The organism is Pseudomonas sp. Sample_14, assembly GCF_004307515.1.
Taxonomy (GTDB): domain Bacteria; phylum Pseudomonadota; class Gammaproteobacteria; order Pseudomonadales; family Pseudomonadaceae; genus Aquipseudomonas; species Aquipseudomonas atacamensis.
In genome coordinates this window covers 1-57,671 of the sequence record NZ_RCOC01000096.1, presented here as the reverse complement: position 1 = coordinate 57,671, position 57,671 = coordinate 1, and the positions used below count along the sequence as shown (strand labels likewise).

The 57,671-nt window shown below is 61.3% G+C and carries 52 protein-coding genes (1 of these 52 running past the window's edge); 25 read left to right on the top strand and 27 right to left on the bottom strand.

Features of this window, described 5'->3' with window-relative positions:
* From D8U61_RS24630 to D8U61_RS24610, 5 genes are all read left to right on the top strand, one after another.
* Positions 1-246 carry the end of a DNA-3-methyladenine glycosylase gene (locus D8U61_RS24630; RefSeq protein ID WP_130888570.1) on the top strand. It extends 480 nt beyond the left edge of the window, so only the last 246 of its 726 coding nucleotides appear in the window; its start codon lies beyond the left edge, outside the window; the stop codon is at positions 244-246.
* A gap of 155 nt (positions 247-401) precedes the next feature.
* Positions 402-1,718 (top strand): bifunctional DedA family/phosphatase PAP2 family protein, encoded by a 1,317-nt coding sequence (locus tag D8U61_RS24625; RefSeq protein WP_130927835.1) that lies wholly within the window; start codon positions 402-404, stop codon positions 1,716-1,718.
* A gap of 321 nt (positions 1,719-2,039) precedes the next feature.
* Positions 2,040-4,013 (top strand): hypothetical protein, encoded by a 1,974-nt coding sequence (locus D8U61_RS24620; RefSeq protein WP_130927834.1) that lies wholly within the window; start codon positions 2,040-2,042, stop codon positions 4,011-4,013.
* Positions 4,014-4,194: 181 nt separating this feature from the next.
* On the top strand, positions 4,195-7,545 hold the full coding sequence (locus D8U61_RS24615; protein ID WP_241663654.1) for a calcium-binding protein: 3,351 nt from the start codon (positions 4,195-4,197) through the stop codon (positions 7,543-7,545).
* 108 nt (positions 7,546-7,653) lie between these two features.
* Positions 7,654-9,609, top strand: coding sequence for a hypothetical protein (locus D8U61_RS24610; RefSeq protein ID WP_130927832.1), 1,956 nt, complete (start codon positions 7,654-7,656; stop codon positions 9,607-9,609).
* 55 nt (positions 9,610-9,664) lie between these two features.
* On the opposite strand, the gene D8U61_RS24605 is transcribed toward D8U61_RS24610, so the two are convergent.
* The 5 genes from D8U61_RS24605 to D8U61_RS24585 form a co-directional block, all read right to left on the bottom strand.
* The gene (locus D8U61_RS24605) at positions 9,665-10,225 is read right to left on the bottom strand and encodes a hypothetical protein (RefSeq protein ID WP_125925932.1); all 561 of its coding nucleotides are present in this window, start codon (positions 10,223-10,225) and stop codon (positions 9,665-9,667) included.
* 72 nt (positions 10,226-10,297) lie between these two features.
* Positions 10,298-10,513 carry a hypothetical protein gene (locus D8U61_RS24600; RefSeq protein ID WP_024014458.1) on the bottom strand — a complete coding sequence of 72 codons (216 nt, stop codon included), beginning with the start codon at positions 10,511-10,513 and terminating at the stop codon, positions 10,298-10,300.
* Positions 10,514-10,625: 112 nt separating this feature from the next.
* Entirely contained in the window at positions 10,626-11,216 is a 591-nt protein-coding gene (locus D8U61_RS24595) for an LON peptidase substrate-binding domain-containing protein (RefSeq protein WP_125925931.1), read from the bottom strand.
* Positions 11,217-11,226: 10 nt separating this feature from the next.
* Positions 11,227-11,943, bottom strand: a complete 717-nt coding sequence (locus tag D8U61_RS24590) for an LrgB family protein (protein WP_016773013.1) — start codon at positions 11,941-11,943, stop codon at positions 11,227-11,229.
* Positions 11,943-12,305 carry a CidA/LrgA family protein gene (locus tag D8U61_RS24585; protein ID WP_130888561.1) on the bottom strand — a complete coding sequence of 121 codons (363 nt, stop codon included), beginning with the start codon at positions 12,303-12,305 and terminating at the stop codon, positions 11,943-11,945. Before D8U61_RS24585 ends, D8U61_RS24590 begins: the two co-directional genes overlap by 1 nt.
* A gap of 194 nt (positions 12,306-12,499) precedes the next feature.
* Between D8U61_RS24585 and D8U61_RS24580 the strand changes: the two genes are divergently transcribed.
* The 3 genes from D8U61_RS24580 (at position 12,500) to D8U61_RS24570 (ending at position 15,454) form a co-directional block, all read left to right on the top strand.
* On the top strand, positions 12,500-12,955 hold the full coding sequence (locus D8U61_RS24580; RefSeq protein ID WP_016773011.1) for a MaoC family dehydratase: 456 nt from the start codon (positions 12,500-12,502) through the stop codon (positions 12,953-12,955).
* A gap of 102 nt (positions 12,956-13,057) precedes the next feature.
* Positions 13,058-14,785, top strand: a complete 1,728-nt coding sequence (locus tag D8U61_RS24575; protein ID WP_130927831.1) for a C13 family peptidase — start codon at positions 13,058-13,060, stop codon at positions 14,783-14,785.
* A gap of 27 nt (positions 14,786-14,812) precedes the next feature.
* On the top strand, positions 14,813-15,454 hold the full coding sequence (locus D8U61_RS24570; RefSeq protein ID WP_016773010.1) for an oxidoreductase: 642 nt from the start codon (positions 14,813-14,815) through the stop codon (positions 15,452-15,454).
* A 131-nt stretch (positions 15,455-15,585) separates the two neighbouring features.
* On the opposite strand, the gene D8U61_RS24565 is transcribed toward D8U61_RS24570, so the two are convergent.
* From D8U61_RS24565 to D8U61_RS24550, 4 genes are all read right to left on the bottom strand, one after another.
* Positions 15,586-15,870 (bottom strand): YceK/YidQ family lipoprotein, encoded by a 285-nt coding sequence (locus tag D8U61_RS24565; RefSeq protein ID WP_130927830.1) that lies wholly within the window; start codon positions 15,868-15,870, stop codon positions 15,586-15,588.
* Positions 15,863-16,510, bottom strand: a complete 648-nt coding sequence (gene ubiX / locus D8U61_RS24560) for a flavin prenyltransferase UbiX (protein WP_130927829.1) — start codon at positions 16,508-16,510, stop codon at positions 15,863-15,865. Before ubiX ends, D8U61_RS24565 begins: the two co-directional genes overlap by 8 nt.
* Complete coding sequence (gene mpl, locus D8U61_RS24555) at positions 16,507-17,856, bottom strand: UDP-N-acetylmuramate:L-alanyl-gamma-D-glutamyl-meso-diaminopimelate ligase (RefSeq protein WP_016773007.1); 1,350 nt, start codon at positions 17,854-17,856, stop codon at positions 16,507-16,509. Before mpl ends, ubiX begins: the two co-directional genes overlap by 4 nt.
* Positions 17,857-18,054: 198 nt before the next feature.
* A complete protein-coding gene (locus tag D8U61_RS24550) occupies positions 18,055-19,953 on the bottom strand; it encodes a sigma-54-dependent Fis family transcriptional regulator (RefSeq protein WP_130927828.1) in 1,899 nt (632 codons plus the stop codon).
* Positions 19,954-20,343: 390 nt separating this feature from the next.
* Between D8U61_RS24550 and D8U61_RS24540 the strand changes: the two genes are divergently transcribed.
* From D8U61_RS24540 to D8U61_RS24495, 10 genes are all read left to right on the top strand, one after another.
* A complete protein-coding gene (locus D8U61_RS24540; protein ID WP_024014465.1) occupies positions 20,344-21,864 on the top strand; it encodes an aldehyde dehydrogenase family protein in 1,521 nt (506 codons plus the stop codon).
* A 180-nt stretch (positions 21,865-22,044) separates the two neighbouring features.
* Positions 22,045-23,496 carry an ethanolamine permease gene (gene eat / locus D8U61_RS24535; RefSeq protein WP_024014466.1) on the top strand — a complete coding sequence of 484 codons (1,452 nt, stop codon included), beginning with the start codon at positions 22,045-22,047 and terminating at the stop codon, positions 23,494-23,496.
* Positions 23,497-23,548: 52 nt separating this feature from the next.
* The gene (locus D8U61_RS24530; protein WP_130927827.1) at positions 23,549-24,943 is read left to right on the top strand and encodes an ethanolamine ammonia-lyase subunit EutB; all 1,395 of its coding nucleotides are present in this window, start codon (positions 23,549-23,551) and stop codon (positions 24,941-24,943) included.
* Between the two features lie 5 nt (positions 24,944-24,948).
* Entirely contained in the window at positions 24,949-25,773 is an 825-nt protein-coding gene (gene eutC / locus D8U61_RS24525; protein WP_130927826.1) for an ethanolamine ammonia-lyase subunit EutC, read from the top strand.
* Between the two features lie 115 nt (positions 25,774-25,888).
* The gene (locus tag D8U61_RS24520; RefSeq protein WP_016773002.1) at positions 25,889-26,350 is read left to right on the top strand and encodes a GNAT family N-acetyltransferase; all 462 of its coding nucleotides are present in this window, start codon (positions 25,889-25,891) and stop codon (positions 26,348-26,350) included.
* Positions 26,351-26,578: 228 nt separating this feature from the next.
* On the top strand, positions 26,579-27,229 hold the full coding sequence (locus D8U61_RS24515; RefSeq protein ID WP_016773001.1) for a DedA family protein: 651 nt from the start codon (positions 26,579-26,581) through the stop codon (positions 27,227-27,229).
* 4 nt (positions 27,230-27,233) lie between these two features.
* On the top strand, positions 27,234-28,046 hold the full coding sequence (locus tag D8U61_RS24510; RefSeq protein ID WP_016773000.1) for a zinc-dependent peptidase: 813 nt from the start codon (positions 27,234-27,236) through the stop codon (positions 28,044-28,046).
* A 112-nt stretch (positions 28,047-28,158) separates the two neighbouring features.
* Positions 28,159-28,686, top strand: a complete 528-nt coding sequence (gene ppa, locus D8U61_RS24505) for an inorganic diphosphatase (protein ID WP_003205933.1) — start codon at positions 28,159-28,161, stop codon at positions 28,684-28,686.
* Between the two features lie 320 nt (positions 28,687-29,006).
* Positions 29,007-29,753 (top strand): S24 family peptidase, encoded by a 747-nt coding sequence (locus tag D8U61_RS24500; RefSeq protein ID WP_038860948.1) that lies wholly within the window; start codon positions 29,007-29,009, stop codon positions 29,751-29,753.
* A gap of 407 nt (positions 29,754-30,160) precedes the next feature.
* Positions 30,161-30,595, top strand: coding sequence for a hypothetical protein (locus tag D8U61_RS24495; protein ID WP_225914394.1), 435 nt, complete (start codon positions 30,161-30,163; stop codon positions 30,593-30,595).
* Positions 30,596-30,601: 6 nt separating this feature from the next.
* On the opposite strand, the gene D8U61_RS24490 is transcribed toward D8U61_RS24495, so the two are convergent.
* From D8U61_RS24490 to D8U61_RS24465, 6 genes are read right to left on the bottom strand one after another with little or no spacing between them, the layout of a single operon-like run.
* Positions 30,602-31,414 (bottom strand): DUF2135 domain-containing protein, encoded by an 813-nt coding sequence (locus tag D8U61_RS24490; RefSeq protein WP_110602926.1) that lies wholly within the window; start codon positions 31,412-31,414, stop codon positions 30,602-30,604.
* A gap of 3 nt (positions 31,415-31,417) precedes the next feature.
* Positions 31,418-33,037, bottom strand: coding sequence for a DUF2300 domain-containing protein (locus tag D8U61_RS24485; protein WP_130927825.1), 1,620 nt, complete (start codon positions 33,035-33,037; stop codon positions 31,418-31,420).
* 1 nt (position 33,038) lies between these two features.
* Positions 33,039-37,613, bottom strand: a complete 4,575-nt coding sequence (locus D8U61_RS24480) for an alpha-2-macroglobulin (RefSeq protein ID WP_130927824.1) — start codon at positions 37,611-37,613, stop codon at positions 33,039-33,041.
* Positions 37,610-38,260 (bottom strand): DUF1175 family protein, encoded by a 651-nt coding sequence (locus D8U61_RS24475; RefSeq protein ID WP_038860946.1) that lies wholly within the window; start codon positions 38,258-38,260, stop codon positions 37,610-37,612. Before D8U61_RS24475 ends, D8U61_RS24480 begins: the two co-directional genes overlap by 4 nt.
* Positions 38,245-39,957, bottom strand: a complete 1,713-nt coding sequence (locus tag D8U61_RS24470; protein ID WP_130927823.1) for a DUF2138 domain-containing protein — start codon at positions 39,955-39,957, stop codon at positions 38,245-38,247. Before D8U61_RS24470 ends, D8U61_RS24475 begins: the two co-directional genes overlap by 16 nt.
* Positions 39,958-39,992: 35 nt before the next feature.
* Positions 39,993-40,784: a DUF2135 domain-containing protein gene (locus D8U61_RS24465; protein ID WP_125925921.1), complete on the bottom strand. Its 792-nt coding sequence runs from the start codon at positions 40,782-40,784 to the stop codon at positions 39,993-39,995.
* A gap of 278 nt (positions 40,785-41,062) precedes the next feature.
* On the opposite strand from D8U61_RS24465, the gene D8U61_RS24460 reads away from it, so the two are divergent.
* The 5 genes from D8U61_RS24460 to D8U61_RS24440 all read left to right on the top strand — a co-directional run bounded on the left by D8U61_RS24460 (position 41,063) and on the right by D8U61_RS24440 (position 47,442).
* Complete coding sequence (locus D8U61_RS24460) at positions 41,063-42,196, top strand: Fic family protein (RefSeq protein ID WP_130888591.1); 1,134 nt, start codon at positions 41,063-41,065, stop codon at positions 42,194-42,196.
* A 105-nt stretch (positions 42,197-42,301) separates the two neighbouring features.
* The gene (locus D8U61_RS24455; RefSeq protein WP_016772991.1) at positions 42,302-42,544 is read left to right on the top strand and encodes an exodeoxyribonuclease VII small subunit; all 243 of its coding nucleotides are present in this window, start codon (positions 42,302-42,304) and stop codon (positions 42,542-42,544) included.
* On the top strand, positions 42,541-43,428 hold the full coding sequence (ispA, locus tag D8U61_RS24450; RefSeq protein ID WP_024014480.1) for a (2E,6E)-farnesyl diphosphate synthase: 888 nt from the start codon (positions 42,541-42,543) through the stop codon (positions 43,426-43,428). The genes D8U61_RS24455 and ispA overlap by 4 nt, the downstream gene beginning before the upstream one ends.
* 91 nt (positions 43,429-43,519) lie before the next feature.
* Complete coding sequence (gene dxs, locus D8U61_RS24445) at positions 43,520-45,418, top strand: 1-deoxy-D-xylulose-5-phosphate synthase (RefSeq protein WP_130927822.1); 1,899 nt, start codon at positions 43,520-43,522, stop codon at positions 45,416-45,418.
* Positions 45,419-45,558: 140 nt separating this feature from the next.
* The gene (locus D8U61_RS24440) at positions 45,559-47,442 is read left to right on the top strand and encodes a TonB-dependent receptor (RefSeq protein WP_130927821.1); all 1,884 of its coding nucleotides are present in this window, start codon (positions 45,559-45,561) and stop codon (positions 47,440-47,442) included.
* A 137-nt stretch (positions 47,443-47,579) separates the two neighbouring features.
* Here the strand turns inward: D8U61_RS24440 and D8U61_RS24435 are convergent, their stop codons facing one another.
* The 12 genes from D8U61_RS24435 to nrdR all read right to left on the bottom strand — a co-directional run bounded on the left by D8U61_RS24435 (position 47,580) and on the right by nrdR (position 56,295).
* Positions 47,580-48,380, bottom strand: a complete 801-nt coding sequence (locus D8U61_RS24435) for a cobalamin-binding protein (RefSeq protein ID WP_130902606.1) — start codon at positions 48,378-48,380, stop codon at positions 47,580-47,582.
* A complete protein-coding gene (locus D8U61_RS24430) occupies positions 48,380-48,799 on the bottom strand; it encodes an MFS transporter (protein WP_130927820.1) in 420 nt (139 codons plus the stop codon). Before D8U61_RS24430 ends, D8U61_RS24435 begins: the two co-directional genes overlap by 1 nt.
* Positions 48,796-49,413, bottom strand: a complete 618-nt coding sequence (gene ribA, locus D8U61_RS24425; protein ID WP_024014485.1) for a GTP cyclohydrolase II — start codon at positions 49,411-49,413, stop codon at positions 48,796-48,798. The genes D8U61_RS24430 and ribA overlap by 4 nt, the downstream gene beginning before the upstream one ends.
* Positions 49,414-49,557: 144 nt before the next feature.
* Positions 49,558-50,295 (bottom strand): transporter substrate-binding domain-containing protein, encoded by a 738-nt coding sequence (locus tag D8U61_RS24420; RefSeq protein ID WP_024014486.1) that lies wholly within the window; start codon positions 50,293-50,295, stop codon positions 49,558-49,560.
* 25 nt (positions 50,296-50,320) lie between these two features.
* Positions 50,321-50,824 carry a phosphatidylglycerophosphatase A gene (locus tag D8U61_RS24415; protein WP_130888587.1) on the bottom strand — a complete coding sequence of 168 codons (504 nt, stop codon included), beginning with the start codon at positions 50,822-50,824 and terminating at the stop codon, positions 50,321-50,323.
* A complete protein-coding gene (gene thiL, locus D8U61_RS24410) occupies positions 50,821-51,786 on the bottom strand; it encodes a thiamine-phosphate kinase (protein WP_130902604.1) in 966 nt (321 codons plus the stop codon). The genes D8U61_RS24415 and thiL overlap by 4 nt, the downstream gene beginning before the upstream one ends.
* 27 nt (positions 51,787-51,813) lie before the next feature.
* On the bottom strand, positions 51,814-52,314 hold the full coding sequence (gene nusB / locus D8U61_RS24405; protein WP_024014489.1) for a transcription antitermination factor NusB: 501 nt from the start codon (positions 52,312-52,314) through the stop codon (positions 51,814-51,816).
* Complete coding sequence (ribE, locus tag D8U61_RS24400; protein ID WP_003228649.1) at positions 52,311-52,787, bottom strand: 6,7-dimethyl-8-ribityllumazine synthase; 477 nt, start codon at positions 52,785-52,787, stop codon at positions 52,311-52,313. The genes nusB and ribE overlap by 4 nt, the downstream gene beginning before the upstream one ends.
* 90 nt (positions 52,788-52,877) lie before the next feature.
* Positions 52,878-53,969, bottom strand: coding sequence for a bifunctional 3,4-dihydroxy-2-butanone-4-phosphate synthase/GTP cyclohydrolase II (ribBA, locus tag D8U61_RS24395; RefSeq protein WP_039761895.1), 1,092 nt, complete (start codon positions 53,967-53,969; stop codon positions 52,878-52,880).
* Between the two features lie 21 nt (positions 53,970-53,990).
* Positions 53,991-54,653 (bottom strand): riboflavin synthase, encoded by a 663-nt coding sequence (locus D8U61_RS24390; RefSeq protein WP_125918213.1) that lies wholly within the window; start codon positions 54,651-54,653, stop codon positions 53,991-53,993.
* A 47-nt stretch (positions 54,654-54,700) separates the two neighbouring features.
* Positions 54,701-55,834, bottom strand: a complete 1,134-nt coding sequence (gene ribD, locus D8U61_RS24385; protein WP_130927819.1) for a bifunctional diaminohydroxyphosphoribosylaminopyrimidine deaminase/5-amino-6-(5-phosphoribosylamino)uracil reductase RibD — start codon at positions 55,832-55,834, stop codon at positions 54,701-54,703.
* Complete coding sequence (gene nrdR / locus D8U61_RS24380) at positions 55,831-56,295, bottom strand: transcriptional regulator NrdR (RefSeq protein WP_007910946.1); 465 nt, start codon at positions 56,293-56,295, stop codon at positions 55,831-55,833. Before nrdR ends, ribD begins: the two co-directional genes overlap by 4 nt.
* Before the next feature lie 128 nt (positions 56,296-56,423).
* Between nrdR and D8U61_RS24375 the strand changes: the two genes are divergently transcribed.
* Complete coding sequence (locus D8U61_RS24375) at positions 56,424-56,888, top strand: YbaY family lipoprotein (RefSeq protein WP_071173724.1); 465 nt, start codon at positions 56,424-56,426, stop codon at positions 56,886-56,888.
* Positions 56,885-57,538, top strand: coding sequence for a 50S ribosomal protein L11 methyltransferase (locus tag D8U61_RS24370; protein WP_130888585.1), 654 nt, complete (start codon positions 56,885-56,887; stop codon positions 57,536-57,538). Before D8U61_RS24375 ends, D8U61_RS24370 begins: the two co-directional genes overlap by 4 nt.
* Positions 57,539-57,671: the final 133 nt, after the last annotated feature.

Genomic DNA, 57,671 nt, shown 5'->3' with positions numbered 1-57,671 from the left:
ATGTGGGACGCCAAGCGTTTCGATCATGAGTTGTTGCTGGTCGAGGACGCGGGACCGGCACCCTCGCAGATTATTCAAACCACTCGGCTGGGCATCCCGCTGGGCCGCGATGAACACTTGATGTATCGCTTCGTTGACGCTGCGTATGCGCAATGGTGCACGCGGAACCCGCTGCGACGGGGTCAGGTCGAAGGCCGGGATTATATTTTGCTTCCCGTAACCGACGCCGCATCCGTCAATGAATGATGACCTCCCCTGTGGAAGCGAGCCTGCTCGCGAAGGGGTCGTGCCAGCCAACGCTTCTTTCGTCTGACACAGCGTCATTCGCGAGCAGGCTCGCTCCCACAGGTCAGCAGTCCACCGCGTAACAATTACTTAAAGAATGAATGGAGTTTTTCTGTATGGGCCCATGGCTCGATAGCATCACCGGATGGCTCGGCGCCAATCCGCAGTGGCTGGCCGCAGCGGTGTTCATCGTGGCGTGCGTGGAATGTCTGGCGATCGCCGGGCTGATCGTGCCGGGCACGGTGTTGCTGTTTGCCGTGGCGGTGCTGGCCGGCAGCGGCGCGCTGTCATTGAGCGAAACGCTGCTGCTGGGCTTTCTTGGCGGCATTCTTGGCGACCTGATTTCCTACTTCCTCGGCCGCCATTTCCACCAGAACATCCGCCGCCTCCCCGGGCTACGCCATCATCCGGAATGGATGGCCGGCGCCGAGTCGTACTTCCAGCGCTATGGCATCGCCAGCCTGCTGGTCGGGCGTTTCATCGGCCCGCTGCGGCCGATGCTGCCGATGGTTGCCGGGATGTGCGACATGCCGTTCCCGCGTTTCTTCGCCGTCAGCCTGCTGGCCGCTGCGGGCTGGAGCCTGGCTTATCTGTTGCCGGGCTGGGCCACGGGCGCAGCGTTCCGCCTGCCATTGCCTGAAGGTTTCTGGCTCGAAGCCGGGATTGTCGCGGCCAGCATTGCGGTGATGGTCGGCCTGAGCGTCAACAGCAGCGTGCGCCGCCATCGTCGCGCGACGATCTGGATCGGCGGCATGAGCCTGTTGATCCTGATCGGGCTGTTTATCGGCTATCCATACCTCACCGCGCTCGACAACGGTGTGATGACTCTGGTGCAGGAACATCGCCAGCCAGCGCTGGACGAAATCGCCGTGACGCTGACCCTGATCGGCGAATTCCGCAACATGCTGCTGTTCAGCGCCCTGCTCGTCATATTGCTGTTGCTGTGCAAGCAATGGCGCCAGGCGATGTTCGCGGGCGCCACCATGCTGATCACCGCCATGGCCAACACCGGCACCAAGTATTTTTTCGCCCGGGTACGCCCGGAAGTGCTCAGCGATCCATTGACCACCTACAGCATGCCCAGCGGCCATGCTTCTGGCGCATTCGCCCTGTTCCTGACGCTGGGTGTCCTGGCCGGACGCGGGCAGCCGCCACGCATGCGCCTGACCTGGCTGCTGATTGCCTGCATCCCGGCATTCTCCATTGCTTTGTCGCGGGTCTATCTCGGCGCGCACTGGCCAACCGACATATTGGCCGGTGCAATGCTTGCAAGCTGCGTCTGCGCCGCGATGCTGTGGTCAAACCAGCGGCAGGCGCCGCTCAACGCCATGCCTTTCAAGATCTGGTGGCTGATCCTGCCGTCCATGGTCGCGCTGTTCGGATTCTTCGTTATGCGCCACTTGCCACATACATTGTTGCGTTACGCCTACTAAAACAGGCAATTTACAAGCGACATTTCTTATACGCCGCTCTTTCGGAATATTCCGACAAGAGCGGCGCTTGCAACCTACGCAAACTTCCTCCCTCCCGGTTAACTTTCCTGGTTATAAAACCGACATTTCCGCATTCTTGATCGACGCAAAACTAGCGTTACATATTCAAGTTGAAACATGCCTGCTCAGTGTTTCGCGCTTTTGAAAAACCGTTAGATTGATGGGCCCGACTCGGACATTTGCTGGCTATCCATATTTATTCAAACCACGCATTGAAGTTCTGCCGAGTCATACAACAATCCATTTCTTATCGAGTCTTTCATGAGTCCAAAAATACCCCGCAAGACGTCAGTCACAACCACGCATCAAACTGATGCAAACGTGCCAACGCCACATCGGCCCATGTTTGATGTCAGCAGCATTGAAATATCGCCAAGAGCCGGCATCCCCGATCTTGCGCTGCACAGTACCAACTTCGACAGCGCCCTTGCCGATGCGAATCCGCGGTTGCCAGCGGTTGAAATCTTTCAGTTACCGGCACACAGCGCCTATCGCTCGGAACATTCCACTTCAATAAACGATTACTGGTTATCGGAGACCTTTGTGCGTGGAATGCAGCCTGCCGACAATGATGGATTTCGCTGGATCGTTGGCAGAAAGTTCGCAGACGTCGAATATCAGGGAGCTCTGCAAACCACGCATGTGGGTGAGGATGAAACCGGCGCGTTGCGCAGCAAGTTACTCACCGAGCGCGTTCCCTCCGGACCGCGCCTGTACAAAAACGCAGACAGCCCCACCTGGCGCCTGACCGAACAACCCGCGCCAAAGCGACCGCGCCTCGCCCCCGTGACAATACCCATCAATCAAAGTCGTTACAGCCCATCCTGGCGTTCGCCGGATGCTCAGGGCTATTACGAAATGATTCCGCTATTTGGCTCACGCAAAGACAACATGCTGTTCGCCTTCCGGGATTCATATGGCAATTACATAGCGGTTGATCCTCCAGCGGGTGGATTCGCAGCGTCGCCGCTCCACCTCAAACAGTGGACCGATCATGAGATATGGCAGCTATATGGGCTACAGGGCGAGGACATCGCGCGCTTTCGTGTCCAAGCCCAGGCCACCGGCACGCCGCCACAGTGGGCACACCCCACAACCACGGAAAATCCGCGAACCGATCTGCTGCGCGACTCGTTGCGCTGGCTGCACCCGCAGATGGGCTTTGCCGAGCGCGAAGCCTTTCTGCAATCGTTCAATCTGCTGCCCAGGCAACTGTCGCGTTTGCAGCAGGAAATGGCCAGCCATCTGACGCTTCCGGCGTGGGCATTGGCGCACAAGCGCTTGCTGGAGGACGTCAGCAACCCGCAACGCTTCGACCAGTTTGCCGCCGATGCGCTCGAGCAGCTCAACCTCAAGCGCAATGCCCGCCACGATTGGTACGACGCAGAAAACAGCCTGACCCCCGAGGTGCGCGAAGCGCTGTTGAAACAGCTCGGTTATCTGCGCAACAAGAACAACTGCCTGTACCGCACGGACATTCCGGCGCTGTTTCGCGGTGACGAGCGCACGCCGTTCGAGCTGGCGAACGACCGTACCATGCTGCCGCGCTATCACCACGAACCCGGCGCGACCACACACAAGCCGATCAGCGCGACGTTCAGTCTCCAGGCAGGACAGGGATATGCCCGCGCCCCCGATCCCGAATACCTGCGTTTCAACAGCCAGACCCATAAATACCCGGGACGCGACACGGGCGACAGCGGTTCGGAAAGCGGCGCAAGCGACGCCAGTGATACACCGAGTGACTCCTCGTCAGACTGGTCGGATCCTGACAGCCCTGTGGCATGGGATCACGAACGCGGCTACCGGTCCACGCGCACACGGCAGACGGAAATGTTTCTCTACGCGCTCGACACGCGCGATCTGGAGGTCGTCCCCCACGAAGAAAACATGATGTTCAATTCCGCTGCGCGTGACACCCCGCCGACCTGGTTCCCCTCCGACGATTTCGAAGGGTTGATCTCGGTCACGCGCAGCGGAGTTTCAGCCGAGCGTGTCTGGTTACTGAACACAGACCTGACCAAGGGCGCCAGGGTCGAAGACATCAAAGAGCAGGCTGGGGCAAACGCTGATCGCATCGAAGCGGCCACCCATGCCGGGCACTCCAACCGGTTCGAATACGACCAGTTGATCGACCAGGTGGAAGCGGCGGGCCTGCCGATACTCAGGCTCTCAGGCAACAAGGACGAGTTTGCCCATGACATCGCCTGGCCCGAACTTCAGATGCTCAAGTAAAGCCGCCAGGGAAACCGGCTCCTCATGCACACCATTAAAGGATTAATACGTGTCGAAACTCATCGTTCCCGCGGCTCATGTCGCCCACGTGCGCGCGCTTCAAGTTACCCCCATAGACGCCTCGGCCAATGCCCATACGCCGTCCCCACCCATGCCCGATCGAGCGGACGTGCCAGGCGAGGTGCCTGACAGCCCCCCATCCCTTCGCCAGACTCTGAAGGCAATCGACAAACACCTGGGCCCACTGCGTATCGGCGAGGTCGTGATCAGTCGGGTCGAGTTGCAAGCGCTGGGGGCGACCGTCGACGGTCAACCTGTCAGTCCGGCGAATGCCAACATGAAGCGCGTGGATCAGGCTTTTCTGGACGGACTCCATTTCGAGTCCGCAAAGGTGCAGTCCCGCTTGCAAGCCGTGGACTTTCCCGACAATGACATGGCGGCACTGCTGTTCTATGAGATTGCCTGCAAGCGCTCGGTCGATGCCGGCCCATTGTTCGTCAGTGATATGCCGCTGGTTTCGGGCAGCGCCATGGATCGTCTCAACAAATTGGGCAAGGCTGCGCAAAAGCTGGAAATCCACCGGGCGGACGCGTTTGAACACGCGCCCGGCTGGATCAACAAGACCAAAAGCTATTTGATGAGCGGCGCAGGAGTCGGCATGCAAGCCTTCGGCATCTACAGCGGCTACATGGCCCTGACCGATGCGATCAAAAAAGGCGAGGCGCTGGAAATGCTCTACTACGGCGGATCCATCGCCGCAGAACTCGGCTCGCTGATCATTGAGCGGGGTCTGGCCAGAACAGGCCAGGCGATGCTGACTCAGGGCAGCAATGTAATGAGGGGTTTTGCGCTGACCTCGATCGGCAAATACATGAGCCGTGGCGCGGGAATGTTCGCCAGCGCGATCACCTTGCCGTTCGACATTGTCGACGCGATCAAATCGTTCAACGCCGCCGCCGCGTCATCGGGCAAAGAAGCTCAGGACCATTATTTCAGCGCTGCCCTGAGTGTAGCGGGCGCTGGCATCAGCCTGGTGCTGGGCGTCGCCGCGCTGGCCGGTTTCGGCAGTGTTGCCGGCCCGCTCGGCCTCGCGGCTGCCGCACTGCTCATCTCCGGTTCATTGATCTATCAAGCCGCCAGGGTCGTCGACCAGATCGATGATTACATCGAACTGACAACACTCGAGCGTCTGCGCTCGGGATGGTTCGCTTTTACCGGCAAGGAACTGGACGCCGAAGTGATGGATCGCTTCAAGCTGTCCAGGCTTTCCAGTGACTACGAAAAACAGCTCGAACTGTCGGCCAAAGACATGCTTGCCGGCGCTTACAGCGACTCCATCGCCCAAGTGGTCAATGGCGCGTTTCGCGCCGAATTGCGCCCTGTCGAACTATGGCGTTACCAGTGGGACGAAAGCGTCGGGCAGCTGCCGTTCAGACTCGACAGCCAGGCGGTGATCGTCGGCGGCGACGATATCATCGATGCAAGCCATGGATTACCCGACAACCTCAAGGGCGTTGTCAACGGCAGTGCAGGCGAAGGCAAAGGCGTGTTCTGGCGCCTGGGCGATGGCAATGACCGTGTCGCCGGCGTCAAGGCGCAGCCCAACCTGTTTACCTACCGCCAGGGACACAAGGCGCTCAGCGGTGGCGACAAAAACGATGCGTTCTATCAGCAGGTCGCTGACGAGGAACTGGACCGGCTGACCAAACCGCCGCACATCAATGTGCTGGATGGCGGCGACGGTAGCGATACGTTTGCGTTTGAAGGCCAGCGGCCAGCCACTGATACACGACACATCGGCCATCGGATTGACCTGCCGAGCGGCAAGGTCACGCTGCGTGGTCTGGACCCGGAAGGACCAGGCATTGAAGTCGCGCACCTGACATCGTTCGAGAACGTTTCGACGCTGCGCAAAGGCAGCAGCCACGTCATCGGCAATACCGAGGCCAACCAGATCTCAGCCCATGGCCATGATCGCGTCAGCGCCGGTGCCGGCAACGACACGATTGCCATCTACGGCCTCGAATGTCACGTGGACGGCGGTAGCGGCGTCGATCGCTATTACATCGCTCACACCAACGCACGCACGACAATCACCGAGGACAGCGCGCATTCGAGCGTGATCGAAATGGGCTGGCCGCACGCGGTGATTCAGCGCTGGCAGATCATCGGCACCTCGCTGGTGATCAATTCCTTGCGCGGAAAGGACGGCGACGACCCAGACCACGTGCTGACCCTGGAAAACGTCTATCGAATGGTCGACGGCCAGCGTCGGTTGCATAACGATCGATGGCTGTTCCGCACCCAGGATGGCTACGAACTGCTGGCTCAGCTCCCTCAGGAACCAGGTCCAGCGCTGAGTCAGGACATCGATGTCGCCGTGACCGTCATTGGTCAGCCCGCCCCTGCCCCGGCGATCGTCAATGGCGGTACGGTGACGATCGACAATCAGAGCCTGGGCCGACATTTTGTCACCCGTACTCAGCGCGAGGTCGAGTTCGTCATCGCACGCAGCGCCACCAGGCCGCGCAGCGTTTTTCTGGACTACGGCGACGACGAAATCATCGACGTCGAGCTCAGCTATGCCGTCCAGGTGCGCAAAGGCGTTTCGGGCAATACTCACCTGACCTACAAAGACTTCTGCCTGTCGCTGCGGTTGCCGGCAAAAGTGCTGGCATTCAAGGGCGTGATTCAACCGATCGCTGCTGCCACCGGGTACAGCGGGCGCAACAGCCTCAAAGTGACCACGCCGCAATTGGCGCAAGACATCGTTGTGGTCATGCGGGACGGAGTGTCCTATCGCCTGCAACTGCCGCACCTGGACTACGAAGAGGACGCCAACAACCCCGGCGCACGACAGGTCAGCACTCGAAGCTGGCTGAAACGGCGCAACGGCAACTACCCGTTCACCCGGCCCGCCATCAGTGAGAAGCCGCTGCTGACCGATCGACCCAGCAAAATCGTCATCGAATCCCGGGCGCATACCGGCATTTATCTGCTTGAGGGTCATAGCGCGACGTACGACATCTACCTGGCCAGCAACTGCATCGTGCGCCTGGCCACACCTGGGGCTGCGGCAAAAACGGCCAACGCCTCAAGCTGGAATCTGTACACCAGGACAATGGACGAAACCGTCACTCGCGACGAAATCCAATTGCAGGACAACCGCTTGCGCATCGCCAGCGTGACTGTCCAATTGCCGGATATCGGCGATGACACACCGGTGGAATCGGTCAGCGTGGCGACCACCGCCGGCAATCTCTATCAAGTCTCGCTGCTGTTCGAGATCTTGCAGCTGTACGTCATCAATGCCCAAGGCTACGCCGGCGTCGATGCGCTGTTGGCCGATATCGAGCAACACCGGCAGCGCAACGAGTTGGCAGTGCGGGTCTACGTGACTCACATTGGCTACCAGCCCGACACAGTGGGCACGCTGGTTTACAACTCGGTAAACCGCCACTGGAGCCTGCTGACTGACCGGCAGACACGCGTCAAACGCGAAGACCTGTTCATCCCCGTCAACATCAACTGACCGCGCGCTGCCGGTTTCAACAACGTGCCGGGATGGACCTGAGCTCCAGTCCGGCACTTGATCACCTCGGCCAATGACTGGCCGGGTTCACTACATGGAATGACCTTTATGCGCCAGAAACCCGGGACACTTCGCCCATTACCGACACCGGAAACGCCGGGCACCTCGACCTCCCGCCCGATCAGCCCTGATCGTCCCATCGATCTTGATGCACGCTTGCCTGGCCGCGTCAGGCCGGACGGCTCGTTCACATCGCCGGACATTCTCGCCCGCAGTCCTCACGGCAGTCACGCCAGCCCGGAACCCGTGATAACGGTGAGCCGGATCCTTGATGCGCAGAGGCCTACTCAGCGGTCTGCCATGTCGCCGCTGGAGCCTTACCTGCAAGACATTGACGGGACTTTACGCCCCGATGCAGACGGTCTGAAAGAATACAAGGGGCGCAAGTTCGCAGACATCGCCAACGACGACGGATCGGCCGCAGGGCAGACGGTGATGGTGGCGTACCACGATCTGATCAAAGCCTGGCGCGCCAGATTGCCCAGTGAACGGACGCCATCGGGACCGCCTCTTTATCGAGTCGCGGACACTGTTTTGTGGAGTTTGAACAAGCCCATCGAAGAGTACCCGCCCGACCGCTACACCCTGTATGAGTTGGCCAAGCCGCGTTACGCGCCGGTGCCGAACGAACAAGGCTATTACGCGGTACACGAATGGGAAAAAAATCCCCATAAAGAGGAAGTAAATACACGACTGAATGTCGGCTTCGCCTTCAAGGGCAAATACGGCCGCCTGATCAAGGCAGACCCGAACGAAGCACGCGCGGATGCCGCCTTGCCGTTGAAGCTGGCGAACTGGACCGATGGCGAACTATGGGATGTGTACAGCCTGCGCGGCGCGGAAATTCTTGCCTTTCGTACCGAGGCCGAGGCCAACGGGGCCCCGCCGGGCTGGGCAAGACGCAGAGATATCAAAAGTCACTACAAATTCCTTCTGGACTCCATGAAATGGTCCCACCCGCAAAAGACTCGCAGTGAATGCGCCGAGCTTTTACGCACCTACAATCTCAGCACCGCGCAACAAAAACGCTTGCGCCCGGACATGGAAAACGGCTTTCCCGCATGGGCCGAACAGCACAAAAGCCTGACCCGAAATGTGCAGGATGCCAAACGCTTCGAACAGATTGCCCAAGAGCTTGGACCCTTCAGTCTGAGACTGCGGCAAGAAGGTGAAAGCATCGAGGGTGACTTGCCGCCTGTCCAACAGCGTTACGAAGCAGACTTTTTGCAAAGCTATCTGGAACATGCCGGATACATGCGCAACAAGCATGATTATCTTTACCGTACGGATATTCCGGCAATGTTCCGCGCCGATTTGCGCACCCCCTTCGAACTGGCGCGTGACGGGCGGCTGGTGAAGTTGCGGGGCAACCCTTCCGACTCGACAACACGGCGAGCCTTCAGCACGACGCTCTCATTGGGCAACGGCATTCAATACCTGGGTTTTGATTACTACTCCAACCCTCGGCACTACAACAGCCAGGCCAATCGCTATCCGGGGCATTTTTCCGACAGTGACTCATCCAGCGGAAATCGACACAGTTCGGGTGAAGAGTCAGACACCTCATTTGAAATGGATAATTCGCGCGATTATCCGTTGCTGCGACGCAAACAGACACATGGTTTCCTGTATGTCATCGACACCCGCGGCATCGAAGTGGTCCCACGGGTGGAAAACCTTTACCTGAACAACAGGGATTTTGATGGCGACAGCCACGAAGGACGTATTTCCATGCCCACGCGAGGCATCAGTGCCGAGCGGATATGGCTGGTGCGCTCGGACCTGAGTCGGGCGGCAAGAGTCGAGGATATTTTCCGGAAGGCCGGAGGCGATGCCGCGGATATCGAGGAGGACACTTGGGCTGGGGGCGATCATAGCAATTCATACGATCAGTTGATCGATCGCGTAGCTGCCTCCAAGGGCCCCATAGTGAGGTTGCCCAAGGGCAGGAAAACATGTTCCAACGATATAGTCTGGCCCGTTGCTGAACATTATCGGCCGTGAAATCCAGACGCCATTCGATAACGAATGGCGTCTGTCCTTCAATTGCGGCGTTGCGCTATTTGAGCACGCTGATCACAAACCTTGCGGGTTTTGGATTGAAGGCGTTATGCCCTGTCCCGTTGGGGTTCGCGTCGAGGAATTTGCTCATGCCATCGCTTACCTGACGATACAGCGGCTTATCTTTCGGCTCGCTGTTCAATTCGATATAAGCCGGGCCGGATGCGATATTGCTCAAAGAAGCCTTGGCCACGCCGTAGGTACTGATTGAATAGAGTTGTGCCGGAGCGCTGGTGCTGACCAGCAAATTATGTGTCTTGTCTTCGATGAATAATCGCGCACCGTCAAACACGCCCGGATGTATCACTTGAATTGCGTAACAGTTACCTTCAGGAACAAACCTCAACAGCAACGGAGCATCGTCCTCATTGTCAGCCAGGGTGATAAGGGCGGATGTCCGCGAGTCGGCCAACCCCACTTCAGCATCGAGTTTTTCGCCTTGAGTTATGCGCTTGTGGCGCAGGGTCTGTTGCAGGCGTTGCTGATTAAGAACTACCGGAAGACCGTCCAGATAAAGATTGGCGCTGAAGCTTTCATTGTTTACTTTTGCCAAAGACATAGAACTACCCATTGGTAAACACTCTGCTGCCATGTTCAAGACAGCGACAGAAAAGTTGAAAAAGGAAAAGGATCAGATAGCGACTGTGGCTGTTGCCGACATTCGCAGAACATCGCCATCCGGAATGTTTTCGGTTTTTCGTTTCCGCCGGGCCATTACCATGCGATCCGCATAAATCGCTGCCGCCTCAATGACGTGGCCAGCGTTATGATCAGTACCGGCATGCTTCAAGATATACTTGCCAGCAATATCGTCCCAGAATGCCCGTTCATCTTCATATAAAGTCATGATTTATCCTTGTTATTTTCAAGTTGCTCGCATCCTGCGAGCAACTTGAAATTAAGACAAAGACAAAAGCGAAACAATACTGGCAGGCAGCGCGAGTTGATTCAAAGTGAAACTAGGCGAACAGTTCGCCCTGCAGTTCGTCGAGTAATGCCTGGATCGCATCCAGCCGTTGCTGTGGGTCGTCGAGTTGCAGCAGATCGATCTTGTCCTCTTCGGCAAAAGGCAACAGATAGGCAAGCTGATTGGCCAACGACTGTTGCCCGGCGGCTTCGGTGCCCATGTTCAACGCCTCGACCATCGGGTGTTCGGCCAGCGCCTTGAGCAGCGCGACCAGGTCGGCGTCCTCGTCCTGCAACGGTTGCTCGGGCTCATCGTCCAGCCATTCGACGTCAGCGACAATCAACTGATCGCGCTGCACTTCGGTGCGCAACACCGTGAAGCGCCGTCCGCCTTGCACGCGAATGCCGAGCAAGCCGTTGTCCTGTTGCTCGAAATCGGTGATCCGCGCCTCGCAACCGACCATTGCGAAACCTTCTGGTGCCACACCGACTTCGCTGCCCTCAAGGATGCACACCACACCGAAACCGACGCCCTGCTTCATGCAGCGGCCGATCATGTCGAGGTAGCGCGCCTCGAAGATCTGCAGATCGAGGTTGCAGCCGGGGAACAGCACCGTGTTCAGCGGGAAAAGCGGCAGACTCATAGACATATCCTTACACCACCATCGACACCGCCAACGGCAGGAACACCGCCGTGGCCACGCCCATCAGACTCATTGCCAGCGCGGCGAACGCGCCGCACTCGTCGTTTTCCTGCATCGCCACCGCCGTGCCGACCGCATGCGCGGTCATGCCCAGCGCCATGCCGCGCGCTTCGGGGCTGTGCACGCCGAGGCGGGTCAGCAGCGCCGGGCCGAAGATCGCGCCAATCACCCCGGTGATCAGCACGAACACCGCGGCCAGCGCCGCCACGCCGCCGATCTGCTCGGCGACCAGCATGGCGATCGGCGAGGTCACCGATTTCGGCGCCATGGTCATCAGGATCATGTGATCGGCACCGAACCACCAGCCCAGCGCCACACCCATGCCCGTTGCGACCACCCCGCCTATCACCAGCGTAGTAAAAATCGGCCAGAACAATTGGCGGATGCGCCGCAGATTCAAATACAGCGGCACCGCCAGCGCCACCGTGGCCGGCCCGAGCAGAATGCTGAGGATCTCGGTGCTCTTGCGGTACTCCGCGTAAGTCAGGCCGCAGCCGACCAGCACACCGATCACCAACAACATGGAGACCAGCACCGGTTGCAGAAAGATCCAGCGGGTTTTCTCGAACGCCGCCAGCACCAGTTGATAGGCGCCGAGGGTGATGCCGATGCCGAACAGCGGATGATGAATCACCGACGCCCACGCGCCTTGCCAGTCAAACAGCATCAGGACTCCTCCGCCGGCGGCGCGTGACGTTTGACCAGCCGCTGCATGAGCACGCCGGCAAAGGCCATCGACAGGATCAGCGAGATCACCAGCGCGCCGACAATCGCCCAGAAATCCGCAGCAATCGCCGTGGCATACACCATCACGCCCACCGCCGGCGGCACCAGCAGCAACGGCAGATAACGCAGCAGACTGCCCGCTGCCTGATTCAACGGCTCGCCGACTTCACCGCGAATGATCAGGAACACCAGCAACAGCAGCAGCCCGATGATCGGCCCCGGCAATATTGGCAACAGCAAATGATTGAGCGCCGTGCCGAGCAGTTGGAACAGCACCAGCAGGGTCAGGCCACGTAACAACATCTGACATCTCCGTCTTACATTTTCAGCCAGCAGGGGCTCGGCATTATAAGCATGCCGGCGCTATGGACCGGCATTCGCCAAAAGCATGGTCGGTTGACCTGAGCAAATCGCCATGATGATCTACAGTGGTTCGCAGGCCGGTCAAATCCGCCCCCTGAAAAACTATAAAACCGATGAACCCAAGGAGAGTCTCAATGCCCTATGTTCCCGTTGCAGAGCTCAAAGATTATGTCGGCAAGGAACTTGGACGTTCCGAATGGCTCACCATCGATCAGGAGCGCATCAACCTGTTCGCCGAAGCCACCGGTGATTTTCAGTTCATTCACGTCGATCCGGTCAAGGCTGCGCAAACGCCGTTTGGCAGCACGATTGCCCATGGTTTCCTGTCGCTGTCGCTGATGCCAAAACTGATGGAAGACATCCTCGTGCTGCCCGAAGGCGTGAAGATGGTCGTCAACTATGGCCTGGACAGCGTGCGTTTCATCCAGCCGGTCAAGGTCAACTCGAAAGTCCGACTGAAGGTCGACATGGTCGAAGTCACCGAGAAAAAACCCGGCCAGTGGTTGCTCAAGGCTACCGCGACACTGGAGATAGAAGGCTCGGACAAACCGGCCTACATCGCCGAGCCGCTGTCACTCTGCTTCGTCTGATCATCCCGGATGCGAAGCAGCGCACGCTGTTTCGCGTCACGTCTGTATATATGCGACGCATAGCTGCGGCATACTCGGTCGCCTAATTGCCCGGATCCCGCTATGCGCTCAATCGCTCGACTTGCACCCCTTGCCCTGACCCTGATGCTCACCGCTTGCGGCGACGGCGAATCGCTGTTGCCGCCGGATGCGCGCCTGCCCGATGGCGGTCGCTATCGCGGTGAACTGGTCGACGGCTTGCTGCAAGGTCAGGGCCGCGTCGACTACCCCAACGGCAGCTGGTACGCCGGGGAGTTCGACAAGGGTCAGTGGCACGGGCAGGGCGAATGGCATGGCAGCAACGGCGAGGTCTATCGCGGCCAGTTCCAGCAAGGGCTGTTCGATGGTCAGGGCAGCCTGAGCACCAATGCCAGCAGTTATACCGGTGGTTTCAAGCAGGGCCGGCGCGATGGCGAAGGCACGCTGAAAGAAAACGGCATGACCTATCGCGGCGAGTTCAAGGCTGACCAGTATTCCGGCCCCGGCCGTCTGGAAATGGACGACGGCAGCTCCTATCAAGGCCAGTTCGCCCACGGCAAACCCAACGGCGAAGGCCAGCGCGGCGATGCCAGCGGCAATTCGTTCAGCGGGCATTTCGTCAACGGCCAACTGGAAGGCAACGGCACCTACAACAGCGCCGACGGCGATATCTACGTCGGCGGTTTCAAGAACAATCAACTGCACGGCAAGGGCCGCTACGAGAACGCCGACGGCGACGTCTGGCTCGGCCAGTTCAAGGAAGGCGCGCTGACCGGCAAGGGCGAATTGATCGGCGCGGATGGCAGCCATTACATCGGTGTGTTCAATGACTGGCGTTTTACCGGCCAGGGCCGTTTGAACCTGGCCGATGGCAGCTTCTACATCGGCGGCTTCGACAACGACAGCTATTCAGGACGCGGCACGCTGGTGCTGACCGATGGCAGCGTGCTCAGCGGCACCTGGATCAACGGCCAACGCGTGCGCGATGCCGACGGCAAATTGCTCCCCGACACCCTCGAACTCGGTTTGCTCGCCCAGGGTCGGTTGCTGGACGACGCACTGGCGGCGATTCCCGCTTCGACTCCGGCAGTCGAGTTGTACACCCTGACCCTTGGCGGCGACGGCAAGCAAAGCGTGTTCCTGCGTGAATCCGACTACGTCGCCAACATGCTCAATACGCGCTTCGGCGCCTTCGGCCAGATCCGTCTGGTCAATCATCGCGATCATCTCGGCGACCGGCCGATGGCCACCCGGGAAAACCTGCGCCGCGCCGCGCAAGCCCTTGCCGAACGCAGCGGGCCGGAAGATCTGCTGTTCATTTATCTGACCAGCCACGGCACCGCCGAACATGAACTGGTGCTCGATCAGCCGCGCATGGAACTGGCCGACCTGCCCGCAGATGAACTCGCCGCCGTGCTCGCGCCGCTGAAGCATCGCGACAAGATCATCGTGATTTCTTCGTGCTATTCCGGCGGATTCATCCCGGCGCTGAAAGACGAACGCACGCTGATCATGACCGCCTCGCGCGCCGATCGGGTGTCGTTCGGTTGCTCGGAAGAAGCCAACTTCACCTATTTCGGCGACGCGCTGTTCGCCCAGGCGCTGAACCAGACTGATGATCTGGAACAGGCATTCAAACTGGCCAAGGCCACTGTTGCCGAACGCGAACTGGCCGACGGCTTCGAAGCCTCGGAGCCGCAGATCTGGGCGCCGAAAACCGTGCTGTCGCACTGGCAGCTGCTGCGTAAACAGCAAGCGCGCAAAGCTTTGCACAGCAGCGCATTGAACGACGCGGCGAAAAAAGGCAACTAAGCTGAACAGTATCAAGGGAGAGACACTATGTACTTGACGCCTCAGCACGTATTGCTTGCCGGAGCCACCGGACTGACCGGTGAACATCTGCTCGACCGTTTGCTCAACGAGCCAACCATTACCCGTGTCCTCGCCCCTTCACGCCGGCCGCTGGCCGAGCATCCGCACCTGGAAAATCCGGTCGGCGACCCGCAGGCGTTTCTGCCGCAGCTCAGTGGCCGGGTCGATATCGCCTACTGCTGCCTCGGCACCACGATCAAACAGGCCGGCTCCGAAGAAGCCTTTCGCGCAGTGGATCTGGACATGGTTGTGGCGTTCGCCAAGCGCGCGCGGGAGATGGGCGCGCGGCACCTGATCGTGATCAGCGCAATCGGCGCCGATCCGAACTCCTCGGTGTTCTACAACCGGGTCAAGGGTGAAATGGAACAGGCCCTGCGCGCGCAGAACTGGCCGCAGCTGACCATTTGCCGACCTTCGCTGTTACTCGGCGAACGCACCGAACCGCGTCTGGTCGAGCAACTCGCCGGGCCGTTGTCAAAGCTGATTCCGGGCAAATACCACGGCATCGAAGCGTGCCAGTTGGCCCGAGCGATGTGGCGCCTGGCGCTGGAAGAACAGGATGGGGTGCGGGTGATCGAGTCGGATGAACTGAGGAAGTTAGGCAAATAACTCCGGGACTTTGTGGTGAGGGGATTTATCCCCGTTCGGCTGCGCAGCAGTCGTCGCTTTTATATTTTTTGGGGGGGCGCTTCGCACCCCAGCGGGGATAAATCCCCTCGCCACAGAGGTTGTGCGCCCCCCTACAATCCACCAGTCGCTTGAAAACCTACGCCAATCACCGTCAGCAACGACAACGGCAACAACAGCGTGTCGAGCAACGCGCTGGCAGGCAGGTCCACTCCCGGATAGCTCGGCGCCTCGGCACCGAACCGGTCCATGGCGCAGCAGCCGCCGTTCAACGCATACAAATCCAGGCGCGTCCCGGCGTACACCACCGGTGCGCCGGGTTTGGCTGCATCCAGCATGCGCACGGTAGCGCATCCAGCCAATTGCAGCGCCAGCACAAGCACCAGCAGCTTATTCATCGCTGCTCAGGTGATGCTCGCCCCAACGCGGCAGCATGTCCTGCGGGATGCCGAGCAGATTGAGAATCCGCGCCACAATGAAGTCGATCAGGTCATCGATGGTCTGCGGCTGGTGATAGAAGCCCGGCGAGGCCGGCAGAATCGTCACGCCCAGATTCGACAGCTTGAGCATGTGCTCCAGGTGAATGCTCGAGTACGGCGCCTCGCGCGGCACCAGAATCAACTGACGGCGCTCTTTCAGCGTAACGTCCGCCGCGCGTTCGATCAGGTTGTTGCAGGCGCCGGTGGCAATCGCCGACAGCGTGCCGGTCGAACACGGCACCACCACCATGGCTGCTGGCGCGCCGGAGCCGGAGGCTACCGGCGACATCCAGTCTTCCTTGCCATACACGCGAATCTGCCCGGCAGCGGCGCCGGTATATTCGGTCAGAAAGGCCTGCATCATCTGCGGTTTGTTCGGCAGGGACACGTCGGTCTCGGTGGCCATTACCAGTTGCGCTGCCTTGGAGATCAGGAAGTGCACTTCGCGATCTTCGCGCACCAGGCAATCGAGCAGGCGCAAACCGTACTGCGCGCCCGAAGCGCCGGTCATCGCCAGGGTGATGCGTTCCGGGCCGCCGGCCTGGGAAAAAGCGTTCATTGCAGTGCCTCGGCGAGCTTGCCGTGCAGGCCGCCGAAGCCGCCGTTGCTCATGATCACCACGTGAGTACCGGGCTGCGCCTGGCTCTTCACGCGTTCGATGATGCCTTCCAGGGAATCGCTGACAATCGACGGCACGGTGCATAACGCTGCGGTGGCGCCGAGGTCCCAGCCGAGGTTGGCCGGGGCGTACCAGATCACCTGATCGGCATCGACCACGCTGTCCGGCAGACCATCACGGTGGGCGCCGAGCTTCATCGAATTGGAGCGCGGCTCGATGATCGCAATCAACGGCGCGTCGCCGATGCGTTTGCGCAGGCCGTCGAGGGTGGTAGCGATGGCGGTCGGGTGATGGGCAAAGTCGTCGTAAATGGTGATGCCGCGCACCTCGGCGACTTTCTCCATGCGTCGTTTGACGTTCTTGAACGCGCTCAAACCGGCGATGCCCATCGATGGCACCACGCCAACGTGACGCGCGGCGGCCAGAGCAGCCAAGGCGTTGGCGACGTTGTGTTGACCGGTCAACTCCCACTCGACGGTGCCCTGGGACACGCCTTCGAACATCACTTCGAACGCCGAGCCGTCCTCGCTCAGTAGTTTGACCTGCCACTGACCGCCGGCGCCGGTGGTTTGCACCGGGGTCCAGCAACCCATCTCGATCACGCGCTGCAACGCTGGCTCGGTGGTCGGGTGGATGACCAGACCTTCGCTCGGAATGGTGCGCACCAAGTGGTGGAACTGACGTTCGATGGCCGGCAGATCAGGGAAGATGTCGGCGTGATCGAATTCAAGGTTGTTAAGGATGGCTGTGCGTGGACGGTAGTGGACGAATTTCGAGCGCTTGTCGAAGAAGGCGCTGTCGTATTCGTCAGCCTCGATCACAAAGAACGGCGTGCCGCCCAGGCGCGCCGACACCGAGAAATTCTGCGGCACGCCGCCGATGAGGAAACCCGGGCTCATGCCGGCATGCTCCAGCACCCAGGCGAGCATGCTGCTGGTGGTGGTCTTGCCGTGGGTACCGGCCACGGCCAGCACCCAGCGCCCTTGCAGCACGTGATCGGCCAGCCACTGCGGCCCCGAGACGTACGGCAGGCCTTTGTTCAGCACATATTCCACCGCCGGGTTGCCACGGGACATGGCATTACCGATCACCACCAGATCCGGCGCCGGATCGAGCTGTGCCGGGTCATAACCCTGCGTCAGCTGAATGCCCTGGGCCTCGAGCTGCGTGCTCATCGGTGGATAGACGTTGGCGTCGGAGCCGGTGACGTGATGGCCCAGCTCTTTGGCCAACACCGCCATCGAGCCCATGAAAGTCCCGCAGATACCCAGAATATGAATGTGCATAGTCGACCTCGTAAAACATGGCCGCAGGTTAGCGTAGGGAGGGGGAAATGGCACTCTTTAGCTGAGGGGCGGGCCTGTTCGACCTGATCGTTCCCACGCTCTGCGTGGGAATGCAGCACGGGACGCTCTGCGTCCCAAAGCGGACGCGGAGCGTCCGGGGAGGCGTTACCACGCGGAGCGTGGGAACGATCAGGTCGGTCAGGCAGAGCGGGCGATGCCGTGCTTGCGAAGCTTTCTGTACAGCGTATTGCGGCTGACGCCCAGCTGTTCAGCGGTATGGGTCATATGCCAGCGCGTCTGCTCCAGCGCACTGAGCAAGGCCAGTCGTTCGGCATCTTCCAATGGCTGCGCCGCCACAACCACCGGCCGCGCCTGCCGAATCATCACCGGCAAATCCTCAACGCCGACCCGGCCGCCATCACACAACGCCGCCAGCGTACGCAGGACATTGCGCAACTGCCGCACATTGCCCGGCCAGTTGAATGCCAACAACGCCTGCCGCGCCGGTTCGTCGATCAGAATCGTTTCGCCGCCGGCCTCCTCGGCCAGGAGAAAATCCAATAACTGCGATTTATCACTGCGCTCGCGCAACGCCGGCAACGCCACTTCCAGCCCGTTCAAGCGGTAATACAGGTCTTCACGGAAACTGCCGTCCTCGACCCGCTCGAGCAAATTGCGGTGCGTCGCACTGATGATGCGCACGTCTACCGCTTGCGGCTCGCCGCCAATCGGCACCACTTGCCGATCTTCCAGCACACGCAGCAAGCGCGTTTGCAACGCCAGTGGCATGTCGCCGATTTCGTCGAGGAACAAGGTGCCGCCATCGGCCTGTTGCAGCTTGCCGCGCATGCCGTCCTTGCGCGCGCCGGTGAAGCTGCCGCCGCGATAGCCGAACAGTTCGCTCTCGATCAGGCTTTCCGGAATGGCCGCGCAATTGAGTGCGACGAAAGCATTGCCGCAGCGCTGGCTGGCCTGGTGCACAGCCTTGGCGAACGCTTCCTTGCCCGAGCCGGTTTCGCCGTTGATCAACAGCGGCACGTCGCGCTCGAACACGCGCAGGGCTTTGCGAAATTCCGCCTGCAACGCTTCATCGCCGAGGCAAATGCCGGACAGGCGTGGCGCTGGAGCAGCGATTGGCGCTGGAACAATGGCAGTAGGCTTGCGCGATTCGCCGCGCAACACGGCAAACAGATGCCGGCCATCACGGGTGCGCAGCGGCCAACTGGCGCTGGCGTTGGCACTCGCGCGACCAAGCAGGTCATCCAGCGAACAATCGAAAAACGCTTCCACCGGTTTACCGAGCAAACCACCGCGAATATGCCCGAGCAGGTTCAGGGCGCTCTGGTTGACTGCGCTGATCCGCCCTTCGCCGTCAAACGCCAGCAGCCCTTCACTGAACAGGCCGACGGACTCGGCCTGCAGATGGAAACGCAGCAACCACTGATTGTCGAAACAGCGCAGGAAGTAGCAGCTCTCGATCATCTTCGCCGACAGATTGACCAGCGCCATGGTGTGGAACTGGCTCTGCCGCGAGACGTCCGGCCGCGCCGAAGACACATCGAGTACCGCCAGCAATTCACCATGGGGATCGAACACCGGGCTCGCCGAGCAGGTCAGCCCGGTGTGGCGGCCGCGAAAGTGTTCGTCCTGGTGAATGGTCAGCGCCTGACGCTCGACCAGGCAGGTACCGATGCCGTTGGTGCCTTCGCAGGCTTCGCTCCAGTCGGCGCCGAGCCAGAGACCGGCGCGCTCGAAAATCTTCCGTTCGGCCGGCGCGGTCACGCAATTGAGGATCACACCGCGCGCGTCAGTCAGCAGCACCGCATGGCCGGCGCCGGAGAGTTGCTGATGCAGGCTGCTCATCTCGGTGCCGGCAATTTGCAGCACTTGTTGCAGACGTTCGCGACTTTCCAGCACTCGGCCATGCTCGAGCACGGTCGGCGCCATGGTCACAGAAGGATCGAGGTGATAGTCCTCAAGGCAACGCAGCCACGAACGGGCGATCGATGGATCGGCGCCGGGGCCGTGCAGGTGCGGTTTGCCCTGGGTGACGGTGAGAACCTGGCGGGCATGGCGACTCAAATGGTTGTCGTGCATTTCTTATTGTTCTCCCCGAGAGGTCTACGCAATCCCGTGTAGGAGCTGCCGCAGGCTGCGATCTTTTGATCTTGATCTTGAAAAACAAAATCAAAGGATCGCAGCCTGCGGCAGCTCCTACACGGATTGCTGTTGGCTGAGGATCTCTCAGCCACCCGCGCATTGCAATGCTGGCAAGACCGCCCGGTCACGGGCTGTGTCGCAAGCGGTACAAATTGTCACCCGCGCTGTACCGAAACCGTCACAGCACCACTCCATTCGTCCGAGACAAACCGGCCAAGCCCTTGATTTGCCTGACCTGCACGGCAGTGGCCCGAGCCTTGCTCTACGCTTATAGCAAGCGCACTTGCGCGTTTCTCTAATAAGTACAAAGCCAAGGAGAACATCATCATGCGTTACGCCCACCCCGGTACTGACGGCGCCAAAGTCTCGTTCAAGAGTAAGTACGGCAACTACATCGGGGGCGAGTTCGTCGCGCCGGTCAAAGGTCAGTACTTCACCAATACCTCGCCAGTCAATGGCCAGCCAATTGCCGAATTCCCCCGCTCCACCGCCGAAGACATCGACAAGGCGCTGGACGCTGCCCACGCCGCCGCCGATGCGTGGGGCGCCACTTCGGTGCAGGCGCGCTCACTGATCCTGCTGAAAATTGCCGACCGCATCGAAGAAAACCTCGAACTGCTGGCGATCACCGAAACCTGGGACAACGGCAAAGCCATCCGTGAAACCCTCAACGCCGACATCCCCCTGGCCGCTGACCATTTCCGTTATTTCGCCGGTTGCCTGCGCGCTCAGGAAGGCAGCGCTGCGGAAATCGACGGCAACACCGTGGCTTACCACATTCATGAACCGCTGGGCGTGGTCGGCCAGATCATCCCGTGGAACTTCCCGCTGCTGATGGCCGCGTGGAAACTCGCGCCAGCGCTGGCCGCCGGTAACTGCGTGGTGCTCAAGCCTGCCGAGCAAACCCCGCTGGGCATCTGCGTGCTGATGGAACTGATCGGCGACTTGCTGCCGCCGGGCGTGCTCAACGTCGTGCAAGGCTTCGGCAAAGAAGCCGGCGAAGCCTTGGCGACCAGCAAGCGCATCGCCAAGATCGCCTTCACCGGCTCGACCCCGGTCGGCTCGCACATCATGAAATGCGCGGCGGAAAACATCATCCCATCCACCGTGGAACTGGGCGGCAAGTCGCCGAACATCTTCTTCGAAGACATCATGCAGGCTGAGCCGAGCTTCATCGAGAAAGCCGCTGAAGGTCTGGTACTGGCGTTCTTCAACCAGGGCGAAGTGTGCACCTGCCCATCGCGCGCACTGGTACAGGAGTCGATCTACGACGAATTCATGCAGGCCGTGATGAAGAAAGTCAGCCAGATCAAACGCGGCGACCCGCTGGACACCGACACCATGGTCGGCGCTCAGGCGTCGGAGCAGCAATTCGACAAGATCCTCTCGTACCTGGAAATCGCCAAGGGCGAAGGCGCGGAACTGTTGACCGGCGGCAAGGTGGAAAAACTCGAGGGCAGCCTGGCCACCGGTTATTACATCCAGCCGACCCTGCTCAAGGGCACCAACAAGATGCGCGTGTTCCAGGAAGAAATCTTCGGCCCGGTGGTGAGCATCACCACCTTCAAGGACGAAGCCGAAGCCCTGGCGATTGCCAACGACACCGAGTTCGGCCTCGGCGCCGGCCTGTGGACCCGCGACATCAACCGCGCCTACCGCATGGGCCGGGCGATCAAGGCCGGTCGCGTGTGGACCAACTGCTACCACCTGTATCCGGCGCATGCCGCATTCGGCGGTTACAAGAAGTCCGGCGTCGGGCGCGAAACCCACAAAATGATGCTCGACCATTACCAGCAGACCAAGAACCTGCTGGTGAGCTACGACATCAATCCGTTGGGATTCTTCTGACTCTGCATGAGTTGATCGCTGATCGTTCCCACGCTCCGCGTGGGAATGCCTCAACGGACGCTCCGCGTTCGGTTTCGAAAGGACGCGGAGCGACCCGGGCTGCATTCCCACGCAAAGCGTGGGAACGATCAGGTTCCTGGCTGTAGCCGGGCCAATAAAACAATAAAAATGGTGAACCCTATGCCAAGCGAATCCCCGGCCGGCGCTCCGGCGACCGGCTCCTCCGTCGACTTCGAAAAAGTCGGCACCGATTATTTCCAACAACGCGAACTGAAAAAAGGCGCCGCCGGCTGGGTCCTGCTGGTGGGCCTCGGCGTCGCTTATGTGATTTCCGGCGACTACGCCGGCTGGAATTTCGGCCTCGCCCAAGGTGGCTGGGGCGGCATGTTTCTCGCCACGCTGCTGATGGCGACCATGTACCTGTGCATGTGCTTTTCCCTGGCCGAACTGTCGTCGATGATTCCCACCGCCGGCGGCGGCTACGGTTTCGCCCGCAGTGCTTTCGGACCGTGGGGCGGGTTTCTCACCGGCACCGCGATCCTCATCGAGTACGCCATCGCCCCCGCTGCCATCGCGGTGTTCATCGGCGCCTACTGCGAGTCGCTGTTCGGTATTGGCGGCTGGATGATCTACCTGGCGTTCTACATCATCTTCATCGCCATCCATATTTTCGGGGTCGGCGAAGCGCTCAAGCTGATGTTCATCATTACCGCCGTCGCCGCGCTGGCGCTGGGTGTGTTTCTGGTGGCGATGGTGCCGCACTTCGACGTCGCCAATCTGCTCGACATCCCGGTGACCACTGCGGTCGGCGCCAGTCCGTTTCTGCCGTTCGGCTACGTCGGCGTGTGGGCGGCGATTCCCTATGCGATCTGGTTTTTCCTTGCCGTTGAAGGCGTGCCATTGGCCGCAGAAGAAACCAAAAACCCCAAGCGCGATCTGCCGCGTGGCCTGATCGGGGCAATGCTGGTGCTGCTGATGTTCGCCCTGCTGATTCTGATCGTCGGCCCCGGCGGCGCTGGTGCGAATTCGCTGCTGACGTCGGGTAACCCGCTGGTCGAAGCACTGAGCAAGGCCTACGGTGGCTCGACGTGGATGGGCAGCTTCGTCAATCTCGTCGGCCTGGCGGGGCTGATCGCCAGTTTCTTCTCGATCATCTACGCCTACTCGCGGCAGATCTTCGCGCTGTCGCGGGCCGGTTATCTGCCGCGCAAACTGTCGCAGACCAACAAAAGCAAGGCGCCGGTGCTGGCCCTGGTGATTCCCGGCATCATCGGCTTTGGTCTGTCGCTGACCGGTCAGGGCGACTTGCTGATTCTGGTCGCGGTATTCGGCGCAACCATTTCCTACGTGCTGATGATGGCCGCGCACATCACCCTGCGTATCCGGCGCCCCAAAATGGACCGGCCGTACCGCACGCCGGGTGGCATTTTCACCTCGGGTGTGGCGCTGGTATTGGCGTGCATCGCCGTGGTGGCGGGCTTCCTCGTCGATCCACGGGTGGTGATCGGCGCGGCGATCATCTATGGAGTGTTAATTGCTTACTTTGCTTTCTACAGTCGGCATCACTTGGTAGCGGGCACGCCGGAAGAAGAATTCGCGGCGATTCAAAAAGCTGAACAAGCCCTGCACTGATTGTCGAAAACCACGGCGCAGAGGCATTCTGCGCCGTCACGGAGAACGCTGAATGGCCAGTTTTGCTCACACGGTCGGCGCGCAGACTTACCGCTTCGACAGCCTCAAAGACGTCATGGCCAAGGCCAGCCCCGCCCGCTCGGGGGATTTTCTCGCCGAGATCGCCGCGCTCAACGACGGCGAACGGGTGGCCGCGCAAATGGCCCTGGCGGACATCCCGCTCGCCCACTTCCTGCAAGAAGCGCTGATTCCCTACGAAGCCGATGAAGTCACTCGGCTGATCATCGACACCCACGACAAGCAAGCCTTCGCCGTGGTCAGCCACCTCACCGTTGGCGGCTTTCGCGACTGGCTGCTCAGTGATGCGGCGGACGAAACCAGCCTGCGCGCCCTCGCCCCCGGTTTGACCCCGGAAATGGTCGCCGCCGTGTCGAAGATCATGCGCGTGCAGGATCTGGTGCTGGTCGCGCAGAAAATCCGCGTGGTCACCCAATTTCGCGGCACCCTCGGTTTACGCGGGCGCCTGTCGACCCGCCTGCAACCCAACCACCCGACCGACGAGCCGTCCGGCATCGCCGCGAGCATTCTCGACGGCCTGCTCTACGGCAACGGCGATGCGATGATCGGGGTCAACCCGGCCACCGACAGCATCGCTTCGATCTGCGCGATGCTGGAGATGCTCGACGCGATCATCCAGCGCTACGACATCCCGACCCAAGCCTGCGTGCTGACCCACGTCACCACCTCGATCGAGGCGATCAACCGTGGCGTGCCGCTGGATCTGGTGTTCCAGTCGATTGCCGGCACTGAGGCTGCCAATGCCAGTTTCGGTATCAATCTGAATGTCTTGCAGGAAGGCTACGACGCCGGGCTCAGTCTCAAGCGCGGCACACTCGGGCAGAACCTGATGTATTTCGAAACCGGTCAGGGCAGCGCGCTGTCGGCCAACGCCCACCACGGCGTCGATCAACAGACCTGCGAGACAAGGGCCTACGCCGTGGCGCGACATTTCAAGCCGTTCCTGGTGAACACCGTCGTAGGATTTATCGGCCCGGAGTACCTCTACAACGGCAAGCAGATCATCCGCGCCGGCCTTGAAGATCACTTCTGCGGCAAGCTGCTCGGTGTGCCGATGGGCTGCGACATCTGCTACACCAACCACGCCGAAGCCGATCAGGACGACATGGACACCCTGCTGACGTTGCTCGGCGTCGCCGGGATCAACTTCATCATGGGCATCCCCGGCTCCGACGACATCATGCTCAATTACCAGACCACTTCGTTTCACGACGCTTTGTACGCCCGCCAGACCCTGGGCCTGAAACCGGCGCCGGAGTTCGAGCAATGGCTGGCCAACATGGGCATCTTCACCCAGGCGGACGGCAAGGTTCGCTTCGGCAACAATCTGCCGCCGGCCTTCCGCCAGGCCTTGGCGCACTTGGGATGAGTCTTATGGAAAAACCTCCGGTCGATCCGCAAAACCCGTGGCTGGAACTGCGCCGCCTGACCCCGGCACGCATTGCCCTGGGCCGCACCGGCACCAGTCTGCCGACGCGGGCGCAGCTGGATTTTCAGTTTGCCCACGCCCAGGCCCGCGATGCCGTGCACCTGGCCTTCGATCACAGCGAAATCAGCGCACAACTGAGCGAGCGCGGGCGGGAAACCCTGGCGCTGCAAAGCGCCGCGCCGGACCGACACACCTACCTGCAACGCCCGGACCTGGGGCGCAAGCTCAGCGATGAAGCGGCGCAGACCTTGCGCGACTATGCCAGCCAATACCCGGGCGGCGTCGATCTGGTGCTTGTCGTCGCGGATGGCCTGTCGGCGCTGGCGGTGCATCGCCACACCCTGCCGTTCCTGACGCGCCTGGAAGAACAGATGAGCGGCGACGACTGGTCCGTGGCGCCGGTGGTGCTGGTCGAGCAGGGTCGCGTCGCCATCGGTGACGAGATCGGCCAGTTGCTCGGGGCGAAAATGGTGGTAATGCTGATCGGCGAGCGCCCGGGCCTGAGTTCGCCGGACAGCCTCGGGCTGTATTTCACCTACGCGCCAAAGGTCGGCCTGACCGACGCGTATCGCAACTGCATTTCCAATGTTCGGCTTGAAGGTTTGAGCTACGGCATGGCGGCGCATCGCTTGCTGTATCTGATGCGCGAGGCGTGTCGGCGCCAGCTGTCGGGGGTCAACCTGAAGGATGAAGCTCAGCTGCATACATTGGAGGCGGACGACGCTGTCGACATGAAAGGCAACTTCCTGCTCGATCCACCGCCAGCCTGAACCGTTTCCGCATTGCCTTTCTGCGCTGCTTTCAGGCAGGATCGACGCACGGCCGCCCGGGTTTCCCATCGCCGTCAGAGCAGTTGAAGACAGCCACTTGAAGACGAGACCTATCATGCGGATTATTCAAGCGACCCTCGAACATCTGGATTTGCTGACTCCTTTGTTCGTCAAATATCGCGAGTTCTACGGCTCCCTGCCTTACCCGGATTCCTCCCGCGCGTTCCTCGAAAAACGCCTGCGCCGCAAAGAGTCGGTGATCTATCTGGCCCTGGCCGACGATGACGACAAGAAACTCATGGGCTTCTGCCAGCTCTATCCGAGCTTTTCGTCGCTGTCGCTCAAACGCGTGTGGATTCTCAACGATATCTACGTTGCCGAAGATGCGCGCCGGCAACTGGTGGCCGACAACCTGATCCGCACCGCAAAGAAAATGGCCAAGGAAACCCAGGCCGTGCGCATGCGCGTCTCGACCAGCGCGAACAACGAAGTGGCGCAGAAAACCTACGAATCAATCGGCTTCAAGGAAGACACCGAGTTCAAGAACTACGTACTGCCAATCAGCGACGAGCTCTGACTCCAACGGCTTCGGTGATGAGGGAGTTCGCTCCCTCGCCACGGCCGCCCCTTCCCTGACAATTGCTCACTTCGCGACACTCCCCGCTACAAAACCGGCGCGCTTTTCAGCGGTCAGACCGTATAATCCCGATCTTTCCGGCTTGTAAGAAAAACTACACCCCGCTGTAGGCTTACACGAAGTCATCCGCACAGGCCTGCCGAGTCGGGCCGTCATACAGGTGCCCCCATGGATTTCAACCCGCTCGACCTTATCCTGCATCTCGATGTGTATCTCGATTTGCTGGTGAACAACTATGGGCCATGGATCTACGCCATCCTGTTTCTGGTGATCTTCTGTGAAACCGGTCTGGTGGTGATGCCGTTCCTGCCGGGTGACTCGCTGCTGTTCATCGCTGGCGCAGTGGCGGCCGGCGGTGGCATGGATCCGGTGCTGCTCGGCGGCCTGCTGATGCTGGCGGCGATCATGGGCGACAGTACCAACTACGTGATCGGACGCACGGCCGGGGAGAAGCTGTTCAGCAACCCGAACTCGAAAATCTTCCGTCGCGACTACCTGCAAAAAACCCACGACTTCTACGACAAGCACGGCGGCAAGACCGTGACCATGGCGCGTTTCCTGCCGATCATCCGCACCTTCGCGCCGTTCGTCGCGGGCGTGGCGCGGATGCCGTACCCGCGTTTCTTCGGCTTCAGCGTGCTCGGCACCATCCTCTGGGTCGGCGGTCTGGTCACTCTGGGTTACTTCTTCGGCAACGTGCCGTTCATCAAGAAAAACCTCTCGTTACTGGTGGTGGCAATCATCCTGCTGTCGCTGGTGCCGATGATCATCGGCGTGGTGCGCAGCCGGTTCGGCGGCACCAAAGTGCAATCGCACTGAACCGATGTGGTCACTGAGCGCCTGGCGACGCCGGCGCCTCCTGGCCAGGCACCCGATTGCCGACGACCTGTGGCAACGGGTGCGCCATCAACTCTCCTTCCTCGATGGCATCAGCGCTGCTGAAGACCAGTGGTTGCGCGAGGCCTGCGTGCTGTTTCTCGACGACAAACACCTGACCGCCCTGCCCGGTGTCGAACTGCATCAGGAACAACGCCTGCTGCTCGCCGCGCAAGCACAGTTGCCGCTGCTGCATCTCGGTGATCTGAACTGGTACCAGGGTTTCCACGAGATCGTGCTGTACCCGGATGACTTTCTCAGCCCGCAACGTCATCGCGATGCCAGCGGCGTCGAGCATGAGTGGGACGGCGAACACAGCGGCGAAGCCTGGCAACAGGGGCCGGTGATTCTCGCCTGGCCCGGCGTACAGGCCAGCGGTGGCTGGGAAGGCTACAACCTGGTGATCCACGAACTGGCGCACAAGCTCGATATGCTCAACGGCGACGCCAACGGCCTGCCGCCACTGCACACCGACATGCGCGTCAGCGACTGGGCTGAAGTGATGCAGGCCGCCTACGACGACCTCAACCGCCAGCTCGACCACGATCCCGACGCCGAAACCGCCATCGATCCCTACGCCGCCGAGAACCCGGCCGAGTTCTTCGCCGTCACCAGCGAATACTTCTTCAGCGCCCCGGATCTGCTCCACGAGGCTTATCCACAGGTCTACTTGCAACTGCAGCTTTTCTACCGGCAGGATCCGTTGGGCAGACTGCGGCAACTTCAGGCCACAGACCCGGTCTATCAGGCGCACGACTAAGCTCTGCACGACTTCTGGTACGTGGCGTCGACGTAGGAATGTGCCTATAATCGCCGCCACTTTTTGGTCAATCCGGCCAAGTGTTTTTGGTCAACTACGGGGGCAACGCCCAATGAGCTACAGCAAGATTCCGGCTGGCAAAGACCTGCCGAACGACATCTACGTCGCGATCGAGATCCCGGCCAACCACGCGCCGATCAAATACGAAATCGACAAAGACAGCGATTGCCTGTTCGTTGACCGTTTCATGGCCACCCCAATGTTCTACCCGGCCAACTACGGTTACATCCCGAACACCCTGGCTGACGACGGTGATCCCCTCGACGTGCTGGTCGTGACCCCTTACCCGGTAGCGCCAGGCTCGGTAATCCGCGCCCGTCCGGTCGGCATCCTGAACATGACCGACGACGGCGGCGGCGATGCCAAAGTCATCGCCGTGCCACACGACAAACTGTCGCAGCTGTACGTCGATGTGAAGGAATACACCGACCTGCCACCTCTGCTGATCCAGCAGATCGAGCACTTCTTCGCGAACTACAAGGATCTCGAGAAGGGCAAGTGGGTCAAGATCGAAGGCTGGGCCGGCGCAGACGCCGCCCGCGAAGCGATCACCAAGTCGGTTGCCGCCTACAAGGGCTAAGCAATTGCGCTTTGCGTGACGCTTGAAAAAAACCCCGGATTTCCGGGGTTTTTTGTTATTGGCGTCTGCATAATCGACTCGGTTGTTCAGGTCGATGTAACTCGAAATACACCTTGGTCGGCCCCCTCTCCCTCCGGGAGAGGGTTGGGGTGAGGGGCTCTTGAAAAAGCCCGACTAAACAAATCGTTTAAATTCCTACATGCAGTTTTAATCTGTTTAATTTCCCACAAGTACGTCTTACATCCCGTCGCAAAATACAGGCTTTTTTTGAACGCCCGGTTTATTCAAACCGCTATAGTCCGGCCGTAGACTCCGTGTTTATGAGAAAGAACACTAGCGGTCCACGATTCAAGGCACTCCTGGAAGCAGCGAACATCAGCACCACGGATTTCGCAAGGTTCTGGGGCACGGAAGCCCAAAACGTTCATAACTGGTACACCCGGGGCGTCCCGGCGTATCGCATGGAAGAAGTCTCACGCCTGTTGTCGGTCAATAGTGAATGGCTGAAAACCGGGGAAGGCGTCAAGGAGGTCGCGCGCCTGCACCCACCCGCCAGCAACGGCGACACGTTCGATGCCCAGTCCATCTACGGCGTCTACACCGTCATCAACCCCAGCGACATTGACTTGGCATTTTTCAAGGAAACCCCGATCGCCAACGGCGACGGCAAAACCCACGTCATCCTCGACCCCGACCAATCCCTGCGCCTGCCCCGCGCCCACCTCGATCAACTCGACATCCAGCACGCCAACGCCATCTGCGCGCACATGATCGGCAACAGCATGGCCGATCGCATCGAAGACGGCTCCATCGTCGCCATCGACCGCGGTCTGACCCAGGTCGTCGACGGCGAAATCTACGCCGTAGAGCACGACGGCATGCTGCGCATCAAATACCTGCACCGCATGCCCGGCAACGGCTTGCGCATGCGCAGCCACAACAGCGCCGAATACCCCGACGAGGTCTTCCGGCCGGCGCAGATCGAAGAGCAGCGGATTCACATTCTTGGCTGGGTGTTCTGGTGGTCGACACTGGGCAAGCGCCGGCCGGTGGTGCCGTTTCTATGACAGTTCATTCGAACCTGTGGTAGCGGGCTTGCCCGCGAATAGGCCCTGACAACCGGTACAAATCCCGAGTTTGTAGCGCTTCAGTCGCTCTAAACCGCACTCGAGGCTGGGAATCCAGAGCAAAACTCAGTATCCTGCGCCCCACATTCGCGCATCGACCCGCCCAGCGGCTCGGATGACGCCCGACGCGGCAGACCAACGTCTGACCAAGTCCCACAGCCGGACGCAGATCCGGATGTACGTTTTGAAGGCTGGCGCGGTTTACCAAAAATAAACCAAGCCAGTCCCCGAGAAGCCGGCCACAAGCCGGCTTTTTAATGCCTGCAAAAAGGCTACGCCTCTCGCTTGGAAGGAATCGAACAAGCTGGGCACCACTGTTCCGAAACGCTTCACAAGGAAGTTAAAACGTGCGATTCGCCCCTCGTTTCACACTGCTTGGACCGGTCATCCTGATCGCTGCGATGAGTTTTTATCTCTCAGGCTGCGTCGGTGCCATCGTGGCTTTGCCTGAGAAAACCACACTCAGAACTGACGAGTACAAAGCTCTAAGTGCTCGTTCGCTCACGCCAGCGATTACCCGAACCGCGCAATCAGCGCCTACCCGTGAATGGTGTGGCATCACGGTTTGGGCGTTGATCATTCCTGTTCCGCTGAAATTGCCCGTGTGTACGTCGTATTCCGAGCAGTCCTTTGGCAGTGACGAGTCCGGCAATGAAATTGTTTTGCTCTATTCAAAACAAACGGTGCCGTCGCCGTTCTACGCCTGCGGGCCGTTCATGATGCTGGGCCCGATTGTGCATGGTTATCAGGGCAACGCGCTTTGCGGCGTTTTTCCTGATTAGCCGGATTCACGGATAACTGAACGACTTCACCAACGTCAGCTCCCCCGCCGTCCGCATCGGCACTACAAACGTCTCCATCTTCTCGCTCGGCGTGCCTTCTTCAGTAATCACCGTCACCTGCGCCGTGGTCAGCGCCTGAACCGCTTCATCCCCACCTTCGTCATCTCCGCGATATCCACCGCCGTAATAATTCACATACACCAGATATTGCCCCTTGATCGGCGCGGGCATGGCTGCGATTTCCGGGCCGTAGCCGGTGGTGACGTCGACGTCGAGGGCGGCGCCGTTGGCGGCGCTGCGGTTGCCGTACCAGATGTGGGCGCCGTCGGGGGTGACGAGGTGCAGGTCGAGGTCGGTGCCGTCGCTGTCCCAGGCCAGCAGGACGCGCAGTTTGGCCGGGGTGGCGCCGCCGCGGGCGTTGAGGAATTGCGTGCGGTGGCGTTGCTGGCCGTCGGCGCTGCGCACTTCGACGCTGTTGCTGCCGTTGGGGAAGGAGAACGGGCGATCGAAGCCGCCGGCGGGGTCGATTTTCAGCGGCATGCTGACGCCGTTGACGATCAGGCGGCCGGGTTCGTTGTTCTTCGGCACGGCTTTGATCTGGCCGCTGATTCTGGCGGTATTGGCCTGGCCAAGCGGTGTGTTGACCGACGAGGCCGGGTAGTTGACGGTCTGGCGAAAGCTCTCGCCCTCGCCTTGCGGAGCGCCGCTGCGCCAGCCGCCCACCGGGGTGTCGAGTTTGACGCCATCGGCGGCGAACGCTTGCGGCAGTACGTTGAGGGCACAGAGCAGCAGCAAGACCTGTGGATAACGGAGTGTCATGGTCTATTCCAGCAAAAGGTGACGGGCGAGCCCTTCGATGTAGGTTTCATCCTGGCCGTTGGGGTGTGCTTCGAAGGCCAGGTGCAGATATTCGTGGGTCAGATCGAGGCGATCCTGCAGGGTCAGTACGCCGCGCACGTAAATGCGCTGGCGTTCGCGGTCGACGAAGGGTCGGCCGAAGGCGAGTTTGCATACGGCGAAAGTGCTGACTTCGTTGTAGCCGGTTTCGCTTTCAAGCCTCGGACGCCAGCCGCGTCGCTGCTTTTGCAGCCAGTCTTGCGCGGCGGGCAATGCTTCGCAGGAAGCGACCGGGTTGTCCCAACGGCTGAGGCTGGCGCGTGGATAGGCGTGCAGCAGAATCGCGTCGAAACGTTGGCCGGCGTTCGCTTGCTCGACGGCTTGCTGCCAGGCGAGTTTGTCCGGGCCGGGCTGGTCGGAGTGATAGGTGACGGTGCTGCCGGCCAGTACCAGGTCCGCCGTCCACGCCGCGATGTTGCGTGACTCGGCCGAGGCTGGACGCGGGGCGACGCGCTGGCGATTGCTGCTGTCGTCGATGCTCAGGCAGTCGCCGTTGCGCGTGGCGTTTTGCAGCAGATAAGTGCGGATCGCTACGGCCAGCGCCTTGGCGGCTTCGGCGGGTTGCGGTTTGGCTTCGCGTTCGAGAACGCGAGCGACATATTCTTCGCGATCAAGTCTTGCGACGAGTTTGTCGTTGAGCAGAAACAGTTCGCCATCGCTGTGGATGTCCAGCGCATTGCCGTTGGCGAATTCGACGCGGTAGTCGCCGCGCAATGGCCCGGACGTGGCGACACGGTCCCCGACCAGAACCTTCGAAACCGGATATTTCGAAAACAGCCCGACTTCCACACAACGCCCCGTGTCCGCTGGCCACGCCGTCGGCAACACGCTGGCCAGCGCCTGACCGTAGTGACGCAGAACCATTTGACTGGTACCGCGCCCACCCGCCCAGATCGGTGCGCCGTCGGCGCTCCAGCCGGCGAATCCACCTTGCCGCGATTGTGCATCCTGGTCGCCGAGCCAGCTCCAGGTCTTCACCCGCAGGCGTCCGCCCAACTCGCCGACAACATTGCCGTCCGCCGCGTTCAGCACGACATCGAGCAGCACGCGGCGCATCTGTTCCTGCGCTGGCAGCAACGCCAGAACGCTCAATAACTCGGCAACCGAAACCCTTGTTGCCGGTTGCACGGCTGGCAAATCCAGCAACCACGACGGCGCTTGCCGCGCCTGCCAATACGCTCGCCAATCCGTCGCTGCAATGCCCAACCGCGCCGGTTCGAAATACAGACCGCAGGATTTCACCAGCGCCTGATCCCGCTCTATCCTGCCGCCCGCCGAGCAGCAATAAACTTCTTCTTTGGACTGCCCGCGACATTCATACGCCGGTTCCCGTGCACCGGTATCCACCAGCCACGCGTAGACGAACAACTTCCACAGACTGCCCAGCGGCGCATCCAGCGACGCTGGCAACGGTTCGCGCTTGGTCAGTTGCGTCTGACTCAACGACAACAAGTCGCCCTGATAGGCCACGCGCAACGGCTCGTCCTGCGCTGTCGCCAGCGCAGGCATCACACCCATCAGCAGCCACAACAGCGGCCGGCGCATGTCAGTTGACCGTGACCTGACCGAGGGCGGCTTTCGCCTCCTGGGCCTGATGCTGCGGTGCATACACTTGCTTGAAGCGTACCGGCGGCAGGTTGAACTGGCCCTTCTGCGAGAAGCGCACCAGATGACGCAGGCGCAACTCACCACTCAGCGCGTCGACCGGCACCGCGTATGCCAGTTGTCCCGGTTCGAAACGCGCCTTCTCCAGCGCGGTCGGTTCGGTGCCGTCCTTGCCCTGCAACTTGATGCCCCACGTCGTGCGCTCGACATCCGCGCCCGGTGGCAGCGGCACTTCAAGCATGCCGTAGCGCAGCGGTTTCGCTGCCTTGCTGGTGAGGATCACCTCGTCCAGGTACAGGCTGTCGCTGGACAACGGTTTAGTGCCGACCGGCTCGAGTTTGTAGGTGAACGCTTCGTCGCCCGGCACCAGCCGCGACAGGCGCCGGGTGATGGTCACGGCCATCGGATCGCCCTGCGGCTGTTGAGTCTGGAAGCTCAGCGCCGCACGCAGCGGCCGCTCTTGCGTGCCGGACACGCTCAGCACGCTCGGCAGCGGCGTCGCACCTTGCCATGTCCAGTACATCTCGCCGCTGGCGCCGTAGTTTTTCTTCCAGCCCTCACCCGGCATCAGCGCGATGGTCGGCGAAGCCTGAGCGATGCTGCGTTGCAGCCAGGTCAGCGCCAGTGCACGTTCCAGCGTCGATTGCTGCGGCAACAGGCGTTGCAACAACGCCGTCGCACGGGCCTGATCAAACGGTTGCAGCGACAGGTTCAGTGCTTCGACGAAGGGCTGCGAGCTGACCGCCAGACGTTGTTGCGCTGCGCCCAGTTGACGATTGAATGCCTCCGGCAAAGCAACTTTCACCTGCGAGGCCAACGATGCAGTGAGTACCCGTGCCGTCGCCAGACCAAGTGCCGAATCCGGGTCGTTCATCACCAGACTGTCCTGGCCGTCGTCGAGCAAGGTTTCGGCAGCGCCTTCACCGGCCTTGGCCAGATCGTCGATCAAACCGCTGAGCAGCGTGTTCACTGGCAGCTGCATCTGTTTGGCGAACGACAGAATCAGCGCCCGTTGCAGCAATGGCGTATTCGGCGCTTGCTTGGCATAAACCTCCAGCACCCGCTGCCAGTGGTCCGGCGGCAGGGTCAGGTCGAGTACGCGGCTGGCGTTCCAGTCGGCGTAATAGGCATAGGCGGTGAGAAATGCATCCGGCTCGCCGTCGTAGCCCCACCAGGTGAAGCTCGCCGACGGCCCGGCCATTTGCACCAGGCGCAGGCGGCTGTTCTGCATGATCAGGCGCAAGCGATCGCGAATCTGCGGATTCGAGGCCAGCGATGGATAAGCGATGCTTAGCGGCAGCAAGCGACTGGCCGTCTGCTCGACGCCGCCGTACGGGTAGCCGAGCAGATCATCGAGGGCGGAACGGAACAGCGCTTGCGGACTGTCATCCAGACGCAGGCGGATATCCGTGGCATCCGCCGGCAAACTCAACGGCGTATCGCCGCTGACCACGTCGAGGCTTTGGGTCTGGGTGACCTGCCAGCCTTCACCGGTGGCACTCAAGCGCACAGCCAGGGCATCGGCGACTTTGCCATCCTGCACCAGCTCCGCCGTCCACTCGCCAGAGGCCAAAGCGAACGCCGGCAGTGGCAGGTAATTGATGCCGCTGTTCAGAGTCACCGGCAGACGTTGTTCGCTACCGGCATAGTGAGTCACCAGTTCCGCCTTGACCGGTTTCTCCGCCTGACTGAAAGCGAACACACCCAGTTGCGGCTGATCGCCCTTGCGGAATCTGCTCGGCCCGCTCCACTTCAGGTACAGCGGTTTTTCCGAACGGACAAACTGCTTCTTCTGCCCGACCTGACCGTCATCGGCAATCGCCCGCGCGGTGATGCGCCAGCGGGTCAGCGAGTCCGGCATCTTGAAGGTGAAGCGGGTTTTGCCGTCGGCGCCAGTCAACAACTCCGGCTGCCATGCAGCGGTGTCGACGTCTTCACGGCGCGGACGCTCAAGCACTTTCACGCCGCGCTCGCTGCGATTGGCCTTGCCCGGTGCGCCGGGGCTGCCCGGCAAGGCCACGTCGTAGCTGATGAACGACAGGCTGGCACTGGTGCGCACGTTGTTGCGCCGTGGGTGATAGAAGAACTGGTCGATGGTCGGCGCGACTTCCGGTTGCAGCGCGTAGACCATTTCGTCGACCACGCTGACCGTCAGATGCGCCGGAACCGCTTTGCCGGCGAACTGAGTGGTCAGGTCGACCGTGACCGTATCGCCCGGCAGATACACCGCTTTGTCGGTGCTGATCGCCACGTCGATTTGCGGCGCGACCACTTTGATCCCGGCGTTCTGGAAGCTGTACTGACCGCCCTTGGTGTAGAGCACGGAGAAGGTCAGGTTCGGCGCGAAGTTATCCTTCACCGCAATGCGCGCGCGGTATTGGGTGTCGCTGAGTTTTTCCAGCGTCAACCAGTCAGCGCCCTTGGCCAGCAGCGCAGTGGCCTCGACCTTGTCGCGCTCCAGCGACAGCAGTGCATCGCTGACCGGCTCAGGGAAGGTGATCAGCGCCAGCGCTTCTTCGCCCGCCTTGTACTCGGGCTTGTCGAGGACGATTTCCACGGTACCCGGCACCGCTTTCACGCCGTCGCCGGTGACCGAATGGCCGGTGGCGCCGAGGACGCGACCGTGTTGATCCTTCAGCGTCAGGTTGTAGATGCCCGGACGTTCGAAGGCGAGGCTGAAGCCTTTGTCTGTTGCGGCGAGTTTGCCTTCGCCGGTGCTCTGATCTTCCAGGCGCACCCAGGCGTAGCTGCTCGGCGTTACGGCTTTGCTTTGTTCGGTGCCACCCTCATTCGCGTAGCTGAAGACAACCTTGTCGCCGACCGCGCTGAACCGCTGCGGCGCGCTCAAGCGGAAGCTCGCCGCACCACGGTCGATGAGGATTTCCTTGGTGGTCTTGACCCGATAAGCCGCGCCGTCGCTGGCAAACACAGTGAGCATGTAGCGGCTTGGCTTGTCGGCGGCTGGCAGATCGAGGGTCGCGTTGCCCTTGCTGTCGGTGGTCAGTTCAGTGCTGGTCAATTCCACCGGGAATTGCCCGAGGTATTGCAGCTCGTTGTCGACCATCGACAGTTGCTGGGCGCGCAGGCTCAGGCTCAATTTGGCGTTGGCCACCGGTTTGCCGTCTGGGTAGAGCAACACCAGACTGCCTTTCACCGGCTCACCGGTACGGTAATCCTGCTTGGCCAGATTCAGCGAGATTTCGAAGTGCGGCTTGATGTATTCAGCCACACGGAAAGCACTGCTGTAGGCCTGCTCCTTGTAGTTGAAACGGATCTCGTAACCACCGGCCACGGCGTTATCCGGCAACTGGAAACGGCCCTGGGTACCGGCCTTGGAATCCAGTTTCAGATCGAGGGTTTGCAACTCGGTCCCCGTGGCATCAAGCACGCTGACACTGACATCCGCCGCACCCGGCAACACCGAATCACGGGCATTCTTGAACTCGCGACCGACGATTTTCAACGACACCCAATCGCCCGGACGATACAGCGGCCGGTCGGTGAAGGCATAGAGTTTGGTGTCGTAGATTTCGCTGTCGTAATAGAAGTTTTCCGAGACGAACACGCCGCCCTCTTCGTCCTCGCCGATGACGAACGAGCGCTCCGGGCTGACGTGTTTCAGGCGCAGCAAACCGTCGGCATCGGTAGCACCGCTGCTCATCACGCCGAGGCCATCGGTCCACAGCACGTTGACCTTCGGCACCGAACTGCCTTCGTGTTTGCGCGCGGCCCAGACCAGCAGTTCATCGCCGGCAATCTTGCTCACCGCGACGGTGTTGGAGACGAAAACCATGGTGGTCGCGCGGTACTTGCCGATCAGCGCTTCAACCAGATACAGCCCCGGTTTCAGGTTACCCAGCGGGATGTAGACGTTGCCCGGCGCGACGCTGACGAAGTCGCTGGACGAGCCGGCCAGATTAACCCCGGCCGGCGGCTGGATAGGCTTGGCCTGCCACAGCGGATAACGGAACTGGCTGACCACCGGCAGACCCGGGATCAGCGCGAATTGCGGCTGCGCGTCGTACGGCGTCGGCGCGGCCATGGCCTCGCCCATTTTCAGCTCCGGCACTTCTTCGGTGACCTGCTTGCGCGACTCGTAGGAGAACGCACGCTGCATCACCCGGCGGGATTTGCGATACCAGTTGTCCCACAGATACGCGAGGGTGTTGGACAGGCCTTCGCCCTTGAACTGGCCGTCGCTGACGACGCGATGCAGGTTCTTCTGGCGCTTGAGGAAATCCAGCGGCTTGTCGATGCGATACACGCGAATGTCGGCGCCGCCGTACGGCTCCATGCGAAAGCGCCGGTAGTCACGACCCGGGGCTTCGAGGCGGACCATCGCCGGTTCGTCGCTGGCAAAACTGCTATCGGCGAGCAAGAAAAAACTCTCACCGGCCACCGGCGTGTAATTGCTCGGCTCCACCGAGTCTTCGGCGTTGACGCAGGTAAACGGCAGCAACAACGCCAACAGCAAGGAAATTCGCGAACAGATACGCAACATGCGAGCACCGGTCATTGGGAGAGAAAGTTCAGTCGATAGACGCCGATGAAGTTGGGGTTGGCTGCGTCGGGTATCCATCGGGTGTCCTTCCATGTCATGAGTTGCTGCAGGCTTGCCGAACGCATGCCGTTGTCAGTGGGGGTGGTGGTGCCGGTGTGATAGGCGATGTAGCGGCCCATCCAGATCATCAGGTGCTGGTCGTCGCCCTGATCGAAAAACATCAGGTCACCGGGCCGCGCCTGCGACACATCGCGGCCGACCAGATGGCTGTTGAACTGAATCAGTTTGATCGCGTTGACGTACGGCCCGACCTTGCCGCCGCCCTGCTGCCACTGTTGCGCGAGCTTGCGTTGCTCGTCGCTCAGCGCCAGTTCCGGCGGCAGATAGCGATTGGACAGACCATTGCTGCGCAGCCATTTGTCGTCATGGACTTTCAGCGCTTCGTTGGCGGCAAAGCGCACCAGCCCGGCGCAGTCCTGCTGATACCAGCGCGGGCTCGGGCCTTGGCTGAGCTGCTCTTGAGCGATGCGCACAAACCAGGCGCGGAATACCTGGGATTGCGCCGGGTCGAGCGCTGGAGCTTCAACCGCACGGGCGCCTGCGCTCAGCAGCAACGCAAGCAAGCCGAGGCTGCGGATCAGTGCGCTCACAGCGCTTTCCATTCCAGCGGCAGCCATTGCCAGTGGCCGTCAGGCTCGCTGCCTTCAGGCAGGGTCAGGGCATATTTGCCGTAGCCCCCGAGGGTGCGCAGTTTCGGCATCAGGTAGGTTTGCGCAGCGTTATAAAACACCGGTTCCATGTCCTGCGGCAGGCTGTCGAGGGTTTCGCGCTGCATCAGTTGCGCCATCGCATCCGGGCCGAAGTAGATCGGCATCAATACGTCTTTTGGCAGCACGTCGGCCATCGGCGGGAAGCGCTTGTCGAGGGTGCCGAGGGCTTTATCGACGAGTTTGTCGTCGAGGGAGAACAGCAGCGTCGAGCCATGACGGGCGAGGCTGACTTTCATGAACGCCTTGCCGGAAATCGCCTCCGGGTTTTCAGCGGTCTTCGCCGCGTACGGACCGAAACTGGAACTGACCTGACGCTGCCAGACGTGGCTCTGGCCTTCCTGCTTGTCGATCACCGGGAATACGCTTTCGGCGACATTCGCTTCGAACGCGCCGACCATCGAGCCGAACAGTTTGCCCAGATCACCGTCAAGCTTGCTGCTGTCCTCGTCTTTTAGGCTGGCGACCAGCAGCGGTGTGTACAACCGCGAATCGGCGTACCAGCACAGGCCGGCCGCGCCAGCGACGTGTTCGGTCAGCGTTTGCGCAACAGCTTCATCGGCACCGAGTTTCATCAATATCGGTTTCTGCGGCTCGGCCGCCACCGGCAGGGTCACGCAAGCGCTCGCCCCCAACGGCATCGCCTGCCAGACCGGTTTGAAATCGAAGTCCGGCTGGTTTTCCAGTTCATCCATGGCCAGATAGCTGTGCCAGCCCTTGTCGTCCATGTCGAAACGCAGCCCGGCGAAATTCGGGATGAAGCGCTGATAGCCCATCGCGAGCACGCTGGAATTGACCGACAGACGCTGCTTGGTTTCCGGGTTTTTCGCTGGCAAGCCGAACGCTTCGGGGAAGAGCTTTTCACCGTTGAGCAACGCCGCCAGCGCTTGCGCGGAAACGCGGCCCGACTCTTCCGAGACGCCGCTCTCGGGGTCGTAGTACTTGGCTGGATTGGACAACACCACCAGTTTGTCGCCGCGCGACGCGAACAGCAGTGATTTGCTGGCGTTGTAGCTGAGTTGATACAGCGGCACGTCATCGCCGCCGACTTTGAGAGTGCCGAAGATGCTGAGCTGAGTGTCATCCAGCGCCACTTTCGCCAACGGCTCGAGCAGCTTGGCCAATCCGCCGCGATCCATCACCAGCAGGAAATCCTTCAAGCGGCCATCGGCGCCACGCCACAGCGCAACATCGGCCGGTTGATCGAAAAGCTGCTCGATCAGGCTGTCCTGCAACTTCAGGTCATGTTCGTAAATGATCCGCCGCAGGCTGCCGATCAGGCCGAGGCGGTCGGCGTGAGTTTCGTAATAGAAGACGAAATCCTCGGTGAGCGTGGCCTTGAGAAACGGCACCGTCAGCAGGTCCTTGGGCAACTGGCTCAGTGAACGGGTTTCGAGCAAGGCATCCGGACGGCCGAGGCCGAGCCTGTCACTGGCAAGTGTCGCCGGCGGCGCTTTGGGCTTGAGCAGCAGCCAGCCGAAACCGCCCGCCACACCGGCCACCAGGCACAGGCCGAGCAATACCAGCGGCCAGCGCCGCGAAGGTTTGGCCGCCGGTGTCGCGGCAGCTGGAGTCACAGTGTTATCGCTCATGTTCACAACATCCGAGTTCATCCGTGGCGGGATGCTTAATAGTTGAAAGTCTTGACCAGCAGCAGATCACCGATCGCCCGCAGGGGCACGATGAAGGTTTCGCGTTTTTCGTCGACGGTGTTTTCGTTGAGCACCAGGGTGATCTGCGAGGTGATCACCTCGTTCTGATTACTGGTTTCCTCGAAGTTATAGCCACCATCGCCGTAGTTGCCCCAATAGTTGACGTAGACCAGATACGTGCCGTGCAGCGGCGCGGTCATGGTGAACATTTCCGGGCCGGGGCCGTCGACACCATCCGGGTCGAGGCCGCCGCCATTGCTCAGCGCCGGCCGTGCCCAAAAGGCATGCTGACCGTCGGGGGTGACAATATGCAGATCCAGCTCGGCTTTCGGGTCGTCCCATCCCAAGACAAGACGAATCTTCGCCGGCGTGCGCAGATTATTTGCTTCATAAAATTGCACGCGCTTGAGCGACTGGCCCTCGGCGCTGATCACTTCGACGCTGTTGGAGCCGGCGCCGAAGACGTAAGGCCGGGCAAAACGCCCCTGGTCATCGGTGTACAGATTCAATGGATTGCCGTTGACGGCGAGGCTGTGCGGCGGACGCATGTGCCCGAGGGCTTTGAGCTGGCCCTGGATCATCGTGCGATTGCGCTGAATGCCGCGATCGATCGGCGGCGTCGGGTAGGCGACCTGCGGATTTTCCGAACGATCGAGCAGGCCGTGATAACGCCAACCGCCGACCGGCTCGGACAACTGCGCAGTCGGCGCGGCCCACAGCGCAGGCGCGCAGGCGAGGCCGATCAGCAGCAAAAGAAATGAACGCATGTGACGCCTCCTGCCATGCCTTGAACGAAACCTTGCACCCGATCCTCGGTACTTCACAGCGGTGAACTGCGTTTCGTCTGAATACCCCGCAACTGTCGGGGCCGTAGAAGCCGCGAAGAGTAGCGATTCGGCAGTTTTTTAACAATCGGATACATGTGTGATTGCTGTAGGAATCTCGCCATCCGGGTAGACGATGAGCCGAATAGCCGGCATATTCGGCTCACCAAATGAGCCGAATAGCGTTTTTATTCGGCTCACGCTTCTATGACAGGTGATCAATGACCGCACACTGGATCTGGCAACAACCCGATTGGCCCGACTTCAACTGGCAAGCAGAGCGCCTCGCCCCGCTGCTGCGCGAGTGCGTGCAGACGCAGGGCCGACTCTTGGGAATGGCCGGCTCAGTGGGCGATTCGATGAGCGCACAGAGCGAGCTCGATGCGTTGCTTCAGAACATCGTCACCTCCTCCGCCATCGAAGGTGAGCAACTGAATGTCGGCTCCGTGCGTTCTTCTCTGGCCCGGCGCCTGGGTCTGGAATGGGTTGATCGCGATAGCGTCAGCCAGCGTAGCGAGGGCTTGGCGCAATTGATGCTCGATGCCACCCATGGCTTCGACGAGCCGCTGACCCTGGCCCGATTGCTGGAATGGCACACCTGGCTTTTCCCCGCCGAGGAAGCGATGTTCAGCGCGCGGCCAATACTCGTCGGTACCTTGCGCGGCGACGAACCGATGCAGGTGGTGTCCGGACGACTCGACCGGCCAACGGTTCACTTTGAGGCGCCACCGCGCCAAGGGCTGGAACAGCAAATTGAGCGTTTTTTGAGCTGGTTCGAAGCCAGCCGCGATCAGGTTTCGCTGGATCCGCTGTTACGCGCAGGCATCGCGCATTTCTGGTTTGTCACTCTGCACCCTTTCGACGACGGCAACGGTCGTCTGACCCGCACAATCACCGATCTGGCGCTGGCGCAAGGCGAAGCGCAGGCGATCCGCTTCTACGCGATGTCCGCAAGCATTCTCGAGGATCGCGCCGGCTATTACCGGATTCTGGAGTCGAGCCAAAAGGCCACGCTCGATATCACCGAATGGCTGAGCTGGTTTTTGCAGACACTGCTGCGCAGCCTGCAGCAAGCCATCACCCGGATAGATTCGGTGTTGGGCAAGACTCGCTTCTGGCAGGCGCACCGCGAATCCGACCTTTCAGCGGAGCAGATCAAAGTGCTCAATCGCTTGCTCGATGGCGGTGAGCGCGGTTTCGAACAGGGCCTCAGCGCAGGGCAATATCAAGCGGTTGCGAAAGTATCCAAAGCCACCGCGACGCGGCATCTGGCGGAGTTGCTGGACAAGGGCTGCCTGCAACGCCTGCCGGGCGGCGGACGCAGTACGCGTTACAAAATCAACTATCCGGATTGACTCGCCGACCGTTATGGAGAGGCTTGGCGACGGCCCGCTCATTTGCCCATACCCCCCCTATCTGCTAGTGTCGCGCCGGTTTAACGTCTACCGGAATTTGCCGCCATGGCCCGCAAAAAAGCTGCACTGGATTTCGAACAATCCCTCGCCGACCTGCAAACACTGGTCGAGCGTCTGGAGAACGGTGAATTGTCGCTAGAAGACTCGCTGACCGCTTTCGAGCAGGGCATCGGCCTGACCCGTGACTGCCAGGCGGCGCTGGCCCAGGCCGAGCAGAAAGTGCAGGTGCTGCTGGAGCGCGATGGCGAGCTCGCCGAGGAACCCTTCGACGCGGATGAGCCAGAATGATCGCGGCGTATTCGGCGAGCAGTCAGGCCCGGGTCAACGCGGCGCTGGAAACGCTGTTCAACGCACCGCTGCCGGAACTGGCGCGGCTCTACGAAGCGATGCGCTACAGCGTGATGAACGGCGGCAAGCGCGTGCGCCCGTTGCTGGCTTACGCGGCGTGCGAAGCCCTCGGCGCAAAGGCTGAACAGGCCAGCGGCGCGGCCTGTGCGGTCGAGTTGATCCACGCCTACTCGCTGGTGCATGACGATTTGCCGGCGATGGACGATGACGATCTGCGTCGCGGCCAGCCGACGACCCACAAGAAATTCGACGAAGCCTGCGCGATCCTCGCCGGTGACGGCTTGCAGAGCCTGGCCTTCAGCGCCCTGCTCGATCCGCGCCTGAGCGATTGCAGCAGCGACATCCGTCTGCAGATGGTCACGGCGCTGGCCCATGCAGCCGGTCCGGCGGGCATGGTCGGTGGTCAGGCCATCGATCTGGGTTCGGTCGGTCTCAAGCTCGATCAAACAGCCCTCGAACAAATGCACCGGCACAAGACCGGCGCGCTGATTGAGGTCAGCGTCAAGCTTGGTGCCCTGGCCAGCGGCCGCGCCCAGCCTGATCAGCTTCAGGCGTTGCAGACTTATGCACAGGCCATCGGCCTGGCCTTTCAGGTGCAGGACGACATCCTCGACGTGGAAAGCGATACCGCGACCCTCGGCAAACGCCAGGGCGCCGATATCGCCCGCGACAAGCCGACCTACCCGGCCCTGCTCGGCCTCGACGCCGCCAAGGCCTACGCTCTGGAACTGCGCGATCAGGCTCTGCAGGCGCTGCGACCGTTTGACGCGGCCGCCGAGCCGTTGCGCGAGCTGGCGCGGTATATCGTCGAGCGACGCAACTGACGGCGTATCGGCCAAAAAAGACCAACGCGTGGGCAGGGGGCGATGCATCAGGTAAACTGCCGCATCTTTTATACCTATAACGATTCGCCTGATGCCCACGACGTTTCATGAGATTCCCCGCAAGCGCCCGACCACGCCCCTGCTCGACCGCGCGAACACGCCGGACGGCCTGCGCCGGTTAGGCGAAGCCGAGCTGGAAACCCTGGCCGATGAGTTGCGCCTGGAATTGCTCTACACGGTCGGCCAGACCGGTGGGCATTTCGGTGCCGGCCTGGGCGTGATCGAGCTGACCATCGCGCTGCATTACGTTTTCGACACCCCGGACGACCGTCTGCTGTGGGACGTCGGGCATCAGGCGTATCCGCACAAGATCCTCACCGGTCGCCGCGAGCGCATGGCCAGCCTGCGTCAGAAGGACGGCATTGCCGCGTTCCCGCGCCGCTCCGAGAGCGAGTACGACACCTTCGGCGTCGGCCACTCCAGCACCTCGATCAGCGCTGCGCTGGGCATGGCCATTGCCGCCCGTCTGCAGGACAGCGACCGCAAGGCTATCGCCGTGATCGGCGACGGCGCGCTGACCGCCGGCATGGCTTTCGAGGCGCTCAACCATGCGCCGGAAGTCAACGCCAACATGCTGGTGATCCTCAACGACAACGACATGTCGATCTCGCGCAACGTCGGCGGGTTGTCGAATTATCTGGCGAAGATCCTGTCCAGCCGCACCTACGCGAGCATGCGCGAGGGCAGCAAGAAAGTCCTTTCGCGCCTGCCCGGTGCGTGGGAAATCGCCCGTCGCACCGAAGAATATGCCAAGGGCATGCTGGTCCCTGGCACCCTGTTCGAAGAGCTGGGCTGGAATTACATCGGCCCGATCGACGGCCACGATCTGCCGACCCTGATCGCCACGCTGCGCAACATGCGCGATCTCAAAGGCCCGCAGTTCCTGCACATCGTCACCAAGAAAGGCAAAGGCTTCGCCCCGGCGGAAGTCGACCCGATCGGTTACCACGCCATCACCAAACTCGAACCTCTGGACGCTCCCGCCGCTGCGCCGAAAGCCGTCAGCGGGCCGAAGTATTCGGCGGTGTTTGGCGAGTGGCTGTGTGACATGGCGGCGGCTGACGCTCGTCTGGTCGGAATTACCCCGGCGATGAAGGAAGGCTCGGATCTGGTGGCGTTCAGCGAGCGCTTCCCCGAGCGTTATTTCGACGTGGCGATTGCTGAGCAGCACGCGGTAACGTTCGCCGCCGGCATGGCCTGCGAAGGCGCGAAACCGGTGGTGGCGATCTATTCGACATTCCTGCAACGCGGTTACGACCAACTGGTACACGATGTCGCCGTGCAGAACCTCGACGTGCTGTTCGCCATCGACCGTGCCGGCCTGGTCGGCGAAGACGGCCCGACCCACGCTGGCAGCTACGACCTGTCGTACCTGCGCTGCATCCCGGGCATGCTCATCATGACCCCGAGCGATGAAAACGAACTGCGCAAGATGCTCACCACCGGCCACCTCTACAACGGCCCGGCGGCAGTGCGTTACCCACGCGGCAGCGGGCCGAATGCAGTCATCGAAAAAGATCTCGAAGCGATCGAAATCGGCAAGGGCATTGTCCGTCGTCAGGGCAGCAAGGTCGCCATGCTGGTGTTCGGCGTGCAACTGAGCGAAGCCTTGAAAGTCGCCGAGAAACTCGATGCCACCGTGGTCGACATGCGTTTCGTCAAACCGCTGGATGAAGCGCTGGTGCGCGAGATCGCCGCTAGCCACGAGTTGCTGGTGACCATCGAAGAGAACGCGATCATGGGCGGCGCCGGTGGCGCGGTCAGCGAGTTTCTCGCCCGCGAAAACATCCTCAAGTCGATGCTGCATCTGGGCTTGCCGGACATTTACGTCGAGCATGCGAAACCGGCACAGATGCTTGCCGAGTGCGGGCTGGATGAGGCCGGGATCGAAGCGTCGATTCGCCAGCGCCTGGCATTGCTCGCCCAATAAACGCAATACCCTTGTGGGAGCGAGCCTGCTCGCGAAAGCGGACTGTCAGTCAAAGACGAACTGACTGATACACCGCCTTCGCGAGCAGGCTCGCTCCCACATTTGATTTGTGTACACCTGAAACTCCCGTTGGACTGTCCATGAACCTCTCGCGCCTCGCCCTGCCCTTCCTCCTGCTGCCAACCGCCAGCGCCCTTGCCGATACATTCGAACGCGATCAGGCGCTGAAGCTGCCGGACACGCTGATCAGCGCCAATCGTCAGGTCGAAGCGCGCAACGACAGCAGCGCCGCCAACACCGTGTTCACCCGCGAAGACATCGATCGCCTGCAACCAAGCGACGTGCCCGATCTGCTGCGGCGCGTGCCCGGCGTGCAAGTGGCGCAGACCGGCGGGCGCGGCAGTCTGCCGGGGATCTACATTCGCGGCACGCAATCGGCGCAGAGCCTGGTGCTGGTCGATGGCCAGCGCATCGGTAACTCGACTTCCGGCGACAGCAACCTGCAACATCTGAACATCGAGCAGATCGAGCGCGTCGAAGTGCTGCGCGGTTCACGCTCGGTGATTTACGGCAGCGACGCGATTGGCGGGGTGATCCAGATCTTCACCCGGCGCGGCACCGAGCAAGGCTTGCAGCCACGCCTGCATCTGGGCTTTGGCAGTCAGCAGACATGGGAACGCAGCCTCGGCTTGTCCGGCGGCGACGAGAAAACCCGCTTCAACCTCGGCGCCAGCCTCGACGAAACGGCCGGAATCGACCGTACCCACGAGTCGTATCCAAGCGACAGCGACCATGACGCCTACCGCAACAAATCCCTGAGCCTGAGCCTCAGCCACGCGCTGACCGATGACGTCGAAGTCGGCGCCAATCTGCTGGATAACCGTGGCAGGAGCGAATTCGACAACCCGTTCGGCCGCTTCGACATGGACACTTTCGAGTCGGTGCAACAGCAGCCATACAGTGATTTCAATGTCAGCAGCATCAGCAGTTATGTCGATGCGCGGGTCAACGAAACCTGGAAAACCCGCATCGAATTCGGCCACAGCGAAAACCGCGAAAAGACCTTCGACAAGCTCAGCGACGAGCGCACGGTGTTCAACACCTATCGCGACTCGGTGAACTGGCAGAACGACCTGACGCTGGACGCGCGCAACAGCCTGATTCTGGGCGGCGACTGGTACGAAGACCGGGTCAACAGCAGCACTGCGTTTGACGAGGACAGCCGCTGGAATCGCGCCGCGTTCATCCAGCATCGCTATCAGGCCGACAGTTTCTCCACCGAGATCGGCCTGCGCCACGACGACAACCAGCAGTTCGGCAGCCAGAACACTTGGAGCGGCACTTTCACCCTGCCGCTGAACCCGGACAACGACGTGCTGCTGAGCTACAGCGAAGGGTTCCGCGCGCCGACCTTCAACGACCTGTACTACCCGGATTTCAGCAATCCCGACCTGAAACCGGAAACTTCGAAAAGCTACGAACTGCAATGGCGCAGCCAGTTGAGCGACAGCGCGCGGCTGGAAGCCTCGATTTACCGTGCCGACCTGGAAGACGCGATCATCTTCGGCAGCAACTCACGCCCACAGAACGTTGCGTCAGCGCGGATCAATGGCTTTGAAGCGGCACTGAAGCACGAGCTGTTTGGCTGGCAGAGCAATCTTGGCGTAGCGATCATTGATCCACGTGATCGCGATACCGGGCATACGCTGGCGCGACGGGCGCGGCGCACGGCCAGTTGGGATGTGGATCGGCAGTTTGATCGCTTGGGACTCGGCGCCAGTTGGCAATTGGTCAGCGGCAGTTACGACGACTTGAACAACACCCAGTCGCTGGGTGGCTACGGCACGCTCGGGCTGCGCAGCAGTTGGGCGCTGAACCGTGAGATCAAGCTGGATCTGAAGGTGGATAACTTGCTGGACAAGGGCTACAGCCGGGCGAATTACAGCTATGACGGCGCGCAGTATGGCTATCGCGAGGAAGGTCGGGCGTGGATGTTCGGGGTGACGTGGACCCCTGAACTCTGAGCTGAGATTTGTATTGGCTGGCTGACCTCTTCGCGAGCAGGCTCGCTCCCACAGTAGACTGAGTGCGGCCACACAGTTTGTTTTCAGCGAAAATCCAGTGTGGGAGCGAGCCTGCTCGCGAATACAGGCGATGCGGTCTACCGATCCGGCGCGATCAATTGGCATAGTTTGGCGGTGGCGCTGATCATCTGCCCGCTCGGTCGCTCAAGGCCTTTGTCAGTGACCAATATCAGTCTCCCCTGCCTGACCGCCGCCACCTGCGGCCAGGTCTTCCACGCCCCTAGCTGCGCCTGATCACCGGCGACAATCACTTCCGGATCACGCTGCAACACCGCCTCGATACTCACCTGCGGCGCCGGCAGATTCAGCTCGGCAAACACATTGCGCGCACCGCACACTTCAAGCGCATCGCTGATGATCTGCCCGCCACCGACGGTGTATAGCGGTTTGTCCCAGACTTGATAGAAAACCCGCAGCGGTTCGTCACGGCTATAACGCTGACGAAGGTCATCCAGTTGTTTGCGCAATTCGGCCGCCCGTTTCGCCCCGCGTTCAGGACGCCCGAGCTGTTTGGCAATGGCTTCGATCTGCGCCGCGAGTTGCGCCAACGTGTGCGGTTCGGCGACGAAGGTCGGAATGTTCAGGTGCTTGAGCTGATCACGCTGCCCCGCGCCAACACTGCCGGGCCAGAGCAGCAGCAAATCCGGTTTCAGGCTGAGCAAGCGCTCCATGTCGAGCTGGCCGTAGCGGCCCACTGATGGAACATCCGCTATCGCCGCCGGCCGCTCGCCCGCATCCAGTACGCCGACCAGCAGGTCAGCGGAATCCAGTTCAACGACGATTTCAGACAGTGAGGGGGCGAGGCTGACCACACGCAGTGCGGCCAGCGCCGGGCTGCTCAGGGCGAGCAGCAGAACCGCCAGCCACAGGCGATGCATCAGCCGAGTTGACGCGGAATATGATAGAGGTAGAACAGCACGGCGGTGGACAGCGCCAGCAACATCAACGGCACGGCTTCGAGGCCGACGAATACCGCCAGTGCGCCAATCCAGGCCGGCAAGGACGCTACCAGCAACGCCGTACGCCGACGCGCCGCAAGGGCAATCCAGGCGGCGGGTTCTTCGGCGGTATCGAGGGCTTTTTGCGTGGCGATCAGGGCGTGTTTGTAGCGGGCGAAATACTTCAGGCTGACAAACATCGAGGCGACGCCGGCGATGAACAAAGGCATTGCCAGCACTGGCAGCAGGCCCTGGCCTTCACCGAACAGCGCGTTGAGCACGAACAGCGGCAACAGCGCCAGCGCCAGGTATTGCCACCAGGCCACCGCCAACCGCCGCCGCACCTGGCCACGGGTCACGCGCGGTCGACCTCGCCCTGATGTTCGTTGCCCATCATGTGGTCGAGCTTGCTGGCCTTGGTCGCCAGATAGAGTTTGTTGTGCGGATTGTGCCCGGTGTGCAGCGGCACGCGCTCGGCGACGACGATGCCCATATCGGTCAGCGCTTTGACCTTGCGCGGGTTGTTGGTCATCAGGCGCAGGGATTTCACGCCCAGATGCTCAAGCATCGGCAGGCACATGGCGTAGTCGCGCTGATCGGCGGCAAAGCCCAGACGCTCGTTGGCTTCCACGGTATCGGCGCCGCCGTCCTGCAACTCGTAAGCGCGGATCTTGTTCAGCAGACCGATGCCGCGCCCTTCCTGACGCAGATACAGCAGCACGCCGCGGCCTTCGCGCGCAATCGCCTGCAAAGCTGCCTCTAATTGCGAGCCGCAGTCGCAACGCTGGCTGAACAAGGCATCGCCGGTCAGGCATTCGGAATGCAGGCGACCGAGTACCGGGGCGCCATCGGCAATTTCACCGAGGCTCAGCACGACGTGCTCACGCCCGGTGCTCTCATCGAGAAAGCCGTGCATGGTGAATTGCGCAAAAGGCGTTGGCAGCTTGGAAGCGGCGACGAAGACGACAGGCACCGATGTGCTCCTGATCTAGAAGACTGAAAATTCGCAGGCGGGCATTGTAACAGCAGGTTCCTGTGGACGCTTAGGCTGAATTATCGGGCATAACTATCAAAAAGTTTGATGACAGCTGCCATACGCTCCCACAGGACATTGTGATCATTTTGGATCAAACGGATACGGCTGCTGCCACTTCTCGAAGACCGGCTTCAACTCTCCGCTCTTGACCAGCTCCGCCATGCGCCGGTCATACAGCGCCATCAACGCGCGAGCCTGTGGGGTATCGGCGAAACCGAGAAACAGCGGCAACTCAGCCAGATGCGAATAGCGATACTGCGCTGGATCCGCGGCATCGCGCACGACCGCTTCAATCTCGGTCAGCGCATCGATGTAGTAATCCGCCCGGCCCTGCTTGAGCATCAGCAGAATGCCGGTACGTCGTTCGATCTGGTTGAAGCGCTGGATGTTCGGCAAGTAGTTTTCGTAGCGGTAGCCGCGCACCCAGGCCAACCGATATTTGCCCAAGGTCGCCTGGGTCGGCGGCGGGCTGCTCGCCAGGCCCAGCGCGTAGATGTGATCAGAATCGAACTTCGATTGCGGGTACAGCACGTGCTCGGCTTCGTCGCGGTAGGAGCCGACCAGCGCGTCGACTTCCTTCAACTGCACCAGCCCGATCGAACGGGTGTACGGCACCGTGCGGATGTCCAGCTTGACCCCGGCCGGCTCGAACACTTTGCGCAACACGTCCCAGGCCAGACCGTGACCATCGGCGGCGGTGTAATCCTCCCAGTCTTCGCTGGCCAGATGGATCACCCCAGGCACAGGCGCGGCGGCCTGCGCGTGGGCGAACGTGCCCAGCAGAGCCAGAAGCAGCAGCGCCAACCCGCGTCGCAGCATTGCGTGGTTCCTCACGTGAGTCGAATCAGGCGAATGCCCATACCAGCCCTTGCATCGCCAGCCAGGCGAACACACCGGCCAGCACGTCGTCGAGCATGATGCCGACGCCGCCATGCACGTGCTTGTCGATCCAGCGGATCGGCCACGGCTTGAGGATATCGAAGAAGCGGAACACCAGAAAACCCGCGAGCAACCAGTACCAGCCTTCCGGCACCAGCCACAGGGTGATCCACATGCCGACCATTTCGTCCCAGACAATGCCTTCGTGGTCGTGCACGCGCAAATCGTCAGCGACTTTGCCGCACAGCCAGAAGCCGAACAGCATGGTGATGCCGAGCATCAGCCAGTAGCCCCAGTCGGGCAGCATCTGCCACAGCGGAATGAACGGCAGCGCCACCAGCGAGCCCCACGTGCCCGGCGCTTTTGGCAAGGTCCCGGAGCCGAAGCCGAACGCGAGGAAATGCCACGGATTGCGCCAGACCGAAGGAGGCACGAATTCGGCAGGGACCTGTTTCGGGTGATCTGTCACGGTGTCTCCTGAAAATGTTGGTAGCCGCGAATCTGCGGAGTGATGTCGCGCCCGTCGCGGTCCAGCAGCAGCACGCCCTGGCCCGGCAGCACACGGCCGATCACATGAATCGGCCAGCCGTCGGCCAGCAGTGCCGGCAACTCGGCGGACGGCAAGGTGAAGGCCAGTACGTAATCATCACCACCGCTCAATGCCGCGCGCTCGGCACCGCGCTGGCCGAGAAACGCGACTAAAGCATCCGACAACGGTACACGCTCGCGTTCAATCTCAAGTCGCACCTTCGACGCCAGCGCGATATGTCCGCAATCGGCGAGCAGGCCGTCAGAGATATCCAGTGCCGCCGTGGCCTTGCCGCGCAGGGCCTGACCGAGCGCCAGTTGCGGTTGTGGCGACCAGTAATGCTCGAGCAGCGGCTGGGCGATATGCGCTTCGGCATCACGTTGAGCCAAAACCAGCGGCAAGGCGCCGGCTGCATTGCCCAGTTCGCCGCCGACGCAGAGCAGATCACCGGCCTGCGCACCGCTGCGGGTCAAGGCCTGGCCAGCGGGTACGCGGCCGAACACGGTGACCGTCAGGCTCAACGGTCCGCGCGTGGTATCGCCGCCGACCAGCGCGACGCCGCAGCTTTGCGCCATGCGGTTCAAACCCCGGGCATAGGCTTGCAGCCAATCGGCAGTCACCGTCGGCAAGGTCAGGGCAAGGGTAAAGGCAACGGGCGCGGCGCCCATGGCGGCCAGGTCACTGACCGCGACGGCCAGCGAGCGCTGACCGAGCAGAAACGGATCGCAGGGGTCGGCGAAATGCACACCGGCCACCAGCGTATCGGTAGAAACCGCCAGCTGTTCCCCAGTGGGAACCGCCAGCAAGGCGCAGTCGTCGCCGATCCCCAGAGCAACGCCTTCGCCGCCCTGCGCACAAGGCGCGGCGGCGAAGAAATTGCGGATCAGCTCAAACTCGCCCATGGCCGAGATAAAGTATTCAAGCGCCGATCAGCGCTTGAACGCCTTCACTTCAGCTTCACGCAGGCGCGGGGCCAGCTTGTCGAGCACGCCGTTGACGAACTTGTGGCCGTCGGTCGAACCGAACACTTTGGCCAGCTCGATACCTTCGTTGATCACGACGCGGTATGGCACGTCGACGCGCTTGAGCAGTTCCCAGGTCGACAGGCGCAGAACCGCCAGTTCAACCGGGTCGAGCTCTTCGATCGCCAGATCCAGGCAAGGCGTCAGGGCAGTGTCGATTTCGGTCTTGAACTGCGGAACCCCGTGAAGGATTTCACGGAAGTAGGCGCCGTCGACATCGGTGAAATCGTTATCAACGCGAAACTGCGCTTCGATCTCGTTCAGCGATTGCCGGGCCATGTGCCACTGGTACAGCGCTTGAGTCGCGAGCTGACGGGCTTCGCGACGCTTGGCGCTCTTCGACGGCTTGCCGGCATCCGCAGGTTTCGGATCGCGTGGGTTGAAACGATCGCTTTCGTCGCTAATCACTTGGCCTCCAACTGCGCCAGCAGGCTGACCATTTCCAGAGCGGACAGGGCAGCTTCGGCACCTTTGTTACCGGCCTTGGTGCCGGAACGTTCGATGGCTTGCTCGATGGAGTCGACGGTCAGCACGCCGAACGCGACCGGTACGCCGAATTCCATGGAGACCTGGGCCAGGCCTTTGGTGCACTCGCCAGCCACGTATTCGAAGTGCGGAGTACCGCCACGAATGACCGCGCCGAGGGCGATGATCGCTGCGAACTCGCCTTTCTGGGCGACTTTCTGCGCAACCAGCGGGATTTCGAAGGCGCCCGGTGCGCGGATGATGGTGATGTCGCTTTCGCTCACGCCGTGGCGAACCAGGGCATCAACGGCACCGCTGACCAGGCTTTCAACCACGAAGCTGTTGAAGCGGCCCACTACCAGAGCGTAGCGGCCTTTGGGGGCGATGAAGGTACCTTCGATGGTCTTCAGGGTCATTCGTCAGTTCTCTTAAAGAGCCGGGACGCGTCTGCTACGCGCCCCTCAGTGATTATTTGCCGCGAATCGGAGTCCGGAAACAGCCGGTCATTATTCGGAGGGCACGTATTCTACAACTTCCAGATCGAAACCGGATATCGCATTGAATTTCATTGGTGCCGACATCAAGCGCATTTTGCGCACGCCGAGGTCACGCAGGATCTGCGAACCGGCCCCGACAATGCTGTAGGTGGTCGGTTTTTTCGGCGCTGCCTGCTCACCGGTTTCACGGATATGCGCCAGCAGCACGTCACCATCAAGCGGGTGACCGAGCAGCAGCACCACACCGCTGCCGGCCTCGGCGACCGCAGCCATGGCGGCGCGCAGGCTCCAGCGACCGGGTTGCTTGACCATCAGCAGGTCGCGCAGCGGGTCCATGTTGTGCACGCGAACCAGTGTTGGTTCTTCAGCGCAGACAGTGCCCAGCGTCAGGGCCATGTGCACGTCGCCTTCCACCGAATCACGATAGGTCACCAGGTTGAATTGGCCCAGTTCGCTATCCAGCGGCTGCTCGGCAATCCGCTGAACGGTACGTTCGTGGATCATCCGGTAGTGAATCAGGTCGGCGATGGTGCCGATCTTGATGTTGTGTTCAGCGGCGAATGCTTCGAGTTCAGCGCGACGGGACATGGTGCCGTCGTCGTTCATCACTTCGCAGATCACTCCGCTCGGCTCGAAACCGGCCATGCGCGCCAGGTCGCAGGCGGCTTCGGTGTGGCCGGCGCGAGCGAGGGTGCCGCCGGCCTGCGCCATCAGCGGGAAAATGTGACCCGGGCTGACAATGTCTTCAGCCTTGGCGTCTTTGGCGGCAGCCGCTTGCACGGTGCGCGCGCGGTCAGCGGCGGAGATGCCGGTGGTCACGCCTTCGGCAGCTTCGATCGAAACGGTGAACTTGGTGCCGAAACCGGAACCGTTGCGCGGCGCCATCAGGGGCAGCTTCAACAGTTCGCAGCGCTCGCGGCTCATCGGCATGCAGATCAGGCCACGGGCGTGCTTGGCCATGAAGTTGATGTGTTCGGCCTGGCAGCATTCGGCGGCCATGATCAGGTCGCCTTCGTTCTCGCGGTCTTCGTCATCCATGAGGATGACCATCTTGCCTTGGCGGATGTCTTCAACCAGTTCTTCGATGCTATTGAGCGCCACAAGGCACCCCCTTCTTTTGAATTATTTGAGGTAGCCGTTTTGGGCCAGAAAGCTTTCGGTGATGGTGCTGCCGGCGGTCTTTTCGGCGGCTTTGTCGCCCAGCAGCAGACGCTCCAGATAACGCGCCAGCAGGTCGACTTCCAGATTCACCCGGCGGCCCGGCTTGTATGAAGCCATGATGGTTTCGCTGAGGGTGTGCGGAATGATCGTCAGCATGAATTCGGCGCCATCGACTTCGTTCACGGTCAGGCTGGTGCCGTCGACGGTAATCGAGCCTTTGTGGGCGATGTACTTGGCCAGCTCTTTCGGCGCACGGATGCGAAATTCCACGGCGCGGGCATTGTCGCTGCGCGAGACCACTTCACCGACGCCGTCGACGTGACCGCTGACCAGATGCCCGCCAAGGCGAGTGGTCGGGGTCAGGGCTTTTTCCAGATTGACCGGGCTGCCGCTTTTCAGGTCATTCATGGCGGTGCAATCGAGGGTTTCGCGGCTGACGTCGGCGGCAAAGCCGTCGCCCGGCAACTCGACTGCGGTCAGGCAAACGCCGTTGACCGCGATGCTGTCGCCGAGTTTGACGTCACTCATATCGAGCTTGCCGGTTGCGACGTGCACCCGTACATCACCGCCCTTTGGGGTCAGTGCGCGGATACTGCCGATGGATTCGATGATGCCGGTGAACATGGGGTTCTCCTTGAGAACGAGGCCAGCGCTAACGCAATGGCCGGGAATTATACGCGGGCCGAAGGGACAGGGATCGCAGTGACTCGCCAGTCATCGCCCACCGCGCGGATTTCAGTGATTTTCAGCTCCGGCGCATCTTTCATCTGCGCCAGCGGCCAGTCGAGCAGCGGACGCGCCGTGGAGCCGAGGAATTTGCCGGCAATGAAGATCACGAATTCGTCGACCAGCCCCAGTTGCGCAAAGGCACCGGCCAGACGCGGCCCGGCCTCGACCAGCACCTCGTTGGTGCCACGGCTGGCCAGTTCGATAAGCAATTGATGCAGATCGACCTGGCCGTCGTCACTCGGGACGATCAGGCATTCCGGGCCGTTGGCGTATTGCTCCTCGACCGCTACACAGGTGGCCACCAGCGCCGGCCCGGCCTTGAAGAACGGCGCATCCAGCGGCACCCGCAGGCGGCCATCGATCAATACGCGCAATGGCGGGCGACTCATGGCCAGCGCAGTTTGCTCGCTGTCGAGACCGAGTTCGTCCGCGCGTACGGTCAAGCGTGCGCCATCGGCCAGCACCGTATCGGCGCCGGTCAGCACCACCGCCGCCTCAGCGCGCAAACGCTGCACCGCCGAACGCGCCGCTGGGCCGGTGATCCATTGGCTCTCGCCGCTTTCCATCGCCGTGCGCCCGTCGAGGCTCATGGCCAACTTGACCCGCACGAACGGCAAGCCATGTTCCATGCGCTTCAGAAAACCTTGATTGAGCTTGCGTGCTTCAGCCTCCAGCACACCACTTTCGGTGGCAATACCAGCCTCGGCCAGGCGCTGCAAACCGCGCCCGGCGACCTGCGGATTGGGATCACGCATCGCCGCCACGACCCGGGCAACGCCAGCGGTCACCAAGGCATCGGCACACGGCGGCGTGCGCCCGTGGTGGCTGCAAGGTTCGAGGGTCACATAAGCCGTCGCCCCCCGGGCCTGCTCGCCAGCGGCGCGCAGGGCGTGGACTTCGGCATGGGGTTCGCCGGCGCGCTCATGCCAGCCTTCGCCGACAATCTGGCCGTCACGCACCACCACGCAACCGACTCGCGGATTGGGATGGGTGGTGTAGTGGCCTTTGCGCGCCAGTTCCAGCGCGCGGGCCATGAAATGGGCGTCGAGGATCGCCTGCTCGGCGGCGGTGGTCATTCTTTCACCGGTTCGCGGGCGAGGCGGTCGATCTCTTCGCGGAATTCATTGAGGTCCTGGAAGCGCTTGTACACCGAGGCAAAACGGATATAGGCGACTTCATCAAGCTTTTGCAGCTCGGCCATCACCAGCTCGCCGACCACGAGGGATTTGACCTCGCGTTCGCCGGTGGCGCGCAGCTTGTGCTTGATGTGAACCAGAGAGGATTCGAGGCGCTCGACGCTGACCGGACGTTTCTCCAGCGCGCGTTGCATGCCGGCGCGGAGTTTTTCTTCGTCGAACGGTTGGCGGCTGCCGTCGGTTTTGATCAGGCGCGGCAACACCAGTTCGGCCGTCTCGAACGTCGTGAAACGTTCGCCGCAGGCCAGGCATTCACGCCGACGGCGCACCTGTTCGCCCTCGGCGACCAGACGCGAGTCGATGACCTTGGTGTCGTTGGCACCGCAGAAGGGACAGTGCATGGTGGCTGGCAACAAAAAATGGGAGGGCCATGGTAGCGCATCCCCGTGGCAAGACAAGCCATAGGCTTTGCGGTATACAGAACGGCATGATCGTCTGATCCATGGAATTCATTCTGCCGGAGCCTCCAATGCCGTTACGTCCGCTCGTTCTGCTCAGTCTTTTCAGCCTGCTGGTGGCCTGTGGCAGCGACGCACCCAAGCCGCAACCGCCGACGCCGGGCCCCGCGCCGCAACAGGCGCAGAAAAAAGCCAAAGAGGCCGCCGAACTCGGCCCGCTGCCAGCGCATCAGCGCGAATTGAGCGGCACCCTGCAAGGCGTGCCAACCGGCGCCGAAGTCGAGTTGGCGCTGCTGGTGATTGATGAAAAGGATCGCCCGCAACAATTGCTCGCCAGTTCCAGCCTGATCGGCAACAACCAGATCCTGCCGTTTCATCTGCGCTTCAACCCCGAGGCATTTCCGGCCGGCGCACGGGTTGAGCTGCGCGGTCGCGCCAGCCAGTCCGGACAACTGATTCTGCACCTGCCGTCGCAGACCATCACTCAACCGACCACTCAGGCTTTGGGCCAGCTGCAATTCGTCAAAGCGCCATGACAGCACCGCTCGACCTGCAACAGGCCTTGGGGGAATTGCTCGGCGACGCCAGACTGAAAGCCTGTGCGTTGCCGGGCACTGATTTGCAGCTGTGGCTGATCGACGGCGACAACATGGCCCGCGAATTCAGCCAGGAAGAAACCCAGCGCATCCTGCATGAACCGCCGTATTGGAGTTTTTGCTGGGCCAGCGGCTTGGCCGTGGCGCGTTATCTGGCACAGTTTCCCGACTGGGTGCGCGGCAAGCGCGTGCTGGATTTCGGCGCCGGTTCCGGGATCGCCGGCATCGCAGCGGTCAAGGCCGGAGCGCTGGAAGTGGTGGCCTGCGATCTCGATCCGTTGGCGATCGCCGCGTGCAAGGCGAACGCCGAGCTCAACGAAGTGCAGATGAGCTACTCGACGGATTTCTTTGCCGAGGCCGATCGCTTCGATCTGATTCTGGTCGCCGACGTGTTGTATGACCGCGCCAATCTGCCGTTGCTCGACGCGTTTCTCAGTCGCGGACGCGAAGCGCTGGTGGCGGATTCACGGGTGCGGGATTTTCGTCATCCGTTGTATGAACGGATCGAGATGCTGGAGGCGATGACCCTCCCCGATCTGGCCGAGCCCGAAGAATTCAGACATGTCAGCCTCTACCATGCACGGCGCTAGCTAAAAGCTTCGCGAGCAGGCTCGCTCCCACACTGGATCTGTGTCGTTCATAAAATCCCCTGTGGGAGCGAGCCTGCTCGCGAAGGCGTCCGCCCATGCAACACACCTCTCGACCCGCCCCGCTTCCGGCCAC

Excerpts from the sequence above, each read along its gene's own strand:
- D8U61_RS24435 (WP_130902606.1), bottom strand. The coding sequence starts at position 48,380 with ATGCATCGCCTGTGGCTGGCGGTTCTGCTGCTCGCCCTGAGCAGCCCG.
- D8U61_RS24585 (WP_130888561.1), bottom strand. The coding sequence starts at position 12,305 with ATGTTGTTACGTGGCCTGACCCTGCTGGTGCTGTTCCAACTGCTCGGC.
- D8U61_RS24550 (WP_130927828.1), bottom strand. The coding sequence starts at position 19,953 with ATGCACGACAACCATTTGAGTCGCCATGCCCGCCAGGTTCTCACCGTC.
- ubiX (WP_130927829.1), bottom strand. The coding sequence starts at position 16,510 with ATGAACGCTTTTTCCCAGGCCGGCGGCCCGGAACGCATCACCCTGGCG.
- D8U61_RS24625 (WP_130927835.1), top strand. The coding sequence starts at position 402 with ATGGGCCCATGGCTCGATAGCATCACCGGATGGCTCGGCGCCAATCCG.
- D8U61_RS24510 (WP_016773000.1), top strand. The coding sequence starts at position 27,234 with ATGTGGTCACTGAGCGCCTGGCGACGCCGGCGCCTCCTGGCCAGGCAC.
- nrdR (WP_007910946.1), bottom strand. The coding sequence starts at position 56,295 with ATGCACTGTCCCTTCTGCGGTGCCAACGACACCAAGGTCATCGACTCG.
- D8U61_RS24375 (WP_071173724.1), top strand. The coding sequence starts at position 56,424 with ATGCCGTTACGTCCGCTCGTTCTGCTCAGTCTTTTCAGCCTGCTGGTG.
- D8U61_RS24485 (WP_130927825.1), bottom strand. The coding sequence starts at position 33,037 with ATGCGCCGGCCGCTGTTGTGGCTGCTGATGGGTGTGATGCCTGCGCTG.
- D8U61_RS24595 (WP_125925931.1), bottom strand. The coding sequence starts at position 11,216 with ATGAGTCTGCCGCTTTTCCCGCTGAACACGGTGCTGTTCCCCGGCTGC.
- ppa (WP_003205933.1), top strand. The coding sequence starts at position 28,159 with ATGAGCTACAGCAAGATTCCGGCTGGCAAAGACCTGCCGAACGACATC.
- D8U61_RS24455 (WP_016772991.1), top strand. The coding sequence starts at position 42,302 with ATGGCCCGCAAAAAAGCTGCACTGGATTTCGAACAATCCCTCGCCGAC.
- D8U61_RS24490 (WP_110602926.1), bottom strand. The coding sequence starts at position 31,414 with ATGACACTCCGTTATCCACAGGTCTTGCTGCTGCTCTGTGCCCTCAAC.
- ribD (WP_130927819.1), bottom strand. The coding sequence starts at position 55,834 with ATGACCACCGCCGCCGAGCAGGCGATCCTCGACGCCCATTTCATGGCC.
- eat (WP_024014466.1), top strand. The coding sequence starts at position 22,045 with ATGCCAAGCGAATCCCCGGCCGGCGCTCCGGCGACCGGCTCCTCCGTC.
- D8U61_RS24500 (WP_038860948.1), top strand. The coding sequence starts at position 29,007 with ATGAGAAAGAACACTAGCGGTCCACGATTCAAGGCACTCCTGGAAGCA.
- thiL (WP_130902604.1), bottom strand. The coding sequence starts at position 51,786 with ATGGGCGAGTTTGAGCTGATCCGCAATTTCTTCGCCGCCGCGCCTTGT.
- D8U61_RS24390 (WP_125918213.1), bottom strand. The coding sequence starts at position 54,653 with ATGTTCACCGGCATCATCGAATCCATCGGCAGTATCCGCGCACTGACC.
- D8U61_RS24440 (WP_130927821.1), top strand. The coding sequence starts at position 45,559 with ATGAACCTCTCGCGCCTCGCCCTGCCCTTCCTCCTGCTGCCAACCGCC.
- D8U61_RS24605 (WP_125925932.1), bottom strand. The coding sequence starts at position 10,225 with ATGTCTTTGGCAAAAGTAAACAATGAAAGCTTCAGCGCCAATCTTTAT.
- D8U61_RS24520 (WP_016773002.1), top strand. The coding sequence starts at position 25,889 with ATGCGGATTATTCAAGCGACCCTCGAACATCTGGATTTGCTGACTCCT.
- D8U61_RS24475 (WP_038860946.1), bottom strand. The coding sequence starts at position 38,260 with ATGGAAAGCGCTGTGAGCGCACTGATCCGCAGCCTCGGCTTGCTTGCG.
- ribE (WP_003228649.1), bottom strand. The coding sequence starts at position 52,787 with ATGACCCTGAAGACCATCGAAGGTACCTTCATCGCCCCCAAAGGCCGC.
- D8U61_RS24565 (WP_130927830.1), bottom strand. The coding sequence starts at position 15,870 with ATGAATAAGCTGCTGGTGCTTGTGCTGGCGCTGCAATTGGCTGGATGC.
- D8U61_RS24610 (WP_130927832.1), top strand. The coding sequence starts at position 7,654 with ATGCGCCAGAAACCCGGGACACTTCGCCCATTACCGACACCGGAAACG.
- ispA (WP_024014480.1), top strand. The coding sequence starts at position 42,541 with ATGATCGCGGCGTATTCGGCGAGCAGTCAGGCCCGGGTCAACGCGGCG.
- mpl (WP_016773007.1), bottom strand. The coding sequence starts at position 17,856 with ATGCACATTCATATTCTGGGTATCTGCGGGACTTTCATGGGCTCGATG.
- D8U61_RS24600 (WP_024014458.1), bottom strand. The coding sequence starts at position 10,513 with ATGACTTTATATGAAGATGAACGGGCATTCTGGGACGATATTGCTGGC.
- D8U61_RS24515 (WP_016773001.1), top strand. The coding sequence starts at position 26,579 with ATGGATTTCAACCCGCTCGACCTTATCCTGCATCTCGATGTGTATCTC.
- D8U61_RS24570 (WP_016773010.1), top strand. The coding sequence starts at position 14,813 with ATGTACTTGACGCCTCAGCACGTATTGCTTGCCGGAGCCACCGGACTG.
- D8U61_RS24480 (WP_130927824.1), bottom strand. The coding sequence starts at position 37,613 with ATGACCGGTGCTCGCATGTTGCGTATCTGTTCGCGAATTTCCTTGCTG.
- D8U61_RS24540 (WP_024014465.1), top strand. The coding sequence starts at position 20,344 with ATGCGTTACGCCCACCCCGGTACTGACGGCGCCAAAGTCTCGTTCAAG.
- D8U61_RS24590 (WP_016773013.1), bottom strand. The coding sequence starts at position 11,943 with ATGCTGTTTGACTGGCAAGGCGCGTGGGCGTCGGTGATTCATCATCCG.
- D8U61_RS24470 (WP_130927823.1), bottom strand. The coding sequence starts at position 39,957 with ATGAGCGATAACACTGTGACTCCAGCTGCCGCGACACCGGCGGCCAAA.
- D8U61_RS24575 (WP_130927831.1), top strand. The coding sequence starts at position 13,058 with ATGCGCTCAATCGCTCGACTTGCACCCCTTGCCCTGACCCTGATGCTC.
- D8U61_RS24530 (WP_130927827.1), top strand. The coding sequence starts at position 23,549 with ATGGCCAGTTTTGCTCACACGGTCGGCGCGCAGACTTACCGCTTCGAC.
- D8U61_RS24620 (WP_130927834.1), top strand. The coding sequence starts at position 2,040 with ATGAGTCCAAAAATACCCCGCAAGACGTCAGTCACAACCACGCATCAA.
- D8U61_RS24465 (WP_125925921.1), bottom strand. The coding sequence starts at position 40,784 with ATGCGTTCATTTCTTTTGCTGCTGATCGGCCTCGCCTGCGCGCCTGCG.
- D8U61_RS24420 (WP_024014486.1), bottom strand. The coding sequence starts at position 50,295 with ATGCTGCGACGCGGGTTGGCGCTGCTGCTTCTGGCTCTGCTGGGCACG.
- D8U61_RS24370 (WP_130888585.1), top strand. The coding sequence starts at position 56,885 with ATGACAGCACCGCTCGACCTGCAACAGGCCTTGGGGGAATTGCTCGGC.
- eutC (WP_130927826.1), top strand. The coding sequence starts at position 24,949 with ATGGAAAAACCTCCGGTCGATCCGCAAAACCCGTGGCTGGAACTGCGC.
- D8U61_RS24460 (WP_130888591.1), top strand. The coding sequence starts at position 41,063 with ATGACCGCACACTGGATCTGGCAACAACCCGATTGGCCCGACTTCAAC.
- dxs (WP_130927822.1), top strand. The coding sequence starts at position 43,520 with ATGCCCACGACGTTTCATGAGATTCCCCGCAAGCGCCCGACCACGCCC.
- D8U61_RS24580 (WP_016773011.1), top strand. The coding sequence starts at position 12,500 with ATGCCCTATGTTCCCGTTGCAGAGCTCAAAGATTATGTCGGCAAGGAA.